The organism is Streptomyces sp. NPDC054849 (assembly GCF_053610945.1).
This window is the reverse complement of record NZ_JBSGZI010000018.1, coordinates 57672-100137: the sequence shown is the minus strand read 5'-3', so window position 1 is coordinate 100137 and position 42466 is coordinate 57672. Positions and strand designations below refer to the sequence as shown.

At 70.6% G+C, this 42466-nt stretch carries 41 protein-coding genes, 4 pseudogenes and 1 riboswitch (1 of these 46 running past the window's edge); of the genes and pseudogenes, 24 read left to right on the top strand and 21 right to left on the bottom strand.

Features of this window, described 5'->3' with window-relative positions:
- Positions 1–212: 212 nt before the first annotated feature.
- A pseudogene (locus ACWGIF_RS11425) lies at positions 213–878 on the bottom strand (IS701 family transposase); the annotation flags it as partial.
- A gap of 229 nt (positions 879–1107) precedes the next feature.
- Between ACWGIF_RS11425 and ACWGIF_RS11420 the strand changes: the two are divergent.
- The 3 genes from ACWGIF_RS11420 to ACWGIF_RS11410 all read left to right on the top strand — a co-directional run bounded on the left by ACWGIF_RS11420 (position 1108) and on the right by ACWGIF_RS11410 (position 2043).
- Positions 1108–1311 carry a cold-shock protein gene (locus ACWGIF_RS11420; RefSeq protein WP_391705659.1) on the top strand — a complete coding sequence of 68 codons (204 nt, stop codon included), beginning with the start codon at positions 1108–1110 and terminating at the stop codon, positions 1309–1311.
- A 70-nt stretch (positions 1312–1381) separates the two neighbouring features.
- Positions 1382–1714 (top strand): hypothetical protein, encoded by a 333-nt coding sequence (locus ACWGIF_RS11415; RefSeq protein ID WP_453494545.1) that lies wholly within the window; start codon positions 1382–1384, stop codon positions 1712–1714.
- 98 nt (positions 1715–1812) lie between these two features.
- Positions 1813–2043, top strand: a complete 231-nt coding sequence (locus tag ACWGIF_RS11410; RefSeq protein ID WP_453494528.1) for a hypothetical protein — start codon at positions 1813–1815, stop codon at positions 2041–2043.
- A gap of 125 nt (positions 2044–2168) precedes the next feature.
- On the opposite strand, the gene ACWGIF_RS11405 is transcribed toward ACWGIF_RS11410, so the two are convergent.
- Positions 2169–2618 (bottom strand): LppU/SCO3897 family protein, encoded by a 450-nt coding sequence (locus ACWGIF_RS11405; RefSeq protein ID WP_453494526.1) that lies wholly within the window; start codon positions 2616–2618, stop codon positions 2169–2171.
- Between the two features lie 255 nt (positions 2619–2873).
- On the opposite strand from ACWGIF_RS11405, the gene ACWGIF_RS11400 reads away from it, so the two are divergent.
- Positions 2874–3179, top strand: coding sequence for a hypothetical protein (locus ACWGIF_RS11400; RefSeq protein WP_453494523.1), 306 nt, complete (start codon positions 2874–2876; stop codon positions 3177–3179).
- A gap of 57 nt (positions 3180–3236) precedes the next feature.
- On the opposite strand, the gene ACWGIF_RS11395 is transcribed toward ACWGIF_RS11400, so the two are convergent.
- The gene (locus ACWGIF_RS11395) at positions 3237–3668 is read right to left on the bottom strand and encodes a hypothetical protein (RefSeq protein WP_453494521.1); all 432 of its coding nucleotides are present in this window, start codon (positions 3666–3668) and stop codon (positions 3237–3239) included.
- 75 nt (positions 3669–3743) lie between these two features.
- On the bottom strand, positions 3744–4208 hold the full coding sequence (locus ACWGIF_RS11390) for a hypothetical protein (RefSeq protein ID WP_453494518.1): 465 nt from the start codon (positions 4206–4208) through the stop codon (positions 3744–3746).
- Between ACWGIF_RS11390 and ACWGIF_RS11385 the strand changes: the two are divergent.
- Both ACWGIF_RS11385 and ACWGIF_RS11380 read left to right on the top strand, forming a co-directional pair.
- A pseudogene (locus ACWGIF_RS11385) lies at positions 4195–4482 on the top strand (Tn3 family transposase); the annotation flags it as partial. The gene ACWGIF_RS11390 and the pseudogene ACWGIF_RS11385 overlap by 14 nt on opposite strands.
- 101 nt (positions 4483–4583) lie before the next feature.
- Positions 4584–4889: a PadR family transcriptional regulator gene (locus tag ACWGIF_RS11380; protein WP_453494515.1), complete on the top strand. Its 306-nt coding sequence runs from the start codon at positions 4584–4586 to the stop codon at positions 4887–4889.
- A 12-nt stretch (positions 4890–4901) separates the two neighbouring features.
- On the opposite strand, the gene ACWGIF_RS11375 is transcribed toward ACWGIF_RS11380, so the two are convergent.
- Positions 4902–5396: a DoxX family protein gene (locus ACWGIF_RS11375; RefSeq protein ID WP_453494543.1), complete on the bottom strand. Its 495-nt coding sequence runs from the start codon at positions 5394–5396 to the stop codon at positions 4902–4904.
- A gap of 108 nt (positions 5397–5504) precedes the next feature.
- Positions 5505–6484 (bottom strand): annotated as a pseudogene (locus ACWGIF_RS11370) (APC family permease); the annotation flags it as partial.
- Positions 6485–7468: 984 nt separating this feature from the next.
- On the opposite strand from ACWGIF_RS11370, the gene ACWGIF_RS11365 reads away from it, so the two are divergent.
- The 4 genes from ACWGIF_RS11365 (at position 7469) to ACWGIF_RS11350 (ending at position 10545) form a co-directional block, all read left to right on the top strand.
- Positions 7469–8662: a hypothetical protein gene (locus ACWGIF_RS11365; protein WP_453494512.1), complete on the top strand. Its 1194-nt coding sequence runs from the start codon at positions 7469–7471 to the stop codon at positions 8660–8662.
- Positions 8663–8709: 47 nt separating this feature from the next.
- A complete protein-coding gene (locus ACWGIF_RS11360; RefSeq protein ID WP_453494509.1) occupies positions 8710–8988 on the top strand; it encodes a hypothetical protein in 279 nt (92 codons plus the stop codon).
- Positions 8989–9235: 247 nt separating this feature from the next.
- Positions 9236–9628 carry a hypothetical protein gene (locus tag ACWGIF_RS11355; protein ID WP_453494506.1) on the top strand — a complete coding sequence of 131 codons (393 nt, stop codon included), beginning with the start codon at positions 9236–9238 and terminating at the stop codon, positions 9626–9628.
- Positions 9629–10131: 503 nt separating this feature from the next.
- The gene (locus ACWGIF_RS11350; protein ID WP_453494503.1) at positions 10132–10545 is read left to right on the top strand and encodes a hypothetical protein; all 414 of its coding nucleotides are present in this window, start codon (positions 10132–10134) and stop codon (positions 10543–10545) included.
- A gap of 178 nt (positions 10546–10723) precedes the next feature.
- Here ACWGIF_RS11350 and ACWGIF_RS11345 read toward each other — a convergent pair whose 3' ends face one another.
- The 3 genes and pseudogenes from ACWGIF_RS11345 to ACWGIF_RS11335 form a co-directional block, all read right to left on the bottom strand.
- Positions 10724–11083, bottom strand: a complete 360-nt coding sequence (locus ACWGIF_RS11345; RefSeq protein WP_453494500.1) for a hypothetical protein — start codon at positions 11081–11083, stop codon at positions 10724–10726.
- 500 nt (positions 11084–11583) lie between these two features.
- Positions 11584–12126 (bottom strand): MOSC domain-containing protein, encoded by a 543-nt coding sequence (locus tag ACWGIF_RS11340; RefSeq protein ID WP_453494497.1) that lies wholly within the window; start codon positions 12124–12126, stop codon positions 11584–11586.
- Between the two features lie 89 nt (positions 12127–12215).
- A pseudogene (locus ACWGIF_RS11335) lies at positions 12216–12551 on the bottom strand (SDR family NAD(P)-dependent oxidoreductase); the annotation flags it as partial.
- Positions 12552–12753: 202 nt separating this feature from the next.
- Here ACWGIF_RS11335 and cbiE point away from each other — a divergent pair.
- Genes cbiE through ACWGIF_RS11320 form a run of 3 tightly spaced genes read left to right on the top strand, consistent with a single transcriptional unit; the run spans position 12754 to position 15528 of the window.
- Positions 12754–14019 (top strand): precorrin-6y C5,15-methyltransferase (decarboxylating) subunit CbiE, encoded by a 1266-nt coding sequence (cbiE, locus tag ACWGIF_RS11330; protein ID WP_453494494.1) that lies wholly within the window; start codon positions 12754–12756, stop codon positions 14017–14019.
- Entirely contained in the window at positions 14016–14765 is a 750-nt protein-coding gene (gene cobM, locus ACWGIF_RS11325; RefSeq protein WP_453494491.1) for a precorrin-4 C(11)-methyltransferase, read from the top strand. The genes cbiE and cobM overlap by 4 nt, the downstream gene beginning before the upstream one ends.
- Positions 14755–15528: a cobalt-precorrin-6A reductase gene (locus ACWGIF_RS11320; protein ID WP_453494488.1), complete on the top strand. Its 774-nt coding sequence runs from the start codon at positions 14755–14757 to the stop codon at positions 15526–15528. Before cobM ends, ACWGIF_RS11320 begins: the two co-directional genes overlap by 11 nt.
- Before the next feature lie 19 nt (positions 15529–15547).
- On the opposite strand, the gene ACWGIF_RS11315 is transcribed toward ACWGIF_RS11320, so the two are convergent.
- On the bottom strand, positions 15548–16441 hold the full coding sequence (locus ACWGIF_RS11315; RefSeq protein WP_453494485.1) for an IS982 family transposase: 894 nt from the start codon (positions 16439–16441) through the stop codon (positions 15548–15550).
- Positions 16442–16754: 313 nt separating this feature from the next.
- Here ACWGIF_RS11315 and ACWGIF_RS11310 point away from each other — a divergent pair, with 313 nt between their 5' ends.
- Positions 16755–17225 (top strand): hypothetical protein, encoded by a 471-nt coding sequence (locus ACWGIF_RS11310; protein ID WP_453494482.1) that lies wholly within the window; start codon positions 16755–16757, stop codon positions 17223–17225.
- 327 nt (positions 17226–17552) lie between these two features.
- Here ACWGIF_RS11310 and ACWGIF_RS11305 read toward each other — a convergent pair whose 3' ends face one another.
- The 4 genes from ACWGIF_RS11305 to ACWGIF_RS11290 form a co-directional block, all read right to left on the bottom strand.
- Positions 17553–18284 carry a siderophore-interacting protein gene (locus tag ACWGIF_RS11305; protein WP_453494479.1) on the bottom strand — a complete coding sequence of 244 codons (732 nt, stop codon included), beginning with the start codon at positions 18282–18284 and terminating at the stop codon, positions 17553–17555.
- 14 nt (positions 18285–18298) lie between these two features.
- Positions 18299–19009 (bottom strand): TetR/AcrR family transcriptional regulator, encoded by a 711-nt coding sequence (locus ACWGIF_RS11300; protein WP_453494477.1) that lies wholly within the window; start codon positions 19007–19009, stop codon positions 18299–18301.
- 81 nt (positions 19010–19090) lie between these two features.
- Positions 19091–19573 carry a MaoC family dehydratase gene (locus ACWGIF_RS11295; RefSeq protein WP_453494474.1) on the bottom strand — a complete coding sequence of 161 codons (483 nt, stop codon included), beginning with the start codon at positions 19571–19573 and terminating at the stop codon, positions 19091–19093.
- 28 nt (positions 19574–19601) lie between these two features.
- On the bottom strand, positions 19602–21044 hold the full coding sequence (locus ACWGIF_RS11290; protein ID WP_453494471.1) for a class II 3-deoxy-7-phosphoheptulonate synthase: 1443 nt from the start codon (positions 21042–21044) through the stop codon (positions 19602–19604).
- 266 nt (positions 21045–21310) lie between these two features.
- Between ACWGIF_RS11290 and ACWGIF_RS11285 the strand changes: the two genes are divergently transcribed.
- The 7 genes from ACWGIF_RS11285 to ACWGIF_RS11255 all read left to right on the top strand — a co-directional run bounded on the left by ACWGIF_RS11285 (position 21311) and on the right by ACWGIF_RS11255 (position 28030).
- Positions 21311–22903, top strand: coding sequence for a 4-hydroxyphenylacetate 3-hydroxylase N-terminal domain-containing protein (locus ACWGIF_RS11285; RefSeq protein WP_453494468.1), 1593 nt, complete (start codon positions 21311–21313; stop codon positions 22901–22903).
- 80 nt (positions 22904–22983) lie between these two features.
- On the top strand, positions 22984–23454 hold the full coding sequence (locus ACWGIF_RS11280; RefSeq protein ID WP_453494465.1) for a flavin reductase family protein: 471 nt from the start codon (positions 22984–22986) through the stop codon (positions 23452–23454).
- A 34-nt stretch (positions 23455–23488) separates the two neighbouring features.
- Positions 23489–24715, top strand: coding sequence for an FAD-dependent monooxygenase (locus tag ACWGIF_RS11275; RefSeq protein ID WP_453494462.1), 1227 nt, complete (start codon positions 23489–23491; stop codon positions 24713–24715).
- Between the two features lie 59 nt (positions 24716–24774).
- Positions 24775–25389 carry an acyltransferase gene (locus tag ACWGIF_RS11270; RefSeq protein ID WP_453494459.1) on the top strand — a complete coding sequence of 205 codons (615 nt, stop codon included), beginning with the start codon at positions 24775–24777 and terminating at the stop codon, positions 25387–25389.
- 253 nt (positions 25390–25642) lie between these two features.
- Positions 25643–26407: an AfsA-related hotdog domain-containing protein gene (locus ACWGIF_RS11265; protein WP_453494456.1), complete on the top strand. Its 765-nt coding sequence runs from the start codon at positions 25643–25645 to the stop codon at positions 26405–26407.
- On the top strand, positions 26352–27437 hold the full coding sequence (locus tag ACWGIF_RS11260; protein WP_453494453.1) for a prephenate dehydratase: 1086 nt from the start codon (positions 26352–26354) through the stop codon (positions 27435–27437). Before ACWGIF_RS11265 ends, ACWGIF_RS11260 begins: the two co-directional genes overlap by 56 nt.
- A 56-nt stretch (positions 27438–27493) precedes the next feature.
- Entirely contained in the window at positions 27494–28030 is a 537-nt protein-coding gene (locus ACWGIF_RS11255) for a TetR/AcrR family transcriptional regulator (RefSeq protein WP_453494450.1), read from the top strand.
- On the opposite strand, the gene ACWGIF_RS11250 is transcribed toward ACWGIF_RS11255, so the two are convergent.
- Positions 27999–28910, bottom strand: a complete 912-nt coding sequence (locus tag ACWGIF_RS11250) for a LysR family transcriptional regulator (RefSeq protein WP_453494447.1) — start codon at positions 28908–28910, stop codon at positions 27999–28001. The two genes, ACWGIF_RS11255 and ACWGIF_RS11250, sit on opposite strands and share 32 nt — an antisense overlap.
- Positions 28911–29280: 370 nt before the next feature.
- On the opposite strand from ACWGIF_RS11250, the gene ACWGIF_RS11245 reads away from it, so the two are divergent.
- On the top strand, positions 29281–29598 hold the full coding sequence (locus ACWGIF_RS11245; RefSeq protein WP_453494444.1) for a response regulator transcription factor: 318 nt from the start codon (positions 29281–29283) through the stop codon (positions 29596–29598).
- 114 nt (positions 29599–29712) lie between these two features.
- On the opposite strand, the gene ACWGIF_RS11240 is transcribed toward ACWGIF_RS11245, so the two are convergent.
- The 5 genes from ACWGIF_RS11240 to cobG form a co-directional block, all read right to left on the bottom strand.
- Positions 29713–30315 (bottom strand): TetR/AcrR family transcriptional regulator, encoded by a 603-nt coding sequence (locus ACWGIF_RS11240; RefSeq protein ID WP_453494441.1) that lies wholly within the window; start codon positions 30313–30315, stop codon positions 29713–29715.
- A gap of 117 nt (positions 30316–30432) precedes the next feature.
- Positions 30433–31668, bottom strand: coding sequence for an MFS transporter (locus tag ACWGIF_RS11235; protein WP_453494438.1), 1236 nt, complete (start codon positions 31666–31668; stop codon positions 30433–30435).
- A gap of 257 nt (positions 31669–31925) precedes the next feature.
- Positions 31926–33428 carry a precorrin-2 C(20)-methyltransferase gene (locus ACWGIF_RS11230; RefSeq protein WP_453494435.1) on the bottom strand — a complete coding sequence of 501 codons (1503 nt, stop codon included), beginning with the start codon at positions 33426–33428 and terminating at the stop codon, positions 31926–31928.
- Entirely contained in the window at positions 33425–34072 is a 648-nt protein-coding gene (locus ACWGIF_RS11225) for a precorrin-8X methylmutase (protein WP_326587246.1), read from the bottom strand. Before ACWGIF_RS11225 ends, ACWGIF_RS11230 begins: the two co-directional genes overlap by 4 nt.
- Positions 34069–35499: a precorrin-3B synthase gene (cobG, locus tag ACWGIF_RS11220; protein ID WP_453494431.1), complete on the bottom strand. Its 1431-nt coding sequence runs from the start codon at positions 35497–35499 to the stop codon at positions 34069–34071. The genes ACWGIF_RS11225 and cobG overlap by 4 nt, the downstream gene beginning before the upstream one ends.
- A gap of 357 nt (positions 35500–35856) precedes the next feature.
- Positions 35857–35957: riboswitch (cobalamin riboswitch) on the top strand.
- A 53-nt stretch (positions 35958–36010) separates the two neighbouring features.
- Here cobG and cobN point away from each other — a divergent pair.
- The gene (cobN, locus tag ACWGIF_RS11215) at positions 36011–39628 is read left to right on the top strand and encodes a cobaltochelatase subunit CobN (RefSeq protein WP_453494428.1); all 3618 of its coding nucleotides are present in this window, start codon (positions 36011–36013) and stop codon (positions 39626–39628) included.
- A 282-nt stretch (positions 39629–39910) separates the two neighbouring features.
- Here cobN and ACWGIF_RS11210 read toward each other — a convergent pair whose 3' ends face one another.
- Entirely contained in the window at positions 39911–40132 is a 222-nt protein-coding gene (locus tag ACWGIF_RS11210) for a hypothetical protein (protein ID WP_453494425.1), read from the bottom strand.
- 464 nt (positions 40133–40596) lie between these two features.
- Here ACWGIF_RS11210 and ACWGIF_RS11205 point away from each other — a divergent pair, with 464 nt between their 5' ends.
- Positions 40597–42466, top strand: the 5' portion of a protein-coding gene (locus ACWGIF_RS11205) for an ABC transporter ATP-binding protein (protein WP_453494422.1). It continues 209 nt past the right edge of the window; 1870 of the gene's 2079 nt are visible here — the first part of the coding sequence; the start codon lies at positions 40597–40599; its stop codon lies beyond the right edge, outside the window.

Sequence of the window (42466 nt, the reverse complement as noted above, 5' to 3'; positions counted from 1 at the left end):
CTCACCGGACAGGATCAACTCGGCCTTCGGCCGCCCAGTACGTGCCACAGACCAAGCTTATACATCTGAACGGAATTCCTGACTCAGAAGACTAGTAGTGCTTTGTTAACTGGTGTCGTGGGGCTGCCTTGGGGCGGGTTGTCGGCAGGTGGGGCAGGTGCCGGTCCAGGTGGCGAGTAGATGTTGGATGAGGTCCAGGGCCTGGTAGAGAGTCAGGCCCTGGCAGGGGCTTTTGGGCAGGTCCGCTGCTCGGTCAGGAACAGGTGGGCGGCGGTGACGAGGGTGACGTGGCGGTGCCAGCCGGTGAACGAACGTCCCTCGAAGTGGTCCAGTCCTAAAGCGGTCTTCAGTTCGCGGTAGTCGTGCTCGATCCGCCACCGGGCCTTCGCCAGCCGGACCAGGTCCTTGGCGGGGATGTTCGCGGGCAGGTCCGAGATCCAGTACTTCACCGGCTCCGCCTCGGCCTCGGGCCACTGCGCGATCAGCCAGACCAGCGGAATCGTCCCGTCGGCCGCCGGTTTCGGGCGGCGGCCGGCGAGGCGGACCCGAAGGAGCACGAAGTGCGAGCTCATCGCGGCCTTGGAGCCTTTGCGCCAGGTCAGCGTCCGGCCACGGCTTCGTCCGGCAGCCGGCACATGGTCGCGTAACGAACGTGGCCGGGTGCGGTATCGAGGCAGAGGGCGGGGCCCGAGCCCGCTGTAGGCGGGCTGATGCGGCTCGGCATCCTGACCGTGGGCGGTCATTTCGCCCTTGACCTGCAGGACGTAGGCCAAACCCCGGTCCTCCAGGCCGTGACGGAAGTCGGCGTTCGCGCCGTAGCCGGCGTCGGCGACCAGTGCGGCGGGCCGCAGGCAGCCGATCGCGGACAGCTCACAGAGACCGTGGGCGGTCCGGATGCCCCGCGGTCGACTTGCGGGCCCGTGTCCTGTGCGGGTCAGGGCTCTTGGGGCGATAGCGTGGTCGCCAGAAGCAGTCGTGGTTCCGAGCCGCTGCTCGCCCGTGATCGCGGTCATGGGCGTCTTCGGACCCTGCGATCGCGCGAGGTCGGCCGGACGCGGAGCTCGCGCAGTGCGGGCGCCGGCGATTGCGCACGTCGAGGAGAACAGCATGGCTACAGGCACCGTGAAGTGGTTCAACGCCGAGAAGGGCTTCGGTTTCATCGAGCAGGACGGCGGCGGCCCTGACGTCTTCGCCCACTACTCGAACATCGCCGCCCAGGGCTTCCGCGAGCTGCAGGAGGGCCAGAAGGTCGAGTTCGACGTCACGCAGGGCCAGAAGGGCCCGCAGGCAGAGAACATCCGCCCGGTCTGAGCGGCTCCATCCCTCGACGCCCCGCAGGCGGCCCTCAGCTGCAGCGGGGCGTCGCCCGCTTCGTGCGGTCCTGGGCCGAGGAGAACGCCGCCGCCGGCCCCACCAGATCGTTGAAGGGCTGGCCGACAGCGTCATGGCCTGCCTGGGCAAAGGCCGCACCAACGCGGTTGTCGAGTACGAGCTGCACATTGCGGCCCTGCGCCGCCCGGAACTGCGGGAGGCGGCCAGCCTGTCGGCACGGGTCAGCACCGAGGTCATGACCCCTCTGGTCGGCCCGGTCGCCGCCGCCACCATCCCCCCGCTGATGACAGGACTGTGCCTGCACGTGATGACGGCCCCGACACCCCCCACCCGGGACGAGGTCCTCGCCATCGTGCGCAACGCCCTGCTTCTGCCGCGGTGAGCGGCGCGACGGGGCAACGGGGCAACAGGGCGACCAGCGCCCCACGTCTGCCGACGCCACACCTGAAGGCCTTGTCCGCCCCCTCGATCGTGATCTTCATGAACGGCGGCGAGGCGACCAGCTTCTCGGCGGCGCACAAAGCGGAGCTGACCATCACGATCCCCGTCGACACCAACTGGACCGTCGACCGGGCCGAGCGCGCTGATGTGGTGGCGCGTCTCGCCTCGGATAACGGGTGCTCTTCATGTCGTCGCCGGGCCGCGTTCTCCCAGGTCGGCGAGCTAGTGGTGGAGGAGCCACCAGACTCCTCCTGCGATGAGCACCATTGAAACCACCACTCGTCAGCGGCCGGTCTGAGCACGCAGGCTGCGGGGACTGCAGCTGAATCCATCGCAGAAATGCTTCCCGCCGGCGCCCACGGGAGCGGGCGGCGGCCGGAACCCGGACCGGTGGGTCAGAGCTTGGTGAAGCACATGGTGTAGTCGAACCCGCGGGACGCCGTGTGCTGGATGCCGTAGTCGAACTTCGGCCCGCACTTCATGCCCTCGCCGGGCAGGATCTCGCCGGTCTTGTACTGGGCCTCCGCCGAACCGCAGTCGACAATCGTCGGCACCGGCTTGCCCTGCGGGTCCTGCACCTTGACGCAGTCGCCGACCTTCGGCTCGTGAGTCTTGTCCTCTTCGTGCTGGGCGACAGCCGCGGCTTCCTTCTTCGCCTGGCCGCCGTTGGGGTTGGTGTTGTAGTCGTACACCCAGTAGCCGACACCACCAACTATCGCCAGGAAGATGACCATAGTGAGGAGCAGCTGGAGCACGTTCCCGTGCCGCGGCCGGTTCGGGCCCACAGGCGCCGGCTGCTGGGGCCGCCCATAGGGCTGCTGCTGGTAGGACGGCGGTGTTGACATGGTGACCCCCATGGATCAGATACGGCAAGGGAAGGGTCGCAGCGACGACCATGCGCAGGCTACCGTCTGTGACTGACGACCGATCAGCCGCCTTGGCGTTCCCAACTGCGGTGTGCGGGGGCAGCGGTTGGCCGAAGCTCGGTGCGCGGGAAAACGTAGGAGCCCGGGCGCCGGCGCCGGATGCGTGATGACTAGTTCCGCCGCGGCCAGGCGTAGCCGAGGGACTCGGCCAGCTCCCGGTCCCCGCCCGTCAGCGTGGCGTACGTCGTGGGGTCGGTGCTCTCCAGCCGCTCCACCGCCGCCGCGGCCTGTGCCTCGGCCGGGCGGCCGTCGCTGAACGCCAAGACCGCCGCCGGAGCCGAGCCCGGCGGCCCGGCCTTCGTCTACGTCGACCAGTGGGGCAACCTCGGATCCCGCCGACTCTCCCCGGACGGGGTCGGGCGGGCCATGGCCCGGGCCGCCCGGTACGCCGGCGCGCTGCTCAATACCGTGATCGCCGCTTACAGCGGCCGGATCGGTGCGGCGTCAAGCCCCGAGAGCTGTGTCGCTTCGTTCGGATAGCATCGCAGATGCCCACGAATGTCTTCGTAGTCAGACTCTGTCATATCGGTGATGTCGTCAGCTTCGCTGAGGCTCCACCATCATGGCCCTTCCCATGCGCCTGCCCTGTGCGTCGAAGACACCGATCCGGACCGCGTCCGTGGCACGCTGAGGCCACTGTGTATACGCTTCTCCGATCGCCTGGGCCTGCATGTCGGGGTCGTCCTTCTTCGGGTTCAGGTCGGTGTGGATGTAGGCGTACACCGCGTCTCCCTCCACCACGCGCTGCACCGCCTTCACGTGGCTCACGACGGACCAGTCCGAGTTGTTTGCGGAGGCGGCCCATGTCTTGAAGAGTTCGCCGTCCCTGGCCTCGTCCTGGTGGTAGAACCCGTGGGGCTGGGGTGTGAGGCGGTCGGGTACGGCGAGGTCTCCCTTCGGTTGGGATTCCAGTGAGCATCCGGCCAGTGCAAGGAGGGATGCGGTCAGCAACAGACGGCGTGTGATCAAGGCGAGCTCCTCGGGTGCCGGAATGGGAGAGGCCCCAAACCGTAGTCAGTGCGGGGGCTCGGTGACAGTGGGGGGTTACATGGTCAGTTCGTCGGCCTTGTCGCCCCAGTTCCCGCCCGTCGGGTAGCTGTAGCTGTGCAGGTTTCCGAGGCATCCGCCCAGTCCGGTGATGATGGACGGGTCCGGCATCCCGGTGCGCCAGTCGTAGAGTGCCATGCCGCCGATCTCGTCGTTGTTGCAGGTGGACGACGCCTGGTCGCGGAAGGAGTAGTCGCCAAGGTTCTTCGAGCCGTCGCTGTAGAAGGTGAGCTGGCGGCCGTAGTACCAGATGTCGGCCCAGATGCGGGTGGAACCGAACGGGGTGTAGGCGGTGCTGTTACCGTCGACCGCGATGGCCATCGAGCCGGACTTGTTCGGTGCGCCCTTCTTCATCGTCAGGTCCGATCTGCCTTCGGGCGCCTCGGGGATCTCGTACTTGGTCCCCTTCTTGGCCTTCTTGTAGGAGTCGGTGGCGGCCTTCCAGGCGTACCGGGACGGCATGGAGGACCAGCTCGGCTCGCTCGGCCTGGTGCTGAACGCCGTGGTGCTCTAAACGACCCGCTACATCGACGCCGCGGTCGCCCAGCTCCGCGCGGAGGGGCACGAGATCCGGGACGAGGACATCGCGCGGCTGTCCCCGCTCAAGCACCGCAACCTCAACGTTCTGGGCCGCTATAGCTTCACCGCCTCCACCCCGGCGAGCGGCGCCCTGCGGCCGTTGCGCGACCCGGACGCAGCCGGACTCGACGACGACGAGGACGGCAGGGAAGGGTGAATGCGCAGGCCGCACCTGCCGTTCCGGCCGCGTAGGCGCGAGTGCCGGTCGACGCAGGATCGGATACCGATATCGGTTTCGTCACTGCCGGAGGTGTCGAGGTGCGGGAGTTCCAGCGCGGTGCGGTGCGGCTGCACATCCTGCACCAGGCGGCCGAGGAGGAGATCCACGGCGCGTGGATGACCGAGGAACTGGCCCGCCACGGCTACCAGATCAGCCCCGGCACCCTGTATCCGACGCTGCACCGGCTGGAGGCCGACGGGCTGCTGGTCTCCGAGACGCGGGTGGTCGACGGCCGTACCCGGCGGGTCTACAAGGTGACCGAGGCCGGGGAGCAGGCCCTCGCGGAAGACCGCAGGGCGCTCAGGGAACTCGCCCGTGAGGTACTCGGCGACGAAGCCCGGTAGACCGGCGGCCGGTCAGCGGACCGCAGAGGCCGGGACCGCGGCCGTGCGGGCCAGGCGCGCGTCGAGCGAGAGGGCGCCTGCGCCGACCAGGAGCAGGAAGAGGCTGCCGCACAGCTGGGCGAGGTCGGTGCGCGATTCGTGGGCGAAGTCCCACCAGCCGGTCTTGCCGGCGAACAGCGCGGCGTCGCCCCACAGGATCGGCAGCTTGGTGATCAGCAGGGCGCCGAGCATGTTCACGATCATGGGGATCACGGCGAGCCGGGTGAGCAGTCCTACCAGGATCAGCAGGCCGCACACGATCTCGAAGAGGCCGTCGAGGGGCGCGAAGAAGCCGGGGACGGGAATGCCGGCCTTGTCGAACCGGCCGACGCCCTGCGCCTCCGGGCGGAGGAACTTCAAGATGCCCTCGGAAAGGAAGACCGCGCCGACGTACAGACGGATGAGAACCGTCGCGGCGGGTGCGCTGGTGGCGGTCAGCTGGGCCTGCCGGATGCTGAGCTGCGTCATGAGAATGCCCCTCTGCCTTGGCGAAGACGTCTCGGATACCGATCGTCCCGCGCGGCAAAGGGGCACCAGCGGCTTTCCGTCCCTTCCGGGGCGGGCGCGTCGTACCTGGGAACTGCGGGCGGCCACGATGCGGCGCACCCCGTAGGCGGCGGCCCGAGGACCAGGACCGCGGCACCCCAGATCACCGAGGACACCGGGAGGGCGAAGGCCAGGAAGAGGCAGCCGGTCAGCCCGAGGACGGGGACCACCCTGGCCGGGCGGGCCTCGTCCGGCGTGAGGGTCCAGGCGGAGATGTTGGCGATTGCGTAGTACGCCAGGACGCCGAAGGAGGAGAACCCGATCGCCCCGCGCACGTCCGCCGTCGCGGCGACCGCGGCAACCACCGCGCCCACCAGGAGCTCTGCCCGGTGCGGCACCTTGAACTTCGGGTGCACCGTGGCCGGCCCGTGCGGCAGGTGCCGGTCGCGGGCCATGGCCAGGGTGGTGCGAGAGACACCGAGGATCAGCGCGAGCAGCGAGCCGAGCGCGGCCACCACCGCACCGACGCGCACCACCGGCACCAGCCAGTCGGCGCCCGCCGCCCGGGCCGCCTCCGACAGGGGCGCGGCGGCCTGCGCCAGCCCCTGCGGGCCCAGCACGGACAACACGGAGACGGCGCCGACGGCGTAGACGACCAGGGTGATACCGAGCGCGATCGAGATACCCCGGGGGATGGTGCGCTGCGGGTCGCGGACCTCCTCGCCGAGAGTTGCGATGCGCGCGTACCCGGCGAACGCGAAGAACAGCAGGCCCGCCGCCTGGAGCACCCCGTCGAAGGTCGCGTCACCCCCGACATCAAGCCGAGCCGCGCTCGACGCCGATGAGGTGAGGGAGGCGACCGCCACGGCGGCGAGCACCGCCAGAACCACCGCCACGATTACCCGGGTCAGCAGCGCCGACTTCTGCCCCCCGGCGTAGTTCACCGCGGTCAGCGCCACCACCGCCGCGACCGCGTGAGCCTGGCCAGGCCACACGTACGACCCCACCGTGAGAGCCATGGCCGCGCAGGAAGCGGTCTTGCCCACCACGAACCCCCACCCGGCGAGGTGATCTGCAACGTCCCTCGGGACGATGACGGCAAAGTGCGCTCACCGCCCAAGTCTCCCAGTTCGCCGGACGGGTCAGCTCCACGGCGCCGCGCTGAGCGGAGCGCCCCCACGGCCCCAGCACAACCGCGCGGCAGCTGCTGCTCCCCCTCGGCCACGGCCGGCGGTGCGCTCTCCTCACGCGCCCGTCATCCGCGACGGCGGGAGTACGGCGCCCGACCCGACTCCGGCGGAGTCGACGGCACACCGCACCCGGGCACCCCTCCCCCCCCTCCTGCCGCTGGCCGTCTTTTGGAACCCCAGACGGGCCGCAGTCGGCAACGGCGGCGGCCACGCATGCCATGTGACGGTGGCCGGTCCTTGACGGTGGCACGACGAGGGGCCCGGCTTGATGGCCGGGCCCCTCGTCGTTCTGCGTGCCGGGGAGCTCCGGAAGCTACGGCTTGAGCTTGCCTGTGCGGATCCACTCGATACAGGACGGGCAGTACGTTTTCGTGGAGGGCTTGACGCGTCCGCATCCTTTGCACGTCCCCGCTTTCGGGGCGCCCCCACGGGCGACAGGAGCGGCTGTGGATATCGGTTTCCACTGCGGCCGGTTGATGTACTTGTCCTCTATCTCCTTGATGACTTCCGCGCTCGGGTCCGGGAGCGGACTGGCGTACCTGGTGCCGCGGATCTTCCGGACGGGGGAAGCGATCCGGTTGTTATGCGTGTGTCCACGCTTGCTTGCCACGAGTTCGCCTTTCTGGTCGGGCTGCTGGGCGCAGCGGCAGGATGGGGCAGGGGGGACTGCCCCATCCTGGCTTTGTTGGTCAGGAGCGAGAGCGTGCGTCACCCAAGGGCAGGAACACCCCGTGGACAAGGCAGACGATGTCGCCGGGTTTCAGCAACGCCCGGTTGCTTGACTCGGCCCTGACGTTGTGCGTTCCCCAGGCGGCGGGTCATCGTATGCACGACGGGCAAGGGATGGAATGGCAGGATGACGCGGTGTCCGAGACTCTCCCTGACCTGTGGCTGCGCGGCATCGCTTTCAACCCGGCGGCGCCCTCCGACGTACTGATACGCCTGCTGGATCAATCGGCAGGTGAGGCCGGGCGGCTGATGTGCGAGGGACGCGACCTTCCCGACGCCGTCATCGACGCAGCCCTGCGCCACCCCGACAGGGGGATCCGCCGCCGGCTCGCCGGCAACCAGCACGTCGACCCCGCACAACTCGCCCCCTTGGCAACCGACCCGTCAGGGGTCGTCCGCGCCGGGCTTGCCGGCGGGCCCCGACCCCGGCCCCGATGGGTCCGACCGCTGCCGGACGACATCCTCGTCACCTTCCTGACCGCCCAGGACGGGGGCGAGGACGGCATGCTCACCGAGCACGAGATCACCCAGGAACTCAGCGCCTCACGGCAGATCCCTCTGTCCTTCTACCAAGCCATGGCCGGGCACGAGCACCCCGAGCTCCGCGTACGCGCCACCTGGGGGTGGCAGTCGCTCACCCCGGCGCACCGGGAGGCCCTGCTCGACGACCCCGACCCCGCCGTACGGGAAGCGGCACAGGGAAGCATCTGGGAGCTGGACCCGGAAGCCGTGGAGGCCAAGCTGCCGTCCTTCGGCTCGCACGGCAAGCGGTTCGTGCTCGGCACGTGCGCCCTGTCCCCCGCGCTCGTCGAGCAGTGCTTCGCGGACGGCACGGTGCACCCCCTGACCTGGAACCGCCACACCCCGGCCTACGCCGTCGCCCGGCTCGCCCGCCACCCCGAGGCGAAGGTCCGCGAGATGGTCGCCGCCCGGCCCGACCTGGGAGCGGACCTGGTCACCGAGCTGAGGGAGGACCGAGACCAGGACGTCCGGATGCGCGCACGCCTCCACCCCTTCCCCCGTACCTGGGCCGAGTACTGGGCCATCCACCGGGTCATCGGACACGGTCAAGACTGCATCTGCCCGATCACCGAGCCTGGCACCGAGCCGTCCCCCGACTGGTTCGCCGCCTGCGCGGCGTCCGAGGAACCGGTGCTGCGCCGGGTCGCGGCGAGCTGGCCCGGCCTGCCCGCAGCACTCGTCGAGACACTCGCACAGGACGACGACGAGGAGGTACGGATCCGGCTGGCCTGCCACCACCCCCTGGCGCCGCCACACCTCCTCCTGGACGTCTTTGTCACCGCCCGGCCCACCGTTCGCACCTGCTGAGCCTGCCCGCGTTCCCCCGCACCGGCCGGACCCCCCTCATCGGGCACATGGACCCCGAGGTGCGCGCCCTGGCCGCAGCCGATCCCACCCTGCCCGAACCCCCAGTGAAAGACGCCGACGAGTCGGTGCGCCGGGCGGCCGCCGCCAATCCGGTCCTGACGCCCGAAGTCCTGGAGGCCCTCCTCACGGACCCGCGCACCGCGGAGGGCGCTGCGGCCAACCCGTCCCTCCCCGTCCCCCGCATGCACGCACTCCTCGACCACTCCCTGTACGGCGCCGCCACCCCACCGACGGCGGCCGGAAGCCAGGAGACGACGCCCACGTAGCGATCACAGGTATGGCCACCTCTGTCGGCCATCGGCTGATGCCGACACGCCAGAAAGGCGTTTCCAAGTCTCGGTTCTGGCACAGATCTTGGGGAGCGGTCGCGGAGCGTCACCGTGGTGTTCGATTGCGAGGGGCTGGGTCGCGTGAGACCGCGTACGCCTGGCTGCCCGGCAGCCGATACTGACGCTCCATCAACTCCCTGATGGTCTCTGCCGTGGTCGGCCGTTGGCGGTGATCGTGCCGGTCATGCAGACCAACGCATCGTTCTGGGACTCACTCGTGTTCGACGGGATCGACGACGTGGACATCGAGGCGGTGACCGCCTTGTTCGGTACGGTCGAGGTGATGGCGCGGGGCCGGGTGGCCGGCGCGGAGTGTCCGCGCAGCACCAGGCGGGCGCCGGTCTGGCTCGGCTGGGGGAGGCCTGCGGCGTGGTGGGCGCCCGCCTCTGTCGACCGCGCCATGGCCGCCGTCACCGTCGTCGTACCGGCGGCCCGGCAGCAGCTGTCCAAGGATGCGCTCGCCGCCATGACTAAGGGCGTCCCGGCCGCCACCGCCCGCGGCTACCTCGGCGACTGGGCCAGTTTCGAGCAGTGGGCCCTGGCGGCCGGCCTCCGCCCGCCACCGGCGAGACCCTGACCGAGTACGTCACCTGGTGCACCCTCACCCCGAGGCCGCGCACCGGCCGCCCGTACAAACCGGCGGGGCGCCGCGGAGGGCGGCGGCCCCGAACACGGTGGTCGCGGAGGTTCCGGCGTGCTTCTCGACCGCGTGTCCCATGTCTGTCTGCCCGTCATCCGCCGCCGGTCTTCTGGCGCTTGATAAGGCAAGTCATCAAGCGCCAGAGGTCGATACTGACTTCTCAGAAGTCACCCAAGAAGTCATTCCGGCTGGCCGTCCTCTCCGGTTGGCTGGGTTCTCGCCGCCCGATCTCCGGAGTTGATCTTTCATCGCTTTCATCGCCCTGGTGCCCCATGAGGGGTACCGGCTGCCCGCCCGTCGGCGGTTTGCTCATCACGGGGCCGCCCGGATGTTGCGGGGCTAACCCCCCGCTCCAGCACTGTGCCGCCCAGGACGCGACGCAAGTGCTGACGTCTCTTCATGCTCCGTCTCTCATCACGACGTAGACGAAGGACACCACGATGCTCACCGACGTGCTCACCGGCTGGACCGCGGAGACCCTGGGCGGCCTCACCGTGCTGACGGCGGCCGCCGTCGGCGGCTGGCTCCGCCGCCGGCGGACCGCCGCCCGCCCCGACGCGGCCCCCGCGCACGCCGTCATCCAGCCGAACAACTCCAAGGCTACGCTCGGCACGATGCTCGGCGAGATCAAGAACGCCCGGCATAAGCTCGGCACCGCGATCACCACGCCGCGCGGTGACCCGATCGCCCCGGTGGAGGCGATGATGCGCGCGCTGTGGGAGGGGCAGACCTCGCGCCACGGCGCCCAGAGCGCGACCGTGCCAGAGACGCTGGAAGCCGCCAGGGCGGGAGTCCACCTTGCCGCTGCGCTGGTGCGGTGGTTCGTTTCGGGAGCAGTGATCCGCACGCCCTGATTGGCTCGTCGCATCGTGATGTCCTCCCGGCTCAAGGGCCACGACCAGATCGTCATCGCCCAGCAGGGCGGATGGGCCCCCACTCCAAAGTCCTGGCCGGCTACGTCGAAGTCGTCGACCAGTGGGAGGACAACGCCCTGCTCGGCGTGCTGTGGGAACTCACCTGAGTGGTGCGTGCTCAGCGACCGGCGGCCGGTGCGTGGCGGACCGGCCATGCCGGCTTCGGGAGCCTGGGCGCGCGGCGCCTGTGGGCTTCGAAGGCGAGCCAGGCGGCTCCTGAGGCGACCGTCGTGAGGAACGGCAGCGCCCAAGCGGCCAGCTGCCAGACGGCCGCAACGTCCAGGGTGCTCACCAGCGCCGCCGCCGGAGCGGCGGCAAGGGTCAGCAGCAGCGTGATCCTGGCCCAGAGCGGCAGCCTGCGGCTCACCGCGGCGGTCGCGAGGCCCAGGCCCGCGCTCGCCGTGAGGATCACGGCCAAGGCCACAAGGGCGACGGCGAGGGCGACTATCAGGGCGAGGAGTAGCAGGATCAGGCCCATGTCGTGCCCACCTCCGGTCTCGTGGCGACCCGTCGCGAGGGCAGGCGGATCCGACTCCGCTGCTCCGGCAGGTTCACCGGAAGCCATACTGCCAGAGGTGTTGAACGCGTTCAACACGGCCTCCGGTGTCACCCGTAGGCCCTGGTGTCGGCGGCGGGGTCCGGCGGTGGGGGCGTGGCACGATCGCGGGATGCAGTACCGGTACGCCACCGAGGCCTACGGCGTGGTCGAGGGTCACCAAGACCCGGCCCCGATGAAGACGAGTTCGTACTTCGGTCCAGCCCCGGCCTCCCGTCGGCGCTTGCCGTGGCGCCGGTCATGGCGTCCGGACTCGCAGTGCGCGTCCCAGCGTGGCGCGAGTTCTTCGATCAACTCGCCGAGATGCTGGCGCGATAGGCCGCGGAAGGCAGGATGTGAGATGGCCACGCGGGCCTGCTTGATGTTCCCACCACAAGAACCCGCGCGGCCGAGGCCATGTCACGGCCTGCCCGGTGGAGACGTCAGACTCGTTCCAGAGGCCGGTGTGGCCCGCTGGGAAGCTCCGCTTTGATCGTGTCGCCCGGGCGCACCGCGCCACCCTCCTTCACGATGCTCATGATTCCGGCCCTGCGCACGATGCTCCCGGACTCATCACGGCCGACAACCTGCTTCAGCAGCCCGTCCTGGAAGTTGTCGATCTGCAGGCAGGGATTGCGCAGGCCGGTCACCTCCAGCACCGCATGGTCGCCGATGCGCAGCAGCGTGCCGACCGGCAGACCCAGCAGATCGATACCGCTGGTGGTGATGTTCTCGCCGAGGTCACCGGGCACCACCTTGAATCCCTCCGCACGGACCTCGGCGAAGAGCTCTTCATGGATGAGGTGGACCTGGCGCAGGTTCGGCTGGGTGGGGTCCTGCGCGACCCGAGAGCGGTGCTTGACCGTCACGCCGGCATGCACATCACCCTCCACACCAAGCCCGGCGAGCAGCGTGATGCTGTCCCGGTTCGGCTTTGTGAATGTGTACTCGCCGTTGCTGCTGACGGCCGTCACTATCCCGCTCATCCTCGGAGCCCCCTCCTCAATGACAATGATCAGCCACGACCCTAACCCTCGGGCCTCAAGGCGCAGTAGCCACGGTCAATCGCGGGTGAGGCCGTTAGCGCCGGATGGAGCGCCATCACGCCGGCGTTGTTGATCAGCAGGTCCAGCGATGCGCGCCGGCTCCCGTACGCGGTGGCGAATTCCCGTACGGTGGACAGGTCGGCGAGATCGAGCGGTATGAACTCCACCTCTGCGCCCGGCACTTCCGCGCGCAGCCGGATGCGGGCGGCCTTGCCCCACGCCGCGCTGCGGCACGCCGGCACGACGTGCGCGCCGCGCCGGGCGAGCTCGCGGGCGGTGATGCAGCCGATCCCGCTGTTGGCCCCGGTCACGACGGCGGTCCGGCCGCTCTGGTCGGGGATGTTCACGGCGTTCCAGCCGGGCATGGCAGCTCCGTCGTGAAGCGGTGGGGTTACCGAGGGTAGACCGAGAGCACCGCAAAGGTGCCGCGAAGGTGCCGCGAAGGAAAGGCCGACGTGCCGGGAAGGCGCGGCACGGGTGTCGTGAGGGTGGGCGCGGAGCTCGGATCCGCAGGCCAGTAGGCTGCGGGTCACCCGCTTTCCCCATCCCGTCCCCGAGGACCGCGCAGTGAGTTCCGCACCGCCCCCCATACTCGTGACGGTCGTCGGCCTCGGCGCAGACGGCTGGACCGGGATCACCGCCGCCGCGCGGTCCGCGCTGTCGTCGGCCGAGGTGCTGATCGGCGGGCCGCGTCAGCTGGATCTGCTGCCCGCCGCCGAGTGCGCCGGTGAGCGGGTGGCGTGGCCGAGCCCGCTGCGGCCGGCCGTACCGAAGCTGATGGCGGAGCACGCGGGCCGCCGGATCGCGGTACTGGCCAGCGGCGATCCGATGTTCTACGGGATCGGCCGCGCCCTGGCCGAGGAGCTCGGGCCGCAGTCGCTGCACGTCCACCCGCACCCCTCGTCCGTCTCCTACGCCTGCGCTCGCCTGGGATGGCCGGTGGAGGACACCGAGGTGGTCACGGTGGTCGGCCGGCCGGTGGCCCGGGTCGCGGCCGCGCTCCATGAGGGGCGCCGGGTGCTGGTGCTCAGCGCCGGAGCGGCGTCCCCGAACGAGATCGCCGCTCTGCTTCGAGAGCGGGGCTTCGGTCCGAGCCGGATGCGGGTGCTGGAACAGCTCGGCTCCGAGCGCGAGGACGCGTACGAGGGCCGGGCCGACAGCTGGGACCACGCGCCCGGCGATCCCCTGAACCTGGTCGCCCTCGACTGCCGCCGGGACCCGGCCCACGAGGCGCCGCGCCTCGGCGCGACCCCCGGTCTGCCGGACGCCGCGTACGAACACGACGGGCAGCTCACCAAGCGGCACGTCCGGGCGGCGACCCTGTGCGCGCTGGCCCCGGCCCCCGGCGAGCTGCTGTGGGACATCGGCGGCGGCTCAGGCTCCATCGGCATCGAGTGGATGAGGACGCACCCCTCCTGCCGGGCGGTGGCGGTGGAGCGCGTCCCGGAGCGCGCCGCGCGGATCGCCCGTAACGCGGCCGCGCTCGGCGTGCCCGGCCTGCGCGTGGTCGTCGGCGCCGCACCGGAGGCACTCGTCGGCCTGCCCGCCCCGGATGCCGTGTTCATCGGCGGCGGGCTGACCGCGCCCGGCCTGCTGGACGCGGTCTGGGCCGCGCTGGCCCCCGGCGGCCGGCTGGTGGTCAACACCGTCACCCTGGAGTCGGAGGCGGTCCTCACCGACCGCTACCGGCGCCACGGCGGCGAACTGGTGAAGCTGGCGGTCGCGCACGCCGTGCCGGTCGGCGGTTTCACGGGCTGGCGGCAGGCGATGGCCGTCACCCAGTGGTCAGTGACGAAGTCGACCGAGTCGACCGAGGAGAAGGATCAGAGATGACCGTGTACTTCATCGGCGCGGGCCCCGGCGCCGCCGACCTGATCACGGTGCGCGGTGCCCGGACCCTGGCCGCCGCCCCGGTCTGCCTGTACGCGGGCAGCCTCGTGCCGCGCGAGCTGCTGGCCGAGTGCCCGGCGGACGCCCGGCTGGTCGACACCTCGCAGCTGAACCTCGACGAGATCATCGCCGAGTGTGTACGGGCCCACGCGGCGGGCCGGGACGTGGCGCGGCTGCACTCCGGCGACCCGTCGATCTTCAGCGCGGTAGCGGAGCAGATGCGGCGCCTCGACGCGGCCGGCATCCCCTACGAAGTCGTCCCGGGCGTCCCGGCCTTCGCCGCGGCGGCCGCCGCGCTCAAGCGGGAGCTGACCGTCCCCACCGTCGGGCAGACCGTGATCCTGACCCGGATCGCCCAGCAGGCGACCCCGATGCCGCCCGGTGAGGACCTGGCCACGCTGGGCCGCAGCGGCGCGCTGCTGGTGCTGCACCTGGCCACCCGCTATGTGGACCGGGTCGTCGACGAGCTGCTGCCGCACTACGGGGCCGGGTGCCCGGTGGCCGTGGTGGCGATGGCCAGCCGCCCCGACGAGCTGATCCTGCGCGGCACCCTGGCCGACATCGCCGCCCAGGTGAAGGAGGCGGGCCTGGTCCGCACCGCCGTCATCGTGGTGGGCCGCACCCTGGGGGCGGAGCAGTTCCGCGACAGCCACCTGTACTCCCCCGAGCGCGACCGGCATGTCTGCTGAACCGGCTGCGGCCCGCGGCCCGGAACGGCACGTCCTGATCCTGGGCGGCACCACGGAGGCCCGCCGTCTGGCGGAGGCGCTGGCGCACGAACCCTCGTACCGGGTGACCACCTCGCTGGCGGGGCGGGTCGCCTCGCCCGTGCTCCCCCCGGGCGAGACCCGGATCGGCGGCTTCGGCGGGCCGGCCGGACTGGCGGACTGGGTCGGCGCCCACGGGGTCAGCCGGCTGGTCGACGCCACTCATCCCTTCGCGGAGCGCATGAGCTTCAACGCCGCTGCGGCGGCGGCCCTTTCGGGCGTGCCGCTGCTGGCGCTGCGCCGTCCCGGCTGGACGCCCGGACCGGGCGACGCGTGGACCTTCGCCGACTCGCTCGCCGAGGCGGCCGCCCTGCTGCCGGGCCTCGGCAGCCGCGCGTTCCTGACCACCGGCCGGATGGGCCTGCACACCTTCGCGGACCTCACCGACACCTGGTTCCTGATGCGTTCGGTGGACCCCCCGGCCGCGCCGGCGCCCCCGCGCCTCGAAGTCCTGCTGGACCGGGGCCCGTTCACCCTCGACGACGAGCGGGCGCTGCTCGCCCGCCACCGGATCGACGTCCTGGTGACGAAGGACAGCGGCGGCTCGGCCACCGCCCCGAAACTCACGGCCGCCCGCGAGGCGGGCATCCCGGTCCTGGTCGTACGCCGCCCCCCGGTGCCGCAGGGCGTGGCGCAGGCGCCTTCGGTCCGGGCCGCCCTGGAGTGGCTCGGCGGATCCGCCTAGATGAGTCATTCCGAAGTGATCAGTGGTCGTAGGCGATCAGGGACCGTGTGATTGGCTGTCCGGTCTTGTGGTTGTGCCAGATTGCCGCGGCCAGCGCGAGGACGCGTCGGGCGACGCGGACGGCGACGCCCTCAAAGGTCCGGCCGCCGTGTTGTTCCAGGTCGAGCTGGCCTTTGAGGGTGTCGTTCACCGACTCGATCAGTTGCCGCACCGATTTCAGCAGTGACTCGCCCTTGCGGCGTTTCTCCCGCTTGAACGAGGGCCGCAGCAGCTCTGCCCCGCGCATGGCCAGATCGGTCTCGAATTCCTTGGAGGCGAAGCCTTTGTCCGTGATCACCAGCAGGCCGGGGCGGTCGGTGACTGTGTCCGGCTCACGATCCAACATCGCCGTCAGCACCTCGCGCTCGTCCAGCTTCGGGTTCGCAAGGGACCACAAGATCGGCATACCGGTCGGGGTGCACACCAGGTATAGCCGCAGGCCCCAGAAGAATCGGCAATGGCTGGCGCAGTATCCGTATCCGGCCCAGCCTGCCAGGTCCGACCGCTTCACCGTGGGGCGTGACCGGCCGCACTCGACCGGGGTGGAGTCGATGATCCAGTGGTTGTCGAACCAGAAGTCGGTGTCCGTCGCAAGGAGCCGTATAGCCCGCTTGACCAGCGGCAGCGCAGCCCGCAGCCGCTTGTTCCAGCCCGGCTGCCTCGGCACGAAGGGGAGCATCTCGCCGAGGCGGGAGCCGACGAACCGCAGCCACCTGGACTCCGAGGTGAAGCCCAGCATCGCCTGGGCGACGGCGAGGCAGACGAGCTCGGAATCGGTCAGCCGGGGAGGGCGTCCCAGCCACCGGGTGTCCGTGATATCGTCGTCGATCTTCACATACAGTGCGGTGAGCAGGGCGTCCAGGTCATTCGTCACAGAACGATCTTGGCCGCCCTGTCTGTCTCTCCGGCCGCCGGCAGGGGGCTGCCCGATTGCTCGGCTTCACGCTTGAGCAGGCCGACAAGCTTCGGGAGACCGGACGCCACCGCCATGGCCGCCCGTGCCGGACCTCCCGGTCCGCGCTGTGGCCAAGAGCGTCCAGGGCAGTGCGAAGATCTCAGATCCTCCGCCGTCTGCTGCCCGCCGTTGTCGAAGGCTGCGACGACCTGGCCGTCTGCGTGTCCCGGTCCGGCCCGAGATTGCCGAACCCCGCGCCATGCTCATGCCATCGGTGTCATAATGGGACGTTGTGTGGACAACGCTTGCGCCGCTCATCGGCGTCCTGCTCGGTGGGTTCATGTCGATGCTGGCCCAGCGCTCGGCAGGACGCGCCTTGGAACGCGGCGAGGCGCGCCGCAGTGTTCGTGAACTTGCCGAGGCGCGCCGCAACGAGCGGCTCACTCACCTCATCGAATTTCTGTCTGCGGTGCAGGAAGCTGAACGAGTCGCGGTGGATCGGCATCACCACAACCTGGCTGACGAGCAGTGGCAGGCCCGGGCAAGGCAGGTCCTTGACAGGGTGTGGGTGATGCAGAAGACGATCCACGTGCTGTGCACGTCTGAGGTCAGCGAAGCGGCACGTAGCCTCGCGTGGGCAGTACAGGAGGTGATCAGGAAGGGCCCCGAAGACCCGGGAGAGCCACGGGATGAGAAGGTCTGGGCGCACATCCGTCCGAGCCGACAGGCATTCCTTGATCTCGTGCGCGACCAGCTGAGTTGAAACCCCGGGGAGGGATTCGGCAGCTGCCGTGAGCGGCCCGGGCAAGCAGCACCAGCTCCGGCCTCCATTGTGCGGCGAGCATCATCTACTTCGCCGGCTTCTCGAGGAACGCAAAGCCCGCCTTGGCGCAGGAGGCGTGCATGTCCACGGGCCAGCAGCAGGCCATCGAATGGCCCCTTGGCCCATCGACAAGCTGATCACGATCACTTCGGAATGACTCGTCTGGGGCAGCGGGCCCGGTGATGCCGACGCGCGCTCCGTGCTCCGGGCTCCGTGCTCCGTGCTCCGTGCTCCGTGCACCGGTGGAAGGCTGCACCGGGCCGCCGCTCAGTCGGAGGCGTCGGGGTCGCGGTGGTCTGCTTCGTCGAGCTTCCAGTAGCCCTTGGCGTAGGCGTCGTTGCGGCCCATGCCGAGGTGGTCGTGGAGATGGCGGCGGATGTCGCGGATCGCGACGGACTCCCCCGCCACCCATGCCACACCGCGGCCGGGAGGGGTGCTCGCGTTGCACAGCGCTTCGCGCAGCGCCTGGCCCTTGGGCTGTCCCGCGGCACGGTGTACCCACACGAGGTCGAGATCGGCCGGTGAGCTCACGTCCATTTCCGCCTGCGGGCCTTCCACCTCCAGGTACGCGAGGGCGCGCAGGCCGGGGGGAAGGGACTCGGCGATCGTCAGGACGGCGGGCTGTGCGCTCTCGTCACCGGCCAGCAGGTAGAAGTCGGCGTCGCCGGACGGGCTGAAGGATCCCCTGGGTCCGCCGAAGGACACCTCTTGGCCGGGCGCCGCCGCCTCGGCCCACCGGGCGGCGGGACCGTTGCCGTGCAGCACGATGTCGATCTCCACCGCGGGCCGTTCGGGGTGGTACCGGCGGATGGTGTAGGCGCGTCCGACGGCGTTGCCGTCCGCGGGGTCGGTGACGAACAGCTTGACCCACTGCGTCGGCTCGTCACAGCGGAAGGCGGCCATCCCCGGGCCGCCCAGCGTGATGCGTGCCATGCGCGGGGCGATCCTGACGACGGACTCGACCACCGCTTGGTAGCGGGGCCGGCGGGCTCGGAACATGAACTCGGTACCTCTCAGGTGAGGGAAGACAGGGCGATGGCCGGAAGTTCGCGGGTGACGTCGGGGTCCGTCGGCATACCTGCGACGAACGCCCGGTAGAACAGCGGCCCCACGGTCACGTCCAGCAGGACCTGCGCCGCCGTCCGGTCCGACGGCAGGTGGGGCAGGGCGGTCAGGATCGCGCCGATCCCCTCGATGTCCCGCTCCCGTTGCCGTTCGAGCACTCCGGCTCGGAGCACGTCGGCCTGCGCGGGGTCCTGGAGGGCGCAGCCGACCAGGGCGAACAGGACGCGGCCCGTGGACGTGTGGCTGAAGACCGCGTTGGTGTGCGTGACGTGCTCTTCCAGGGCCGACGTGGGATCGTCCCGCGTCGGCTGCCACGTCGACTCGTCCTGGAGGTCTTCCTCGAGGACGTCGATGAGGATGTCGCCCTTCGACCTCCACCACCGGTAGACCGTCTGCTTGGCCACTCCCGCCCGTTCGGCGATCGCCGCGATCGTCATGCCGTTGAAGCCGACGTCCAGCAGCAGGTCGTCGGCGGCGTGCAGGACGGCGACACGGGCGGCCTCACTGCGCTGCGGGCCCGCCTTGGTGTGGGGTGCGGGCGATGGCCGAGATGCGTGTTCTCCACCCGAGGGCCGTGTGATGGCTGCTCCTCTCCGTATCCCTGCCCCGAAGGAACTCTGAACCAGAACTAGACTAGACGCAACGGTGCGTTTAATCAAAATGCGCGCCCGCTCCCTCCAGGCAGGGGGAGGCCCGGAAGGAGCGGGAGTCGAGTGCGCGAACGCGCGGTGCGAGGGGCTTCAGGCCGGCGGCTGCGCATCGGCCGGGCCCGAGACGGGGGGCGCATCCCGCCCGGCGAACAGCAGGCGCGTCCGCATCCGGTACACGGTGTCCCCGCGCTGGTTCTCGGCGCCGACGAGGAAACGCACGGCGCCGACGCCGGCCCGCTTCGGATGGGGCTCCGCCTCCTCGACTACGGCGAAACCCTTCAGCTCGTCGCCGGGACGGACGGGCTGGAGGAAGCGCACCTCGTCCATGCCGTACGAGCCCTGGCAGGCGGAACCGGCGAGCAGAGCGCGGACGAACTGGCCCATGACCACGGCGCCGGTGTGCCAGCCGCTGGCCACGAGCCCTCCGAAGGGCGACCGGCGCGCGGCTTCCGGGTCCAGGTGGAAGGGCATGGGGTCCCAGACGCGCGCGTAGCCGATGATGTCCTCGCTCGTGACGCGGGTTGCGCCGAGGTCGTACCGGCTCCCGGCGGGGAAGTCTTCGAAGTGCAGCACAGCGCGAAATCTCCTTGTCTCCTGCGACTCAGCCGAGTGAGGCGGCGTACGCCGCTGCGACCCCGCCGGGGGCGCCCTCGAAGGGCGACGCGACGGGGTCCGCCGACCGGACGATGCGCTGCCGCGGGGTGCGGCGGCCCTCGACGGTGAACCACTCCGCGACCCTGAAGGCCAGGTCCATCGACTGGCCGCGGCTCAGCCGCGGATCGCAGGCGCTCTCGTAGCGCAGGTGCAGGTCACCGGCGTGAACGGCGTTCCCTCCGCCCACGCACTCCGTGACGTCCCCGCCGGTCAGTTCGAGGTGGATGCCGCCCGGATGGGTGCCGAGCGCCCGGTGTACCTCGAGGAATCCGGTGATCTCGTCCAGGATGTCGTCGAAGTGCCGGGTCTTGTGACCGCTCGGCGCGGTGTACGTGTTGCCGTGCATGGGATCGCAGACCCATGCGACCTGCGCCCCCTCCGCCCGCACCTTCTCGACGAGGGTCGGCAGGTGATCCCGTACACGGTCCTTGCCCATACGGGTGATGAAGGTCAGCCGCCCGGGTGTGCGCTGCGGGTCGATGCGGTCGAGCAGCCCGAGAACATCGCCGACGGGTGCCTCAGGACCCAGCTTCACACCGATGGGATTGCCGACTCCCGCGGCGAACTCGACATGGGCTCCGTCGAGCCGGCGCGTACGCTCGCCGATCCAGAGCATGTGTCCGGACAGTGCGTATCGGCGTCCGGTGTGGGGATCCGTACGGACCAGAGCCTGCTCGTAGTCCAGCAGAAGTGCTTCGTGGCTGGCGAAGACCTCCGTGGTGCGCATCGACGAGGTGTCCATGTCGCAGGCTCGGATGTAGGCGAGTGCGGCGTCGATGTCATCGGCCAGACGCTCGTAGCGCCGGCCCACCGGGGACCGCGCCACGAAGGCCCGGTTCCATTGGTGCACGCGGTCCAGGTCCGCGTAGCCACCCGTCGCGAACGCCCGCAGGAGATTCAACGTCGTGGCGGACGCGTGGTAGACGCGCTCCAGCCGCTGCGGGTCCGGGACCCGCGAAGTACGCGTGAACGCGCGGCCGTTGACGGCGTCGCCGCGGTAGGACGGCAGCGTGACCCCGTCGCGGGTCTCTGTGGCCCGGGACCTGGGTTTGGCGTACTGGCCGGCCAGCCGGCCGACTTTCACCACGGGCGCGGCCACCGCGTAAGTGAGCACGTCCGCCATCTGGAGGAGGACCTCCAGCGTGTTCGTCACGGAGCCGCCGCCCCGTCCGTCCAGCGTCTCGGCGCAGTCACCGCCCTGGAGCAGGAACGCCTCGCCCCGCGCCACCTGCGCCAGCCGCTCGCGCAGGGCGTCGCATTCGGCGGGGAGGACGAGAGGCGGTGCGGAGGCGAGAGCCGCCACGGAGGCGTGCAGTGCTGCCGGGTCCGGCCACTCGGGCTGTTGCGCGGCCGGAAGGGACCGCCAGGATGCGTCAGTCGGATTTTCCACGGAGAGAACCTCAAAGTCTTCTGATCCGAGGGGTGGGACGCCGCGTCGCGGCCGACCTCAGCGGAAGCCTGCCAGCGGAAGCCCGCTTCCCGCAGTGCGTCATTGGGGCTAGCAGGAGGGGCCTAATACTTCGGCACTAGCCCCAGAAGCCGACTGTCACCGCGCACACCGGTGATGGAGGCTTTCGGACAGTGAAAGGAGCGGCAGCACCAGGCCCCCGTGCCCGTGCCATTGCTTCGGAACCGGCCCTGAAAGGTGAATTCTGGATGACTAGCACCGATGCCCCGCGTGGACCCGTCTCCCGCCCGCAGACCGGGGACGAGTACCTGCAGAGCCTCCGTGACGGCCGGGACGTATGGATCTACGGCGAGCGAGTCGACGACGTCACGGCCCACCCGGCCTTCAGGAACAACTCCCGGATGATCGCCCGCTTGTTCGACGCCCTTCACGATCCGCAGCGGAACGGCAAACTGGTCGTACCGACGGACACCGGCAGCGGCGGGTTCACCCACCCCTACTTCAAGGCTCCTTATTCGTCCGCCGACTTGAAGGCCTCGGCCGAGGCCATGGCCGAGTGGTCGCGCATGACGTACGGGTGGCTGGGCCGTACTCCCGACTTCAAGGCGGCCTTCCTGTCCACGCTCGGCTCGAACAAGGAGCACTACGCGCCCTTCGAGGACAACGCCGCCACCTGGTACCGCAAGGCCCAGGAGAACGTGCTGTTCATCGGCCACGGCATCGTCAACCCCCCGATCGACCGCAATCGTGGCCTCACCGAACTCAGGGACGTGATGCTCACGGTCGACCGCGAGACGGACGCCGGCCTGGTCGTCTCCGGCGCCAAGGTGGTCGGCACCGGTGCGGCGCTGACCCAGCACATCTTCATCGGCAGCTACGGGCGGATTCCCGACGGGGCCAAGGACTTCTCCGCCTACTTCATCGTGCCCACGAACAGCCCGGGCCTGAAGATAATCTCGCGCCCTTCCTACGAATTCGCCTCGGCGACGGTCAGCAGCCCGTTCGACCAGCCGCTGAGCAGCCGGCTCGACGAGAATGACGGAATCCTGGTGTTCGACCAGGTGCTCATTCCCTGGGAGAACGTCTTCTGCTACGACGTGGACAAGGCGAACAACTTCTTCTACGGGTCCGGTTTCTTCTACCGGGCGATGTTCCACGCCTGCGTGCGCTTCGCCGTGAAGATGGACTTCCTGACCGGTCTGCTGGCGAAGGGACTCGAAACCACCGGGACATCGGAGTTTCGCGGGGTCCAGAGCCGCCTGGGCGAGGTTCTCGCCTACCGCAACATGTTCTGGGCACTGGTGGACTCCATGACGGAGAACCCGACCAAGTGGCCCGACGGAACGGTGACGCCCAACGGGGACACCGCTCTTGCCTTCCGTGTGCTGTCGTCCTCCATCTACCCCAAGGTCCGTGAGATCTTCCTCCGGGACCTGGGCAGTGCTTTGATCTACAACAACTCCCATGCCCGTGACTGGTCCAGCCCCGAGATCCGCCCGTACCTCGACAAGTACGTACGCGGCCTGGGCGTCGAGGCCATCGACCGCGTGAAGCTGATGAAGCTCGCCTGGGACGCCGTCGGCACCGAGTTCGGCGCGCGCTGGGAGCTGTACGAGATGAACTACGCCGGCAACCACGAGCAGATCCGCTTCGAGGCGCTCCACGCCCAGCAGGCGTCCGGCCAGTTCGACCGGTACAAGCACCTCGTCGACGACTGCCTGTCCGAGTACGACGAGAACGGCTGGAAGGCCCCGGACCTGATCAACCCGACCGACACGACGGTCATCGACGGGAACATCGGGCGCGCCGCGGGAGCGCCGCGCGTCGAGGCCGCACCGTGAACACTCCGACGGCCGCGGGTCGGGCCACGGGCCCTCCCACGTCCTCGGGACGACCGGATCCGGAGCAGATGCGCCGTGTCATGGGACAGTTCGTCACGGGTGTGTGCGCGGTGTCCACTCGCTTCGACGGCCCCACAGGAACCCGGCACGACGCGATCGCGGTGAACTCCTTCACCTCCGTCTCCCTCGATCCGCCCCTGGTCTCCATGTATCTGCGTGCCGACTCGGCCTTCCTGCGGCGGATCCGGACAGCCGGGGCGTGGGCCGTCTCGTTCCTGGGTGACGGTGCCCGGGGCCTGGTCCGCGACCTGACGATGCCTTCGGAGCAGCGGCCGCCCGTGGAACGCGCGGCTTCCTGGGACATCGGCCCCCACACGGGCTGTCTGCTGCTGGCGCAAGGGCCCGGAACCCTCGAATGCGCCATGCATCAGACCCAGCCCCTCGGAGACCACGTCCTGGTCGTCGGGCGGGTGCTGGATGCGGTCTGGCGTGACGAAGCCCCGCTCGCCTTCCACCGGGGAGCCTTCACTTCGGTGGAGCAGCCGGCGTGAGCTCGCACATCACCCATGACAAGGAGGAGCAGACATGGCCAGGCGACGCCTGCGGGTAGCTGTCGTCGGCGGCGGCATCGGTGGTCTGGCCACCGCGATCGGCCTGCGCGGGCAGGGCGCCGAAGTCGTCGTCCACGAGCAGGCCGCCGCGCTGACGGGGCAGGGCGCCGGCATCGCCATCGGCGCCAACGGGCATCGCATGCTGCGCGAGCTCGGGGTCACGGCCGCGCTCGAGGGTGCGGCGGTGCGCCCCGCCCGGGCCGAGTTCCGCAACTGGCGTACGGGACGGACGATGGCCCTCCACCAGCTTGCGGCCCGCTACGAGGAGCGGTTCGGGGCGCCGTACTGGACGGTGGAACGAGCCGCGGTGCACCAGGCGCTGCTCCGCGAACTGGGTGAAGCCCAGGTGCGTCCGGGTGCCCGCGCGAGCGCCGTCGAGCAGTCGGCCCGCGGAGCGGTGATCCGCTTCGCGGACGGCTCGGAGACCGAGGCCGACGCGGTGGTCGGGGCCGACGGCATCCACTCCGCCGTACGCAAGGGCGTCTTCGGACCGGACGACGCCGTCTTCTCGGGCACGAGCGGCTACCGGGCCCTGGTGCCGATGGAGCGTCTGGGCCACGTCCGGGAACTCGCCGAATCCGTGCTGTGGCTGTGGCTCGGGCCCGGACGGCACTTCATCGCCTACCCGGTCGCCGACGGAACGCTGCTCAACTTCCTGGCGGTCGTTCCCGACCGTGAGTGGACCGTCGAGTCGTGGGCCACCGAGGGCAGCGCCACCGAACTGCTGCGGGCCTTCGAAGGGTGGCATCCGTTCGTCACCGAGATCATCCGCGCGTCGGGCCGTCCGGGCCGCTGGGCCCTGTACGACCGGGAGCCCCAGCGCGCATGGAGCTCCGGACGGGTGACCCTCCTGGGCGATGCCGCACACCCCATGCTGCCCCACCACGGGCAGGGGGCGAACCAGGCCCTGGAGGACGCGGTGGTCCTGGCGCGGATCCTGGGCGGTGCGGACACGAAGGAGGTTCCGCAGGCGCTGCGCCGCTACGAACTGGCCCGCCGGCCCCGCACCCGGCTGCTGCAGAGCGGCTCGAGGCGGAACGCGGCGTGCTTCCAGCTGCCCGACGGGCCCGAGGCCGATGCGCGCAACATCCGCCTGGCGTCGCTGCCGGACGACCTGGCATGGATCCACGGACACGACGCACTGGACGCACTGGACCGACTGGACGCGCCGCGGCCGGAGGTCTCCAGGCCGCCGGCCTGAGACCGGCCGCCGGTTGCCGGGCTCGGACGCCCGTACCGAACGAACCTTGAGAGAGGACCATGGCAAAGATCTACGCCTTCGAAGGGGCCGTCCCCGTCATCCATCCGACGGCCTTCGTCCACCCGGACGCCGTACTGATCGGCTCGGTCGTCATCGGTCCCGGGTGCTACGTGGGGCCTCTCGCGAGCCTTCGGGGCGACTTCGGGCGCATCGAGCTCGAAGAGGGTTCCAACGTGCAGGACGGCTGTGTCCTGCACTGCTTTCCCGGCGCCGACACGGTGGTCGAGCAGGACGGCCATGTCGGACACGGCACCGTGCTGCACGGCTGCCGGGTCGGGAGGGGCAGTCTGATCGGGATGAAGTCGGTACTGATGGACGGCGTGGTCGTGGGCGAGCAGGCTTTCGTCGGTGCCGGCAGCTTCGTCAAGTCCCGGTTCGAGGTTCCCCCCAGACGGCTGGCCGCCGGCAGCCCTGCCCGGGTCCTGCGCGAACTGACCACCGCCGAGATCGAATGGAAGGCCAACGGCACCGAGCAGTACCAGAAGCTGGCCCAGCGCTCCCTGCGCGGGCTCAGCCCCGCGCAGCCCCTCACGGATGTCTCCCCCGCCACATCCGTGAACGAGGGGGATGCGGTCCCGGAGCATGTCACCCTGCACGAATTCCGGTCCCGCTGAGGAATCACTGTCGCTGCGTCATCGGTATGGCCCCGCTCCGGATATCCCGGGCGGGGCCATTCCCGTGTCCCCGCGGGACGGTCCGTGCCGGCCCGTCAGTGCACGCCTCGCGTGTGTACGACAGCGGGACTAGGAGGCGTGGTCTACAACCAACAGGCGACTACCGTCGTCCCTCCGCTTTCCTCAGGCTGGACGCGTACACAGATCCGCAGCGCGCAGCGCCTGCGGTTTCCCGGAACCAGGAGGAATCGGCATGACCCTTCCGACCACGTCCCGTCTGATCGTCGGCGACCGTTTCGGTGACTTCGCCGCCGCGGTCGGGGCCGAGACGTTCTCCGCCTTCGCCCGTGCCCTCGACGGAGGGGACCTGGATTCCACCCCGAACCCGGTCCGTGTGGTGACCGGGCAGGGGATCGGCGCGTACGAGGCCGACTATCTGAGGGACGCGATCGCCCGCCGGAATCTGGCGGACGTGATCACGCTGACGCACACGGGCGGTGAGCCCGCGCGCCGGCAGGACCTTCACAAGGCCCGCGAGGACAACGTGCTGGTGGCGGATCTGGCGCGGATCGACGACGACACGTACGAGGCCCGGCTGCGGCTCCACGACCACAACGAGCTGCTCGTCGACGTCCAGGACCGGGTGCACGTCCAGGGCATGGTGGCCATCGAGGCGGCCCGGCAGATGTTCCTGGCGGTGACCGAGCGGTTCTTCACCTCCCGCTGGCCGCAGCAGCGCTACTACATCGTCCTCAACTCCATGAACACCACCTTCAGCAACTTCCTCTTCCCGGTCGCCGCGCAACTGCGCCTGCGGGTGAACACCTCCGACGTGTCGGAGCCCAGCCGCCTCCTCATGCGCGTCACCGTGGAGCTGGAGCAGGCGGGACGCATCGCGGCGAGCGTGGACGTCGACTACGCGGCTTTCGCGCCCGGGCTGTTGGAGGAGAAGGAACTCCGGCGTGCGAAGAGCGCGTCCGCAGCCGCCGTGGACGCGGCTCTCGCCGCCGCCGTCTGACGTGCGGACCGCTCGGCTGCCGGCTTCGGCGCCGGATGCCCTCGGAGCCCGGGACAGGCCGCACTTCGCCTACCTGGGCCCCGAAGGAACGTTCACCGAGCAGGCTCTGCGCGCCCTCCCGGAAGCCGAGGGCACGCGGTTGCTGGCGGTGGGCTCCGCGGACGAGGCGCTGGAACACCTGCGGCGCGGAGCCGCCGACGCCGCCATGCTTCCGGTGCACAACACGGTCGGCGGCCTGGTGGCCGGAACCGTACGTGCGCTGGTGGAGGCTCCCGCTGTGGAGATCCTCCGCCAGGTCACGCTCGGCATCGAGTTCGCTCTGCTCACCCGGCCCGGCCTCGCTCTGCGCGAGGTACGCGCGGTCACCGGCCACCCGCACGCGCGGGCGCAGGCGACAGCGTGGCTCAGGGAGTTCCTGCCGTCGGCCCGCTGGGTGCCGGCCCCGTCGAACGCCGCGGGGGCCGAGTGGGTGCGGGACGGACGGTGCGATGCCGCGCTGGCCGGACACTTCACAGCGGCACGGTACGGGCTCGACATCGCCGCAGAACGCATTCAGGACCACGCCGGCGCACTGACGAGATTCCTGCTGGTGGCCTTACCGGGGATTTGGCATGAGGCTCCGCCGACCGGTTCGGATGTCACTTCCCTCACCGGCCGCGCCGACGGCCCGGAAAGGCTGCTCCGTACTCGTCTGACCCACTGGGCGCGACATGCGTCTCCCGACGGCGTTTCGCTGGGGATTTCGAGCAGCCACGACGGCCGCCACGACATCTTCATCGACCTCCCGGGACATCTTGAAGACCCCCGAACGGCACGAGCGGTTACTCTCCTGCAAGAGCGGATACCCGCAGTGCGCTTGCTCGGTTCCCACCCGACCAGCCCTCCGGCTTCGCCCGGCCACCGGCAGAATGCGTTGACGGTCCCGCCGCTGAGGAGGATACACAGAAATGACGTCATGGCCACGGATGTGACAACTGGCGCTCACCCCGGCGTGGACGAACTGGCAGGACACAGGGGGTCCGCCTCTTGACCCCCGGAACCACCGGGAACATACCCACCCGCCGTCGTGGCCACCAAGCTCTTCTGGTGGTCGCGACGGATCTTTTTATGCGGCACGGGTATGACGCCACGAGTATGAGCACCATCGCCGCCCACCTGGGTGTCACCAAGGCCGCCCTGTACAGACACGTGGCAGGAAAGGCCGGATTACTCGCCTCCGCCACGCTGCCCGCGCGCACGGCCGTGTTCGCCCTTGCGGAATCGGCACGAGGGGAGGGAACGCCGGCGATCGACCGGCTGAATCACCTCCTGCGCGGGCTGGCGGGATTGACGGAGAACCGATCGACGGGTTTCTGCCTGCTCTGGGGCCACCGGGCGGGAACAGAGTCGGCGGACCAGATCGCCGCATCCACGGAAGCCCTGCACGGTGTTCTCGTGGAGCTGCTGGAGCAGGCCGCGGCAGAGGGTGCGGTGCGGGGCGATATACCCCCCGCCATGGCCGCTCGGCTGATACTCGGAGGTATCGCGGAATTCGGCCTGTCCCGGCGTTCCGTCCAGGACGGATTCGCGGATGACGTCGCCGCTCTGCTGCTCAGTGGAATGTCCCTGTCAGCACGGACCTGATGTTCTCCCTGAGCCATATGTGCACCGGGTCCGCCTCGTGCCGGGGATGCCAGGCCTGGCAGATGCCGAGCGGCGCGATCTGAACGGGAAGCTCGAAGATCTCTATGTCGAGCGGGCAGTCCTGGCTGGTGGCGAGGGTGCGAGGCAGGGTCGCCACCATGTCGGTCCGCGGAAGCAGGAACAGTGCGGACAGGAAGTCCGGTACCGAAGCGATCACTCGACGGTGCAACCCGATCTCCTTGAGCGGCACGTCGACGGGGCCTGCCGTTCCCCCGGCGGGCGAGACGTTGACGTGCCGTGCCGCGGCAAAGGCTCCCGGAGTCATGGGCCTGCGGAGCAGAGGGTTGCCCGCTCCGGTGACGCCGACGAAGGGCTCCTGACCCAGGAGATCGAGTCGCAACTCGGGAGACGGGTCGTCAATGGCGCCGATTTCTATGTCCACGGTCCCCTCGCGCAACGGGGAGGCGCCCGGGCCTTTCTTGGTCAGGAATCTGAAGGACACCCGGGGAAGCTGTTTTCCGGCCCTGGCCAACAGCGCAGGGCCGAGCGCTGCCGTATAGCCGAATTCCGAGGCAATGGTGAGGGTTCTTCGCTCCCCGGCCAGACCGGCGTCCTGCTGCGGCATGAGGATGGCCTCCGCCTGCCGCACGAGAGCGTGCACCACCGGCTGCAGCTCGAGCGCCCTGGGCGTCGGAACCAGCCGACGGCCGGCACGCACCAGCAGGGGATCACCCACGACCAGTCGAATTTTGGACAAAATTCGACTCATCGCGGCGGTCGACAGCTCCAGCTGGCAGGCCGCGCCGGTGACGCTGCCGGCCTGCAGCAGGGCGTCAAGGGCCGGCAGTAACCGCATGTCTGCGTACGTGGATTCACGCAACTGTGCTCCCGATGAGGACTCTGCGACATGAGATCGCATTCCAAATATGAGCCCGCTTTGCAGGGGACTTTCCTTGGAATCAATATACCGTCCACCACTCTCGGGCATGCACCTTGGGGGCCGATTCAGGCCGCCACCGATTTAAACATGGCCATCGCGTATCTGTATCAGAATTTGACTGTTCCTTTATTGTCCACGCGGCGTCGATTCACATCGGGACGCGTGACACTCATCACATGAGTGCTGGATAAATCAAGCCCTCTGTAGAATAGTTGCGTGAAGTGCAATCGTCATCCCGCAGGGTTCGAGGAGCCTCAGGTGCCCCCACTCCCCGGGCTGAAGACTGTTCACAGAAATTTGGGGGAACGATATGACATACCAAGAACGTCGAATATCTGAAGGCACCCCGGAGAGGCCGGCACTCGGGGTGGCGACCCAGGATCACGATGAAGACACCGGACGGCATGAAGTTGACAAACGAAACAGTCCCGCCGGGCTGACCCCCCGAGAGCTTCAGGTGTTAACCGGCATTCGTGAGGGCTTGTCCAACAGGAGGGTCGGGCGGACCCTGGGGATATCCGAACGCACGGTGAAGGTCCACCTGCATTCCATCTTCATAAAACTCGGCGCCACTTCCAGAACCGAAGCAGTGGTGCGAGGTATAAGGAATGGCTGCATCAGTATTTAGCGGCAGAAGCAATGCGCCACCCCGGAAGTGATTGTCACTTCCGGGGTGGCGCATTTATACGGTGTCGCTGCAGGAAGGCTCTAAGGTTTCACTGCAGGAAGGCCGGTCGGAGATTCACTTCCCCGACGCGGCGGAGCGAGCAGCCAGTTCGAGTACGAGATGCGCCGACGCATCCAGGAGTGCCTTGTCGGGCTGTTGTCCGAACACCAGAATCCGGTAGTAGAGCGGTCCGAGCAGAAGATCGGTCAACCGGTCCAGGGTCTCTTCGCCCGGTTCGCTTCCGGTATGGCGCCGAAGGGTGACGCGCAGACCGTCGAGGTCGCGTTCGCGCTGCTCGCGCAGGAATCCCGTACGCAGGGAGAGCGCCGCGTCCTTGTCCAGTTGTGCGTGCCCCAGCAGAGCCTGGAACACCTGCCCGGCCGGCTCCTGAAAGAAGTCGGCCACCCGGTGCAGATGCGCCACCAGGTCTTCGGCGGCCGTGCCGGCCGGCTCGTGCCACGCCAGCGCTTCGCGGGCGTCGTCGGCGAGGGCGTCGAGAAGGATCTCGACCTTCGACTTCCACCACCGGTAGATGGTCTGCTTGGCCACACCCGCCCGGGCGGCGATGCCCTCGATGGTCGTACCGGCGAACCCCTGTTCCACCAGCAGGTCGTCCGCGGCGTTGAGCACGGCGAGGCGGATGCTCTCGCTGCGCCGGGGTCCTGTCCGGCTGACCACGGGGGACTGGGCACGTGGGCGTTCGGTGTTCCGTGCGGCGCTGATGGTACTTCACCCCTTGGTTCTTGCAGATGCATCCGATTCTGGCACACCTCCGAGTGGCGAGCCGCTGCCGAATCAGGCAGGTGTGGCGTCCGACTTCCGGTTGAGGACGAGGCTCAGCAGGACCACGAGGGCGAGGACGGCCACCACCGCGCTGAAGATCTCGCCGGCCGGTCGCAGGCTCGTGGCCCGGATCAGCACCCCGACGCCGATCGCCGGGACGGCGAGCATCGAATAGAGGATGGCGAAGAACGTGGAGACGGACGCGCCTCGGTGCTGGGGTGCGCTGCGGGTGGTGATGTCCCGGATGCCGTGGGAAATGGCCACTCCGGTGGCCAGCCCGTTGACCGCGGCCCCGATCAGCAGGGGGGCGAAGGCCTTGGTGGCCATGGCCGTGGCGATGAGGGCCGCTGCGAGCATCAGCCCGAGGCAGGCGACGGACAAGGCGGCTCCCGGCCGGATGGTGCGGACCAGCAACTGCCCCAGCGCCGTGCAGGCGAAGGCCGTGAAGACGACGAACCCGGCGAGCGTGTGGCTGGACTCGTGGAGCACGGTGCCCATGAACAGCCCCGTGACGGCGGTCAGTACACCGAGGACCGCGAAGCCCGCACCCGCGGCCATGGCCGAACGCAGGAAGTCCGACCGGATTTCCGCGGGCACGTGGAGCGGCTGCAACTGGAGGGTGAAGCCGGAGCGGTGTGCGGCGGTCTCCTTCGTCGTCGCCACACCGATCACCGCGATGGCCGCCAGGACGAGCGTGACGATCCACGGTGTGCGCAGGGGAGAGGGCGCGAGGTCGGCCAGGATGCCGGCCATCAGCGTGCCGCACGCCAGACCGCCCATGTTGGCGAAGAGGGCCACGGTGGCGGGCTTCACACGGCTGTCGTGGGGGATGAGTTCGGCGAGTGAGGCCGTGGCGGCTCCGGTGATGAGAGCGGCGGAGAACCCCGAGATCACGCGGGCGACGAAGAGGACCGGAACACTCTCGGCCCCGAGGAAGACGACGGCGGCGCAGACGGACAGGAACGTCGCGGCCATCAGAACCGGGCGCCGGCCGATCTGGTCCGACAGGCGGCCGAAGACGAGCAGTCCGACGACGACGCCGATGGCGTAGACGGCGAAGATCCCGGTCACGGTGATCGGCGAGAAGCTCAAGGCCTCACCGTAGAGCGGATACAGGGTGGTGGGCACGGTCGTACCGGCCATGGTGATCCAGAAGGCGAAGGCCACGACGGCAGTCGCCGCGCCGCTGCCTGGCCGGCGGGGTGCCGCGCCCGCCTGGGCGCCGGTTTGGGCGGTCTTGTTCAGCACTGAACCGACCTCTCGATGAGTGGAGTTGCGACAGGTGGTGGCGACGACGCAAGACTAGACTAAGCGTTGCGTCTATCGAGGAGACTAGACTAGTCGTTGCGTCTATTCAAGAGGGCATGCTCCGCCACCGATGCCCGGGCCCGCCGGAGGGCGAGACGCCGACGAGGCGGTGCCGGGGACCGGCACCGCCTCGGGTCATACGTTCAGCCCGCCTCGGGTCACGCGTTCAGCCCTCCTCGGGTCACGCGTTCAGCCCGTCACGGGTAGCGTCGCGGCGTCCACGTGATGCGGGACCCGTCGGGCCGCTCCGTGACCTGCGTCTGCGAGGAGCCGATCAGCAGGATCGTGCGCATGTCCACCTCGGACGGCTCCAGTTCGGCGAGCGTGACGATCCGCACCGACTGCTCCGGACCGCCCACGTCACGCGCGACCACCACCGGGGTCCCGGGCGCGCGCAGCTCCAGCAGCAGTTCCCGGGCCTGGGCGACCTGCCAGGTCCGGCTGCGCGAACCGGGGTTGTAGAGGGCGAGCACCAGGTCGGCCGAGGCGGCCGCGCGCAGCCGCTCCGCGATGACCTCCCACGGCTTGAGCCGGTCGGAGAGGGAGAGGGTGGCGTAGTCGTGGCCGAGCGGGGCACCGGCCGCGGCGGCCGCCGCATTGGCCGCGGTCACGCCCGGCAGGACCCGTACGGGCACGTCCTTGTACTCCGCCTGCCCGGCCACCTCCAGGACCGCCGTGGCCATGGCGAAGACACCGGGGTCACCGCCGGAGACCACGGCCACCCGCTGTCCCCGCCGGGCGAGGTCGAGGGCGAACTCGGCGCGCTCCGACTCCACCTTGTTGTCGGAGCCGTGGCGGACCTGCCCCGGCTTGACGGGAACCCGGTCCAGGTAGGTCGTGTACCCCACCAGCACCTCGGCGTCGGCCAGCGCACGCCGGGTCTGCGGGGTGAGCCACAGCGGACCCGCCGGGCCGGTGCCGACGACCGTGACCTCACCGGGGCCGGCCGGCACGCTGCCCGGGTTGCCGATGCGGCTGGGGACCACGGCGACGGCGAAGTACGGCACGCTGTCGGGGTCGGTGTCGGCGAGGACGCCGGTGCGCTCGCCCGCCATCGTGGCGCGCTCGACGTAACGGGCCTCGGCGAGGCGGCCGCTGGCCTCCATTGCGCCGCGCACGGCGGGGAAGGTCCGGCCGAGCTTCATCACGACCGCCGAATCGGTGGCGGCGAGGCGGGCCGTGAGCTCCTCCTCGGGCAGGGTGCCGGGGAGGATGGTCAGGACCTCCTCCCCCTCCACGAGCGGGGTGCCGAGCCGGGCCGCGGCGGCGCTCACCGAGGTGACGCCGGGGATCACCTCGGTCTCGTACCGGTCCGCGAGCCGCTTGTGCATGTGCATGTACGAGCTGTAGAAGAGCGGGTCGCCCTCCGCGAGCACGGCGACGGTCCGGCCGGCGTCCAGGTGGGCGGCCAGCCGGGCGGCGGCGGCCTCGTAGAACTCCTCCATCGCGCCCTGGTAGCCGCCGGGGTGGTCGGTGGTCTCGGTGGTGACCGGGTAGACCAGCGGCTCCTCGATGTGCGTCTCGCGCAGGTGCTTCGCGGCGATCGAGCGGGCGATCGAGCGGCCGTGCCGTGCGCTGTGGTAGGCGACGACGTCCGCCTCGCCGATCACCTCGACGGCGCGCAGGGTCATGAGGTTCGGATCCCCGGGGCCGAGCCCGACCCCGTAGAGGCGTCCCGTGGTCTGACCGCCGGTGCTCATTCGGCCACGCTCGCAATGGCGTTGACGGCGGCCGCGGCGATGGCGCTGCCGCCGCGCCGGCCGCGCACGACCAGATGGTCGAGCCCCGAGGGGTGGGCGGCGAGCGCGTCCTTGGACTCGGCGGCTCCGATGAAGCCGACGGGGACCCCGATGACGGCGGCCGGGCGCGGGGCGCCCTCCTCGATCATCTCCAGCAGCCGGAACAGCGCAGTGGGCGCGTTGCCGACGGCGATCACCGAACCCTCCAACAGGCCCCGGTCCCGCCAGACTTCGAGGGCGGCGGCGCTGCGCGTGGTGCCCATCTTCGCGGCGAGTTCCGGTACCGCCGGGTCGGAGAGGGTGCAGATGACGTCGTTGTCGGCGGGCAGCCGCTTGCGGGTGACCCCGCTGGCGACCATCTGCACGTCGCAGAGGATCGGCGCACCCGCCTCCAGCGCGGCGCGGGCGCGCAGCACGACCTCGGGGGTGTACCCGAGGTCCTGCGGGAGGTCCGTCATTCCGCAGGCGTGGATCATGCGCACCGCGACCTGCGCGACGGAGGCGGGCAGCCCGGAGAGGTCCGCCTCGGCGCGGATCGTGGCAAAGGACTGGCGGTAGATCGCGGCGCCGTCCTTCTCGTACTCAAACACGGTGTACTCGCTCATTTCTGCACTGCGTCTTCGGGCTGTGCGTCTTCAAGAACCGGGAGGTGGTGACGTGCGTGACCTGGGTGACCTGGGTGACCTGCGTGATCGGCGTGATCGGCGTGATCGGCGTGATCGGCGTGATCGGCGTGATCGGCGTGATCCGTGTGCTGACGTGCGTCCGCGAGGGCGGGGGCGAGCTCATGATCCGGTACGCCGAGTCTCGGGTCGCGGCCTTCGACACGGAGGTCGTATCCGCCGGCGGTCGCGACCAGGTCCACCCAGGCCGTGCCGCGCGGATGCCCGCAGCGCCGCTCGCACCCGGACCAGTGCACGGCCAGCGGGCCGCGGGACCGCTCCACGACGGCCCGGGCATCGGCGCGTACGTCGGCCAGCGACTTGGCGCAACCCGGCTTTCCCGTACAGGCGGTGACGGACCGCCAGGCACTGTCGGGCTCGGTGACCAGTCCGGCGGCCGCGAGGCCTTCGAGCGCGCGGTCGGCCGCGCGGGCGGGCAGGCCGGGGACGACGATCCCCCGCCAGGGGGTCAGCCGGAACCGTCCGGTGAGACCGGCCAGCTGCCGCCACTGGCGGGTGGTCAGCCGCCCGAGGGGTGCGAGCACGGAGAGCGCGACGACATCGCCGGCGGGGCCGCCGGTCACGATGCCGGGCTCGGGCGGCCGGCCGTCCCTGCGGGGCGCGTCGGCCACCTGGGCGGAGCCGATCCCCGCGGCGGCCAGTCGCGCTGCCAACGCCGCACCGCTCAGGGCGTGTTCGGAGGGTAGTTCGGCCACCCGCCACGCCTTCGTCCCGGCGTCCCGGACGGCGTCGAGGAAGTACTCGGCGGCCGTCAGGGCGGCCCGGGGCCCGTCCTGCGCGGAGACGAGGACCGCTTCCCGCGGGTCACCCGCCCACACCGCGGCGCGGCCATCGCCCTGGGCGGCGAGGTTCACGTCCGCCGCGAGTGACGTCACGTCACCGCGACCGTCGTCGAGGGCGAAGAGGAAGCGTCCGGACAGCCCGGCCGCCGCGTCACTCGCGCACAGGAGCCGGTCCAACTCCGGCACCCAGGACGACACGTCGGGCAGCCCCCGCCCGTCGAGGCCGGTCAGCGGCGAACACACGACATTGCGCACCCGCTCGTGCGTGGGCGCGGGCAGCAGCCCCGCGTCGGCCAACAGCTCGGCCAGCTCCCCGCCGCAGCTCGCGCCGAGGCCGCGCAGCTGTACGTTGCCACGCGAGGTCAGGTCGAGGTGCCCGTCGCCGAGCCGGTCGGCCGCGTCGGCCAGCAGCCGCGCCGCGGCGCCGCCGAGCAGCCCACCCGGTATCCGGACCCGCGCCAGGAACCCGTCGTCAGCCGCGTGCAGGCGCAGCGCGCCCGGGCAGGCGTCACCGCGCTCCCGTATGACGGGTTCGTCCCGCGATGCGGCGGAAGGGGGCTGGGGCATGGCGGCGAGCATACCCACGATTCCCCTCCCCCGACCTGTGTCCGTCGCCACCCCGACCAGCGTTTCCACAGCACTCAGCCCCGCCCTCGTCCAACGCGCGGGACCCGGGGCCGAACCCACAGCTCCACCCCAGCCCCGCCCATTGCAGCCCCGCCGGCGTTTGAGGCGCGGGGCCCGGGGCAGAGCCCCGGCAGCGGCGCCGGACCCGACACCCGCCCGGCCAAGCCGCACCCGGCCCAGCGCAACCCAGCGCAACCCAGCCCGCCCGAGCCCACCGCAGGGCCCCGCAGGGCCCCGTATACGCGCCACCCCGCCCCGCCCCTAAGATGACCTTCCGGCGGACCACACGGCCCGCCGTCGCCGAGGACGGCGACATGGGAGGAAGCCCGGTGCGATTCCGGCGCGGTCCCGCCACTGTGAACCCGGCAGAGCCACACGGCCGGGCAAGTCAGGAACTCCCGCTGTCCTCACTGCCCGGGGCGCGGAAACCCCGAGGAAGGCCTGCCGCCGCATGATCCTGCTGCTGTCGACGTCCGACACCGATCTGCTCAGCGCCCGCGCAGCGAACACCGCGGACGGCCCCGTCCCGTACCGGTTCGCGAACCCCTCCCGTCTCCCCCTCGACGACCTCCCGGGCCTCCTCGACGGAGTCGACCTGGTCGTCGTACGCCTCCTCGGCGGCCTCCGCGCCTGGCAGGACGGCCTCGACCTGCTGCTGGCCCCCGGCCAGACCCGCCCGGTCGTGGTCCTGACCGGGGAACAGGCCCCCGACGCCCAGCTGATGGAGGCCTCCACGGTGCCGATCGGCATCGCGGCCGAGGCCCACGGCTACCTCGCGCACGGCGGCCCCGCCAACCTCGACCAGCTGGCCCGCTTCCTCTCCGACACGGTCCTCCTCACCGGCCACGGCTTCGAGCCGCCCGCCCCCGCCCCCACCTGGGGCCCCCTGGAGCGCACCGCGCAGCAGACCACCGGCCCCACGGTCGCCGTGCTCTACTACCGCGCCCACCAGATGAGCGGCAACACCGCCTTCGTCCACACCCTCTGCGAGGCCGTCGAGGCCCACGGCGCCCAGCCGGTCCCCCTCTACGTCTCCTCCCTGCGCACCCCGGAACCGGGTCTCCTGCAGGCCCTGGAGTCCGCGGACGCGATCGTCACCACCGTCCTCGCCGCCGGCGGCACCCGCCCCGCGACCGCTTCGGCAGGCGGGGACGACGAGTCCTGGGACGCGGGCGCGCTCGCCGCGCTCGGCGTGCCGATCCTCCAGGCCCTGTGTCTGACGGGCTCGCGCAGCAACTGGGAGGAGAACGACGAGGGCCTGTCCCCCCTCGACGCCGCGACGCAGGTCGCCGTGCCCGAGTTCGACGGCCGTCTGATCACCGTCCCGTTCTCCTTCAAGGAGCTCGACGAGGACGGCCTGCCCGCGTACGTGGCCGACCCCGAGCGGGCCTCCCGGGTCGCGGGGATCGCCGTACGCCACGCACGCCTGCGCCACATCGACCGCCGCGACAAGAAGGTCGCGCTGGTCCTCTCCGCGTACCCGACGAAGCACTCCCGCATCGGCAACGCGGTCGGCCTCGACACTCCGGCCAGCGCCGTGGAGCTGCTTCGCACCCTCATCGCCGCCGGCTACGACTTCGGCCCCACCGAGGACGTCCCCGGCCTGGTCTCCGGCGACGGCGACGAGCTGATCCGCGCCCTGATCGAGGCCGGCGGCCACGACCAGGACTGGCTGACCGAGGAGCAGCTGGCCCGCAACCCGGTCCGCATCCCCGCCGCCGACTACAAGCGGTGGTTCTCCGCCCTCCCCGCAGATCTGCGCGAGAGCGTCGAGGAGCACTGGGGCGAGGCCCCCGGCAGCATGTTCGTGGACCGCTCGGCGAACCCGGAGGGCGACATCGTCCTCGCCGCCCTGCGCCGCGGGAACCTCCTGATCCTCATCCAGCCGCCGCGCGGCTTCGGCGAGAACCCGATCGCGATCTACCACGACCCGGACCTGCCGCCCTCGCACCACTACCTGGCCGCGTACCGCTGGATCCAGGCCCGCACGGAGGACGGCGGCTTCGGCGCCGACGCGATGATCCACCTGGGCAAGCACGGCAACCTCGAATGGCTTCCCGGCAAGAACGCCGGCCTGTCCGCGTCCTGCGCACCCGACGCGGCTCTCGGCGACCTCCCCCTCATCTACCCGTTCCTGGTCAACGACCCGGGCGAGGGCACCCAGGCCAAGCGCCGGGTGCACGCCACCCTGGTCGACCACCTGGTGCCGCCGATGGCCCGCGCGGAGTCGTACGGCGACATCGCACGCCTGGAGCAGCACCTGGACGAGTACGCGCAGATCTCCGCGATGGACCCCGCCAAACTCCCGGCCATCCGCGCCCAGATCTGGACCCTGATCCAGGCGGCGAAGCTCGACCACGACCTGGGCCTCGAAGCACGCCCCGACGACGACGGCTTCGACGACTTCCTGCTGCACGTCGACGGGTGGCTGTGCGAGGTCAAGGACGCCCAGATCCGCGACGGCCTGCACGTGCTCGGCGGCGCCCCGACGGGTGAGGCCCGGGTCAACCTGGTCCTCGCGATCCTGCGCGCCCGCCAGATCTGGGGCGGTACGACGGCCCTGCCCGGCCTGCGCGAGGCGCTCGGCCTGGACGAGTCCGCGCCCACCCGCACCTCGGCGGACGCCGTCGAGGAGACGGCCCGCGCCCTGGTCCAGGCGATGGAGGACGCGAACTGGGACCCGTCGGCGGTGGCTTCGGTCGCCGCGGCCCACTCCCCCGACGTCGCTGCGGTCCTCACCTTCGCGGCCCGCGAGGTGGTCCCGCGCCTGGCCGGCACGACGGACGAGATCGCCCACGTCGTCGCGGCCCTGGACGGCCGCTTCATCCCCGCCGGCCCCTCCGGCTCTCCCCTCCGCGGCCTGGTCAACGTCCTGCCGACGGGCCGCAACTTCTACTCGGTCGACCCCAAGGCCGTCCCGTCACGCCTCGCGTGGGAGACGGGCCAGGCCCTGGCGGAGTCCCTCCTGACGCGCTACCGCACGGACAACGGCGAGTGGCCCGCGTCCGTCGGCCTGTCCCTGTGGGGCACGAGCGCGATGCGCACCTCGGGCGACGACGTGGCGGAGGCGCTGTCCCTGCTGGGCGTCCGCCCGGTCTGGGACGAGGCCTCGCGCCGCGTCACGGGTCTGGAGGCGATCCCCCTGGCGGAACTCGGCCGCCCCCGCATCGACGTGACGCTCCGCATCTCGGGCTTCTTCCGTGACGCGTTCCCGCACGTGATCGGCCTTCTGGACGACGCGGTCCGTCTCGCGGCGTCCCTGGACGAGCCCGCGGAGTCGAACTTCATCCGCGCCCACGCCCAGGCGGACCTGTCCCTCCACGGCGACGAACGCCGCGCGACGACCCGTATCTTCGGCTCGCGCCCGGGTACGTACGGCGCCGGCATCCTCCAGCTGATCGACTCCCGCGACTGGCGTACGGACGCCGACCTGGCGGAGGTCTACACGGTGTGGGGCGGGTACGCGTACGGCCGCGGCCTGGAGGGCCGCCCCGCGCGCGACGAGATGGAGACGGCCTACAAGCGCATCACGGTCGCCGCCAAGAACACGGACACGCGCGAGCACGACATCGCGGACTCGGACGACTACTTCCAGTACCACGGCGGCATGGTGGCCACGGTCCGCGCCCTGCGCGGCACCGCCCCGGAGGCCTACATCGGCGACTCCACCCGTCCGGAGACGGTCAAGACCCGCACCCTGGTGGAGGAGACCTCGCGCGTCTTCCGCGCCCGCGTGGTGAACCCCAAGTGGATCGAGGCGATGCGCCGCCACGGCTACAAGGGCGCCTTCGAGCTGGCGGCCACGGTCGACTACCTCTTCGGCTACGACGCCACGACGGGCGTGGTCGCGGACTGGATGTACGACAAGCTCACCGAGACGTACGTCCTGGACCCGACCAACCGCGCCTTCCTGGAGGAGGCCAACCCCTGGGCCCTGCACGGCATCGCGGAGCGCCTGCTCGAGGCCGAGTCGCGCGGCATGTGGGAGAAGCCGGACCCGCAGATCCTCGAGTCCCTCCGCCAGGTCTACCTGGACACGGAGGGCAACCTCGAAGGCGAGACGGAGTAGGTCCCGGGCGGACGGGCCGTGCGTCGGGTCGGGCCATGGGACCGGGAGCCCTGACCCTGGGCCGCACGCTCGTCTCCACGCCGAAAGGCCGTCCTCCCCGCCCGTGCAGTGGGCGGGGAGGACGGCCTTTCACGGTGACGTCCGCGGACCCCGAGCACGCGGACCACAGCGAGGCCCGCACCGCGGACCACCGCGAACCGGCGGCCTCCCCGAGCTGGCCGGACCTCACTCAAGGCGTGGCACACGGTCGACCCGGACCGCGCACCGCACGCCGGCGGCCGATTAGACCTTGACGGTCTGGTGCAGCGCGACGAGCGCCTGCGCCCACCGCACGTACTTCAGCTGCCCGAAGTCGGCGACGGTCTTGACCCCGAACGCCTCCCGCAGCAGCTCGCCGTCCTTCTCGCTGACGCCCTTCAGCGCGGCCACGGGAGCCGCGAGCACATCGGAGAGCGGCTTGTCGGCCCACGCCTTGTCGAGCACCTTGTCCAGATCGATCGCCATGAGTGTCCCTCCCGGAACGCCGGAACCAAATACCGGGGCAAACCTAACCCAATCCGACAATCACCCCACGCTCCGACACCCCGAACCCCGGGCGACCACTCCCGACGAGAGCACCTCGTGCCGCCGACCGGGACCTCGCCCGTCACGACGACCTCCCGCACCCGAACCTGCGCAAGAGGGCCGTGTGCGCCGGGTGGCAGCGCGGCGCGGGTGGCCGCGCAATCCCTCGAAGGGGGGCATCGACACCTCCGGGTGGTTCGAACGCCGCGTGGCCGCGCGGCGCTTGGGGTCCGGTACGTGGTCGCAACTGTGTGCGTGCGTTCGTTCCCCGCGGCCCGTGACGCCGCTCTGAGCAGCCACGTTCTTCCGGCGTCAGTGCGCAGCCGCGGCACCTCGGGAGGAATCTTGCGATCCGTGTACGTTCATGTGGTGTTCGACCCGGCACCGGGCGGAGGTGGCCGCGCATGAGGCTCCTCAAGCGGCCCGGAGCCGCCGAACCCGCCGTCTCCGAGAGCGAACGCCACCTCTTCGGCGGACCCCTGCGTTACGACGCCGGCTGGTCCAACCACGAGTACGCCCGCCTCGAGGGGCGGCTCCTGACCACCCTGCGCTCCATGCCCCGCATGGTCGGCGGGACCCTGCGCCTCGCCTGGGACACCGACCGCCCCGCCCTGCTCACCGTCGCCGCTTCCGAGGCCGGGCAGGGCATCACCTCCGCCGTCGGGCTGCTCGTCATCAGCGAGGTGCTCCGTACGCTGCTCGGCGAGGGCAGCGCCGCCGACCGGCTGCACGCCGCCCTGCCCGCCCTCGCCACCGGCGCGCTGGTGGCCGTGCTGGGAGCCGTACTGGCCTCCCGGTCCACGGCGGCCGCCGGACGCCTGGAGCCCAAGGTCGAGCGGGCCGCGCACGAGCAGTACCTGAGCGCCGCCGTCGAGGTGGAGCTCGAGGCCATCGAGGACGGGGAGTTCCGGCGGCTGCTGGACAGCGCCCAGTGGGGGCCGCCCTCGGCCCGGCGCACCGTCGGCGCCTGCGTCGCCACCCTGGGCGGGGTGATCTCCCTCGTCGCCACCGCCGGGGTGCTCACCGTGCTGCACCCGCTGCTGCTGCCCCTGCTGCTGCTCATCGCCGCCCCGCGCGGCTGGGGTGCGATGCGGGTGGCCCAGCGCCGCTACCTGTCGGTGATCACCTGGGTGGAGCACGTACGCGCCGCCCGGCTCATCGGCCAGCTGCTGATCTCCCGTACGTCGGCCCCCGAGGTACGGGTGCACGGCGTCGGCCGCTACCTCCTCGGCCACTACCGCAACATGGCCGAAGTCGCCGAGACCGAGGCCACCCGCCTGGCCAAGGACAAGGCCGCCACCGAGCTCCTCGCCGCCGCGCTCTCCGGCCTCGCGGCCCTGGTCACGTACGGGGCGATGGGCGCGCTCATCGTCTCCGGCCGGATGGACCTCGCCGTCGCCGGCACCGCGGTGATCGCGGTGCGCACCGGTTCGGCGAGCCTGGGCGCGCTCGTCTCCACCACCAACACCCTGCACGAGGAGTCCCTGTACGTCCGGGACCTGGAGCGGTTCGTCGCCGAGGCGGCCCGCCGCGCCATCCCGTCCGGCGGGCGGCCGCTGCCCGAGCGGCTCACCGCGGTACGGCTGGAGGACGTGGACTTCAGCTACCCCGACCGGGACGAGCCCGCTCTCAGCGGGGTCTCCCTCACCATCGAGGCCGGCACCGTCGTCGCCCTGGTCGGTGAGAACGGCTCCGGCAAGAGCACCCTCGTCAAGCTGCTCGCCGGGCTGCACCTGCCGGACTCGGGGTCGCTGACCTGGGACGGGGTGGAGGTACGGGAGGCCGACCGGGAGCAGGTCTTCGACCGCGTCGCCCTGCTGACCCAGGACTTCGAGCGCTGGCCGGTGACCGCCCGTACCAACATCGCCATCGGCCGGCCGGGCGCGGGGGGCGCGAAGGGGGCGGACCGGGCGGTGGACGTGGCCGCCGAGGTGGTCGCCGCCGCCCGGTACGCGGGTGCCGACGGGATCGTCGAGAAGCTGCCGAACGGCTACGAGACCCTGCTCGCCCGGGTGTTCCGGGGGGCCTCGGAGCTCTCCGGCGGACAGTGGCAGAAGTTCGGCCTGGCCCGGACCCGCTTCCGCGACGCCCGCGTCCTCGTCGTGGACGAGCCCACCTCGGCGCTGGACCCGGAGGCCGAGATCGCCGCGTTCGACAGCATCCGCGGCCTCGCCGGACCGCAGCGGGCGGTCGTTCTCGTCACACACCGGATGTCAGGCGTGCGGTTCGCCGACGTCATCTACGTCCTGCACGAGGGCCGGCTCGTCGAACAGG

Excerpts from the sequence above, each read along its gene's own strand:
- ACWGIF_RS11360 (WP_453494509.1), top strand. The coding sequence starts at position 8,710 with ATGGACCCCGAGGTGCGCGCCCTGGCCGCAGCCGATCCCACCCTGCCC.
- ACWGIF_RS11345 (WP_453494500.1), bottom strand. The coding sequence starts at position 11,083 with ATGGGCCTGATCCTGCTACTCCTCGCCCTGATAGTCGCCCTCGCCGTC.
- ACWGIF_RS11285 (WP_453494468.1), top strand. The coding sequence starts at position 21,311 with ATGACTAGCACCGATGCCCCGCGTGGACCCGTCTCCCGCCCGCAGACC.
- ACWGIF_RS11375 (WP_453494543.1), bottom strand. The coding sequence starts at position 5,396 with ATGACGCAGCTCAGCATCCGGCAGGCCCAGCTGACCGCCACCAGCGCA.
- ACWGIF_RS11410 (WP_453494528.1), top strand. The coding sequence starts at position 1,813 with ATGAACGGCGGCGAGGCGACCAGCTTCTCGGCGGCGCACAAAGCGGAG.
- ACWGIF_RS11390 (WP_453494518.1), bottom strand. The coding sequence starts at position 4,208 with ATGCCGTCCCGGTACGCCTGGAAGGCCGCCACCGACTCCTACAAGAAG.
- cobM (WP_453494491.1), top strand. The coding sequence starts at position 14,016 with ATGACCGTGTACTTCATCGGCGCGGGCCCCGGCGCCGCCGACCTGATC.
- cobG (WP_453494431.1), bottom strand. The coding sequence starts at position 35,499 with ATGCCCCAGCCCCCTTCCGCCGCATCGCGGGACGAACCCGTCATACGG.
- ACWGIF_RS11265 (WP_453494456.1), top strand. The coding sequence starts at position 25,643 with ATGACCCTTCCGACCACGTCCCGTCTGATCGTCGGCGACCGTTTCGGT.
- ACWGIF_RS11420 (WP_391705659.1), top strand. The coding sequence starts at position 1,108 with ATGGCTACAGGCACCGTGAAGTGGTTCAACGCCGAGAAGGGCTTCGGT.
- ACWGIF_RS11350 (WP_453494503.1), top strand. The coding sequence starts at position 10,132 with ATGCTCACCGACGTGCTCACCGGCTGGACCGCGGAGACCCTGGGCGGC.
- ACWGIF_RS11245 (WP_453494444.1), top strand. The coding sequence starts at position 29,281 with ATGACATACCAAGAACGTCGAATATCTGAAGGCACCCCGGAGAGGCCG.
- ACWGIF_RS11230 (WP_453494435.1), bottom strand. The coding sequence starts at position 33,428 with ATGAGCACCGGCGGTCAGACCACGGGACGCCTCTACGGGGTCGGGCTC.
- ACWGIF_RS11305 (WP_453494479.1), bottom strand. The coding sequence starts at position 18,284 with ATGTTCCGAGCCCGCCGGCCCCGCTACCAAGCGGTGGTCGAGTCCGTC.
- ACWGIF_RS11355 (WP_453494506.1), top strand. The coding sequence starts at position 9,236 with ATGCAGACCAACGCATCGTTCTGGGACTCACTCGTGTTCGACGGGATC.
- ACWGIF_RS11225 (WP_326587246.1), bottom strand. The coding sequence starts at position 34,072 with ATGAGCGAGTACACCGTGTTTGAGTACGAGAAGGACGGCGCCGCGATC.
- cobN (WP_453494428.1), top strand. The coding sequence starts at position 36,011 with ATGATCCTGCTGCTGTCGACGTCCGACACCGATCTGCTCAGCGCCCGC.
- ACWGIF_RS11280 (WP_453494465.1), top strand. The coding sequence starts at position 22,984 with ATGGGACAGTTCGTCACGGGTGTGTGCGCGGTGTCCACTCGCTTCGAC.
- ACWGIF_RS11405 (WP_453494526.1), bottom strand. The coding sequence starts at position 2,618 with ATGTCAACACCGCCGTCCTACCAGCAGCAGCCCTATGGGCGGCCCCAG.
- ACWGIF_RS11210 (WP_453494425.1), bottom strand. The coding sequence starts at position 40,132 with ATGGCGATCGATCTGGACAAGGTGCTCGACAAGGCGTGGGCCGACAAG.
- ACWGIF_RS11270 (WP_453494459.1), top strand. The coding sequence starts at position 24,775 with ATGGCAAAGATCTACGCCTTCGAAGGGGCCGTCCCCGTCATCCATCCG.
- ACWGIF_RS11320 (WP_453494488.1), top strand. The coding sequence starts at position 14,755 with ATGTCTGCTGAACCGGCTGCGGCCCGCGGCCCGGAACGGCACGTCCTG.
- ACWGIF_RS11340 (WP_453494497.1), bottom strand. The coding sequence starts at position 12,126 with ATGAGCGGGATAGTGACGGCCGTCAGCAGCAACGGCGAGTACACATTC.
- ACWGIF_RS11275 (WP_453494462.1), top strand. The coding sequence starts at position 23,489 with ATGGCCAGGCGACGCCTGCGGGTAGCTGTCGTCGGCGGCGGCATCGGT.